This window comes from Embleya sp. NPDC055664 (genome assembly GCF_053618075.1).
In genome coordinates, this window is record NZ_JBSHGZ010000051.1 from 1 (window position 1) to 57,186 (window position 57,186).

The 57,186-nt window shown below is 71.6% G+C and carries 46 protein-coding genes and 2 pseudogenes (1 of these 48 only partly in view); 24 read left to right on the forward strand and 24 right to left on the reverse strand.

Annotation, left to right across the window (positions count from 1 at the left end; genetic code table 11):
• Positions 1-101 precede the first annotated feature (101 nt).
• The 6 genes from ACWGR4_RS44170 to ACWGR4_RS44195 form a co-directional block, all read right to left on the reverse strand.
• Positions 102-2,057, reverse strand: a complete 1,956-nt coding sequence (locus ACWGR4_RS44170) for an endo-1,3-alpha-glucanase family glycosylhydrolase (protein WP_452133438.1) — start codon at positions 2,055-2,057, stop codon at positions 102-104.
• Positions 2,058-2,191: 134 nt separating this feature from the next.
• Positions 2,192-3,076, reverse strand: coding sequence for an LAETG motif-containing sortase-dependent surface protein (locus ACWGR4_RS44175; protein ID WP_452133439.1), 885 nt, complete (start codon positions 3,074-3,076; stop codon positions 2,192-2,194).
• Positions 3,077-3,287: 211 nt separating this feature from the next.
• A complete protein-coding gene (locus tag ACWGR4_RS44180; protein WP_452133440.1) occupies positions 3,288-4,019 on the reverse strand; it encodes a hypothetical protein in 732 nt (243 codons plus the stop codon).
• 136 nt (positions 4,020-4,155) lie between these two features.
• The gene (locus ACWGR4_RS44185) at positions 4,156-5,271 is read right to left on the reverse strand and encodes a carboxylate-amine ligase (protein ID WP_452133441.1); all 1,116 of its coding nucleotides are present in this window, start codon (positions 5,269-5,271) and stop codon (positions 4,156-4,158) included.
• Positions 5,272-5,483: 212 nt separating this feature from the next.
• Positions 5,484-6,413 (reverse strand): hypothetical protein, encoded by a 930-nt coding sequence (locus ACWGR4_RS44190; protein ID WP_452133442.1) that lies wholly within the window; start codon positions 6,411-6,413, stop codon positions 5,484-5,486.
• On the reverse strand, positions 6,410-7,822 hold the full coding sequence (locus ACWGR4_RS44195; RefSeq protein WP_380007980.1) for a vWA domain-containing protein: 1,413 nt from the start codon (positions 7,820-7,822) through the stop codon (positions 6,410-6,412). The genes ACWGR4_RS44190 and ACWGR4_RS44195 overlap by 4 nt, the downstream gene beginning before the upstream one ends.
• A 523-nt stretch (positions 7,823-8,345) precedes the next feature.
• On the opposite strand from ACWGR4_RS44195, the gene ACWGR4_RS44200 reads away from it, so the two are divergent.
• From ACWGR4_RS44200 to ACWGR4_RS44220, 5 genes and pseudogenes are all read left to right on the forward strand, one after another.
• Complete coding sequence (locus ACWGR4_RS44200; RefSeq protein ID WP_380007977.1) at positions 8,346-9,572, forward strand: carboxylate-amine ligase; 1,227 nt, start codon at positions 8,346-8,348, stop codon at positions 9,570-9,572.
• Positions 9,573-9,753: 181 nt separating this feature from the next.
• Complete coding sequence (locus tag ACWGR4_RS44205) at positions 9,754-10,569, forward strand: class I SAM-dependent methyltransferase (RefSeq protein ID WP_452133443.1); 816 nt, start codon at positions 9,754-9,756, stop codon at positions 10,567-10,569.
• Positions 10,570-11,040: 471 nt separating this feature from the next.
• Positions 11,041-12,225 (forward strand): annotated as a pseudogene (locus tag ACWGR4_RS44210) (glycoside hydrolase family 15 protein); the annotation flags it as partial.
• 178 nt (positions 12,226-12,403) lie between these two features.
• Positions 12,404-13,255, forward strand: a complete 852-nt coding sequence (locus ACWGR4_RS44215; RefSeq protein ID WP_452133444.1) for a metalloregulator ArsR/SmtB family transcription factor — start codon at positions 12,404-12,406, stop codon at positions 13,253-13,255.
• Entirely contained in the window at positions 13,252-13,875 is a 624-nt protein-coding gene (locus ACWGR4_RS44220; RefSeq protein ID WP_452133445.1) for a dihydrofolate reductase family protein, read from the forward strand. The genes ACWGR4_RS44215 and ACWGR4_RS44220 overlap by 4 nt, the downstream gene beginning before the upstream one ends.
• A gap of 21 nt (positions 13,876-13,896) precedes the next feature.
• Here the strand turns inward: ACWGR4_RS44220 and ACWGR4_RS44225 are convergent, their stop codons facing one another.
• The gene (locus ACWGR4_RS44225; protein WP_452133446.1) at positions 13,897-15,216 is read right to left on the reverse strand and encodes a phosphoribosyltransferase family protein; all 1,320 of its coding nucleotides are present in this window, start codon (positions 15,214-15,216) and stop codon (positions 13,897-13,899) included.
• A gap of 310 nt (positions 15,217-15,526) precedes the next feature.
• Between ACWGR4_RS44225 and ACWGR4_RS44230 the strand changes: the two genes are divergently transcribed.
• The gene (locus tag ACWGR4_RS44230) at positions 15,527-16,498 is read left to right on the forward strand and encodes a universal stress protein (RefSeq protein WP_452133447.1); all 972 of its coding nucleotides are present in this window, start codon (positions 15,527-15,529) and stop codon (positions 16,496-16,498) included.
• A gap of 563 nt (positions 16,499-17,061) precedes the next feature.
• On the forward strand, positions 17,062-17,469 hold the full coding sequence (locus ACWGR4_RS44235; protein ID WP_380007951.1) for a hypothetical protein: 408 nt from the start codon (positions 17,062-17,064) through the stop codon (positions 17,467-17,469).
• Positions 17,470-17,544: 75 nt separating this feature from the next.
• Here ACWGR4_RS44235 and ACWGR4_RS44240 read toward each other — a convergent pair whose 3' ends face one another.
• On the reverse strand, positions 17,545-18,018 hold the full coding sequence (locus ACWGR4_RS44240) for an SRPBCC family protein (RefSeq protein ID WP_452133924.1): 474 nt from the start codon (positions 18,016-18,018) through the stop codon (positions 17,545-17,547).
• A 202-nt stretch (positions 18,019-18,220) separates the two neighbouring features.
• Between ACWGR4_RS44240 and ACWGR4_RS44245 the strand changes: the two genes are divergently transcribed.
• A complete protein-coding gene (locus ACWGR4_RS44245; RefSeq protein ID WP_380007945.1) occupies positions 18,221-18,412 on the forward strand; it encodes a toxin-antitoxin system HicB family antitoxin in 192 nt (63 codons plus the stop codon).
• Entirely contained in the window at positions 18,409-18,705 is a 297-nt protein-coding gene (locus ACWGR4_RS44250; protein WP_380007942.1) for a type II toxin-antitoxin system PemK/MazF family toxin, read from the forward strand. The genes ACWGR4_RS44245 and ACWGR4_RS44250 overlap by 4 nt, the downstream gene beginning before the upstream one ends.
• On the opposite strand, the gene ACWGR4_RS44255 is transcribed toward ACWGR4_RS44250, so the two are convergent.
• Positions 18,675-19,232: a permease-like cell division protein FtsX gene (locus ACWGR4_RS44255; RefSeq protein ID WP_452133923.1), complete on the reverse strand. Its 558-nt coding sequence runs from the start codon at positions 19,230-19,232 to the stop codon at positions 18,675-18,677. The genes ACWGR4_RS44250 and ACWGR4_RS44255 overlap by 31 nt on opposite strands.
• Before the next feature lie 64 nt (positions 19,233-19,296).
• A complete protein-coding gene (locus tag ACWGR4_RS44260; protein WP_380007935.1) occupies positions 19,297-19,752 on the reverse strand; it encodes a MarR family winged helix-turn-helix transcriptional regulator in 456 nt (151 codons plus the stop codon).
• Between the two features lie 175 nt (positions 19,753-19,927).
• Here ACWGR4_RS44260 and ACWGR4_RS44265 point away from each other — a divergent pair, with 175 nt between their 5' ends.
• A complete protein-coding gene (locus tag ACWGR4_RS44265; protein WP_452133922.1) occupies positions 19,928-21,265 on the forward strand; it encodes an aspartate aminotransferase family protein in 1,338 nt (445 codons plus the stop codon).
• 137 nt (positions 21,266-21,402) lie between these two features.
• Complete coding sequence (locus ACWGR4_RS44270) at positions 21,403-22,050, forward strand: TetR/AcrR family transcriptional regulator (RefSeq protein WP_452133921.1); 648 nt, start codon at positions 21,403-21,405, stop codon at positions 22,048-22,050.
• Between the two features lie 11 nt (positions 22,051-22,061).
• Here the strand turns inward: ACWGR4_RS44270 and ACWGR4_RS44275 are convergent, their stop codons facing one another.
• Entirely contained in the window at positions 22,062-23,246 is a 1,185-nt protein-coding gene (locus tag ACWGR4_RS44275) for a GDSL-type esterase/lipase family protein (protein ID WP_452133920.1), read from the reverse strand.
• 53 nt (positions 23,247-23,299) lie between these two features.
• Positions 23,300-23,872: a TetR/AcrR family transcriptional regulator gene (locus tag ACWGR4_RS44280; RefSeq protein ID WP_452133919.1), complete on the reverse strand. Its 573-nt coding sequence runs from the start codon at positions 23,870-23,872 to the stop codon at positions 23,300-23,302.
• Between the two features lie 407 nt (positions 23,873-24,279).
• Between ACWGR4_RS44280 and ACWGR4_RS44285 the strand changes: the two genes are divergently transcribed.
• On the forward strand, positions 24,280-25,845 hold the full coding sequence (locus ACWGR4_RS44285; RefSeq protein WP_452134326.1) for an ABC transporter substrate-binding protein: 1,566 nt from the start codon (positions 24,280-24,282) through the stop codon (positions 25,843-25,845).
• Between the two features lie 172 nt (positions 25,846-26,017).
• Here the strand turns inward: ACWGR4_RS44285 and ACWGR4_RS44290 are convergent, their stop codons facing one another.
• The gene (locus ACWGR4_RS44290) at positions 26,018-26,656 is read right to left on the reverse strand and encodes a Uma2 family endonuclease (protein WP_452133812.1); all 639 of its coding nucleotides are present in this window, start codon (positions 26,654-26,656) and stop codon (positions 26,018-26,020) included.
• A 127-nt stretch (positions 26,657-26,783) separates the two neighbouring features.
• Between ACWGR4_RS44290 and ACWGR4_RS44295 the strand changes: the two genes are divergently transcribed.
• Positions 26,784-28,484, forward strand: coding sequence for a DUF885 domain-containing protein (locus ACWGR4_RS44295; RefSeq protein ID WP_452133813.1), 1,701 nt, complete (start codon positions 26,784-26,786; stop codon positions 28,482-28,484).
• Between the two features lie 85 nt (positions 28,485-28,569).
• Here ACWGR4_RS44295 and ACWGR4_RS44300 read toward each other — a convergent pair whose 3' ends face one another.
• Both ACWGR4_RS44300 and ACWGR4_RS44305 read right to left on the reverse strand, forming a co-directional pair.
• Positions 28,570-29,751, reverse strand: a complete 1,182-nt coding sequence (locus ACWGR4_RS44300) for a cytochrome P450 (RefSeq protein ID WP_452133814.1) — start codon at positions 29,749-29,751, stop codon at positions 28,570-28,572.
• Between the two features lie 306 nt (positions 29,752-30,057).
• Entirely contained in the window at positions 30,058-31,650 is a 1,593-nt protein-coding gene (locus ACWGR4_RS44305) for an amidase family protein (RefSeq protein ID WP_452133815.1), read from the reverse strand.
• A 261-nt stretch (positions 31,651-31,911) separates the two neighbouring features.
• Between ACWGR4_RS44305 and ACWGR4_RS44310 the strand changes: the two genes are divergently transcribed.
• A complete protein-coding gene (locus ACWGR4_RS44310; RefSeq protein WP_380008072.1) occupies positions 31,912-32,706 on the forward strand; it encodes an oxidoreductase in 795 nt (264 codons plus the stop codon).
• Positions 32,707-32,735: 29 nt separating this feature from the next.
• Here the strand turns inward: ACWGR4_RS44310 and ACWGR4_RS44315 are convergent, their stop codons facing one another.
• Entirely contained in the window at positions 32,736-33,287 is a 552-nt protein-coding gene (locus ACWGR4_RS44315) for a GNAT family N-acetyltransferase (RefSeq protein ID WP_452133816.1), read from the reverse strand.
• A gap of 246 nt (positions 33,288-33,533) precedes the next feature.
• Here ACWGR4_RS44315 and ACWGR4_RS44320 point away from each other — a divergent pair, with 246 nt between their 5' ends.
• On the forward strand, positions 33,534-34,355 hold the full coding sequence (locus ACWGR4_RS44320) for an alpha/beta fold hydrolase (protein ID WP_452133817.1): 822 nt from the start codon (positions 33,534-33,536) through the stop codon (positions 34,353-34,355).
• A gap of 20 nt (positions 34,356-34,375) precedes the next feature.
• Here ACWGR4_RS44320 and ACWGR4_RS44325 read toward each other — a convergent pair whose 3' ends face one another.
• Positions 34,376-34,789, reverse strand: a complete 414-nt coding sequence (locus tag ACWGR4_RS44325) for a MerR family transcriptional regulator (protein ID WP_452133818.1) — start codon at positions 34,787-34,789, stop codon at positions 34,376-34,378.
• 100 nt (positions 34,790-34,889) lie between these two features.
• Here ACWGR4_RS44325 and ACWGR4_RS44330 point away from each other — a divergent pair, with 100 nt between their 5' ends.
• Complete coding sequence (locus tag ACWGR4_RS44330; RefSeq protein WP_452133819.1) at positions 34,890-35,630, forward strand: SDR family NAD(P)-dependent oxidoreductase; 741 nt, start codon at positions 34,890-34,892, stop codon at positions 35,628-35,630.
• Positions 35,631-35,849: 219 nt separating this feature from the next.
• Here the strand turns inward: ACWGR4_RS44330 and ACWGR4_RS44335 are convergent, their stop codons facing one another.
• A complete protein-coding gene (locus tag ACWGR4_RS44335) occupies positions 35,850-37,013 on the reverse strand; it encodes a cytochrome P450 (protein WP_452132549.1) in 1,164 nt (387 codons plus the stop codon).
• A 274-nt stretch (positions 37,014-37,287) separates the two neighbouring features.
• Between ACWGR4_RS44335 and ACWGR4_RS44340 the strand changes: the two genes are divergently transcribed.
• Positions 37,288-37,704, forward strand: coding sequence for a nuclear transport factor 2 family protein (locus ACWGR4_RS44340; RefSeq protein WP_452132548.1), 417 nt, complete (start codon positions 37,288-37,290; stop codon positions 37,702-37,704).
• A 28-nt stretch (positions 37,705-37,732) separates the two neighbouring features.
• Here the strand turns inward: ACWGR4_RS44340 and ACWGR4_RS44345 are convergent, their stop codons facing one another.
• Complete coding sequence (locus ACWGR4_RS44345) at positions 37,733-38,815, reverse strand: MerR family transcriptional regulator (protein ID WP_452132547.1); 1,083 nt, start codon at positions 38,813-38,815, stop codon at positions 37,733-37,735.
• A gap of 105 nt (positions 38,816-38,920) precedes the next feature.
• Positions 38,921-39,319: a VOC family protein gene (locus ACWGR4_RS44350; RefSeq protein ID WP_452132546.1), complete on the reverse strand. Its 399-nt coding sequence runs from the start codon at positions 39,317-39,319 to the stop codon at positions 38,921-38,923.
• 112 nt (positions 39,320-39,431) lie between these two features.
• Between ACWGR4_RS44350 and ACWGR4_RS44355 the strand changes: the two genes are divergently transcribed.
• The 4 genes from ACWGR4_RS44355 to ACWGR4_RS44370 all read left to right on the forward strand — a co-directional run bounded on the left by ACWGR4_RS44355 (position 39,432) and on the right by ACWGR4_RS44370 (position 42,677).
• Positions 39,432-40,433, forward strand: a complete 1,002-nt coding sequence (locus tag ACWGR4_RS44355) for a helix-turn-helix transcriptional regulator (protein WP_452132545.1) — start codon at positions 39,432-39,434, stop codon at positions 40,431-40,433.
• Positions 40,434-40,614: 181 nt separating this feature from the next.
• On the forward strand, positions 40,615-41,559 hold the full coding sequence (locus ACWGR4_RS44360; protein ID WP_380008069.1) for an endonuclease/exonuclease/phosphatase family protein: 945 nt from the start codon (positions 40,615-40,617) through the stop codon (positions 41,557-41,559).
• Between the two features lie 107 nt (positions 41,560-41,666).
• Positions 41,667-42,527 (forward strand): DUF1206 domain-containing protein, encoded by an 861-nt coding sequence (locus ACWGR4_RS44365; protein ID WP_452132544.1) that lies wholly within the window; start codon positions 41,667-41,669, stop codon positions 42,525-42,527.
• Between the two features lie 21 nt (positions 42,528-42,548).
• Positions 42,549-42,677 carry a hypothetical protein gene (locus ACWGR4_RS44370; protein WP_452132543.1) on the forward strand — a complete coding sequence of 43 codons (129 nt, stop codon included), beginning with the start codon at positions 42,549-42,551 and terminating at the stop codon, positions 42,675-42,677.
• Between the two features lie 245 nt (positions 42,678-42,922).
• On the opposite strand, the pseudogene ACWGR4_RS44375 reads toward ACWGR4_RS44370, so the two are convergent.
• The 4 genes and pseudogenes from ACWGR4_RS44375 to ACWGR4_RS44390 form a co-directional block, all read right to left on the reverse strand.
• A pseudogene (locus tag ACWGR4_RS44375) lies at positions 42,923-43,312 on the reverse strand (alpha/beta-hydrolase N-terminal domain-containing protein); the annotation flags it as partial.
• Between the two features lie 88 nt (positions 43,313-43,400).
• Positions 43,401-44,390: a ricin-type beta-trefoil lectin domain protein gene (locus ACWGR4_RS44380; RefSeq protein ID WP_452132542.1), complete on the reverse strand. Its 990-nt coding sequence runs from the start codon at positions 44,388-44,390 to the stop codon at positions 43,401-43,403.
• Positions 44,391-44,465: 75 nt separating this feature from the next.
• Complete coding sequence (locus ACWGR4_RS44385) at positions 44,466-47,096, reverse strand: right-handed parallel beta-helix repeat-containing protein (protein WP_452132541.1); 2,631 nt, start codon at positions 47,094-47,096, stop codon at positions 44,466-44,468.
• A complete protein-coding gene (locus tag ACWGR4_RS44390; protein ID WP_452132540.1) occupies positions 47,093-55,390 on the reverse strand; it encodes a hypothetical protein in 8,298 nt (2,765 codons plus the stop codon). Before ACWGR4_RS44390 ends, ACWGR4_RS44385 begins: the two co-directional genes overlap by 4 nt.
• Before the next feature lie 188 nt (positions 55,391-55,578).
• Between ACWGR4_RS44390 and ACWGR4_RS44395 the strand changes: the two genes are divergently transcribed.
• The 3 genes in view from ACWGR4_RS44395 to ACWGR4_RS44405 are tightly spaced (at most 59 nt apart) and all read left to right on the forward strand, a layout consistent with a single transcriptional unit that may run on beyond the window.
• Entirely contained in the window at positions 55,579-56,601 is a 1,023-nt protein-coding gene (locus ACWGR4_RS44395; RefSeq protein WP_452132539.1) for a serine/arginine repetitive matrix protein 2, read from the forward strand.
• 59 nt (positions 56,602-56,660) lie between these two features.
• Positions 56,661-56,969 (forward strand): hypothetical protein, encoded by a 309-nt coding sequence (locus ACWGR4_RS44400; protein ID WP_078982172.1) that lies wholly within the window; start codon positions 56,661-56,663, stop codon positions 56,967-56,969.
• 50 nt (positions 56,970-57,019) lie between these two features.
• Positions 57,020-57,186, forward strand: the beginning of a protein-coding gene (locus ACWGR4_RS44405; RefSeq protein WP_452132538.1) for a WXG100 family type VII secretion target. It continues 169 nt past the right edge of the window; the window shows 167 of its 336 coding nt (coding positions 1-167); its start codon is at positions 57,020-57,022; its stop codon lies beyond the right edge, outside the window.

A 57,186-nucleotide genomic window follows, 5' to 3' on the forward strand; every position in this document is an offset into this window, starting at 1 on the left:
GTTGTGTATACGAGACAGCGTTCCGAGAGCGTCCCGAACAGGCGGCGGGGCCGGGCCCGTTCGGACCCGGCCCCGCCGGTCGTACTCCCTGCCGTGACGCGTCAGCCGGCGCCGGGCCGGCCGCTGCTCGTGCCTCGGTAGCCGAGATCCTGCGCGGCGAAGTCCTTCCGCACCACATGTGCGGAGGAGACCGTCGCGACTGTGGCCGCACCGCGCACGATCGACGCCGAGTTGGTGCCGTAGGCGAGCGGGAACAGCCTCGCCTGCACACCGGCGGCGGCCTGGTAACTCTGGCCGGCGCCCCCGATCGTCGCGTTCACCGTCGCCGGAGCGACGAGGAACGTGAGCACCTCCACCGAGTCCCTGGGCGGGTCGGTCCCCGCTCTGGGGGTCATCAACTTCGTCTGACCGCCCGTCGGCCGGGCCGCGGCGAACTGCACGCGATGCGTGAGATACGCCGTGTCCCGGGTGATCGCGGGCCACGCACCGGTCTTGAGCCGGACCAGGTAGTAGTCCGAGATGTCGACCCAGGTGTGCCCCGAGTTGGCCGAGGGCGCGAACTGGGTGCCCTCGGAGTAGTCGTTCCAGGTGGTCAGTTGCACCCAGTCGGCGCCGCCGGAGATGCTGTTGTCCCAGGAGACCCGCAGGTTCTCGGTGTTGTTCGCCTCGTCGTAGATCCCCTGGTTGGGACGCTCGTCCTGCACCGCGACCGGCTGCATCCAGATCTTGCCGAGGCTGTGCGCCTTGGCGATGTCCGATCGGATGTTGCCCTGGCGGTTGGGACTGCGATTGCCCCAACTGGAGAACCCGTAGCTGACCGAGGCGTACTTGTCGGCGTTCGCCGCGAAGTTCAGGAACACCGGGACCAAGGCGACCCTGGTCTGGTGGGACTTCTCCATCGCGGTGATGAACTGCCCCCACCACTGCGGTGTCTGCTGCTCCGCCTTGAAGGGGGAGATCACCACCCGACCGTCCGGGAGACGCCGGACGGAGGCGGAGGACGCCAGGTCGGCCATCGACGCGGCGAGACCGACGGGGGTGACGTCCTTGAGCGAGGTCATGTCCGGCATCGGCACGATCGTGAAGCCGGGATCGGTGCTCTCGGCCGCCTTGATCAGCGTCTTGAGCCTGCTCCAGTGCGCACCGGTGGTGTTCAGTACGTCGACGGTGAAGCCGTCGACACCGGCGGCGGTCGCATCCCGGATCTCCCGTTGCATGTCCGCGAGTTGCCAATCCCCGGGCAGTGGCGCGCGCGGCGCCGGCCGATCCCGCAGCAGACCTCCGTAGGCGGCGTGCTTGCCGCTCTCGCCCGCCGGGTCGAGGTAATTGCGCTGGTAGTAGTCCTGATTCGGCTCCTTGTTGTCGAGGGAGGCGGGGTAGGGGGTGAAGTAGTGCGCGTACACCTTCTTGTCGCTCGCGCGCAGTGCCGCCGTGGACGGCATCTCGAAGGGCAGCGCTCCCGTGGTGGGGGTGGACGGATCGGTCCAGCGGACCGAGAGCCGGGGAGCCTGGGCGGCCCCCGCGCGCGTGGACTGGAACACGCCCTGCGCGCCCTTGGCCGCGGTCAGCGCGAAGGTGTACGACCCGTTGCCGGTGAACGTCGAGGACACGTCGATGGATCCGACCTGCCCCGCGGCGAACCCGTCGCGCGAGCCCACCTCGTCCCCGAACGCGGGCTGCCGGTTCCAGGTCAGCGTCTTCGCCGACCAGGTACCGGTGACCTTGTGCACCCGTACGGAAGTGTCGGTGGTCCGGGCCGAGTACAGGTCCAGACTCAGCCGCACGTCCCGGGCGCCCGCGGGCACGCCCGCGACGGTGAACCGCAGGAAGGCGCGACGCTCGGAGCGCGCGACCCCCTCGCAGGTCTCCGGACACACCGACAGCCAGGTCTGCGAGTCGTGGGTCTTGGCCGGAGCCACCTGACTCACATAGGCGTTCTCGGTGGTGGGCACCGTGGCCTTGGAGTTGTCCGAGTCACCCGACGCGACCCCGAAGGTGACGGCACCGCCGACCAACAGGAACGCGGGCAACACGAATTTGAGCGAACGAAATCGCAAGAAGCCCTCCACGGTACTTCGAGACAACCGACGTCGACTTTCCCGCGATCGGCAGGGGCCCGAATCGGGCCACGACATGACACGGCCCGGCCCCGAAGGGGACGCCGGCGCGGCGCGACGTCGGGAGCGGGTGGTCAGCCTGCGGCGCCGGGCCGGCGGGGGTCGCGTCGGTGGGGGCGGCGGCCGATCAGCAGGAGTGCGCCGACCCCGGAGACGAGCACGGCCGCGGACGCGCCGGCGATCCGCAACACGCCGTCACTCGCGCCGGTGTGGGCCAGTTGACCCGGCACATCGCCCGAGACGGGTGGGGTTCGTTGGTCGTCGGGAGGAGTCGACGCCGAGGTCGACGTCGACGGTGAGGTGGACGGGGGCTTGGACGTCGTGCCGGCGGACGTCGAGGGGCTGGGCTTCGAGGTCGGCGCGCCGGTACTGGGCACGGCGGTGGTCGGCGGGGCCGTGCCGGTCGGCGGCGCAGTGGTCGGCGGCTTGGTCGACGGCTTCGGCGACGACGGCGCGCATTCCTTGCCGCCGTTCCAACCCGCGATCAGGTCGGTCGGGAATTTCGCGTCGGGATAACGCGGCAGCGGATTGGCCTTCCCGTCGAAGACCTTGTCGTTGCCGTACAGATCGATCTGGCCGAAGCACGGCGGCGCGTAGCGGCTGATGTCGAGGGCGGCGGTGGGGTGCGCACCGGTGAGGGACACCGTGCGGGATCCGAGAAAGCGCTGCACCCCCGAGGTTTTCCAGGTGGGGCCGTCCGCGCTGTACGCGGCGAGGGTGACCTTGTACGTGCAGGACTTCGGCACGTTGCCGGCGACACGCACGTTCACCTTGGTGGCGAGGGAACCCAACAGGCCCGCCTTGGACCAGGTCTTGCCGTTGTCGACGGACCATTCGATGGCGGCCGTCCCGCATGCCTTGGCGTCGCCGTCGCCCGCGTGGGCGGGGCCGGCGCCGGCCACGGTCGCGACCAGCGCCACGGCGCCGACGCCCAGGCCCGTGGCGAGCCTGCCGGGCACCCTTCGTCTGATCGTCGTGTCGGTGTGACTTCGTTGCACTGTGCTGCTCCCCGGGCTGGGTGAGGGGTGACGACTCGATCCGCGGTCGGAGGGAGTCCGGGGGCAGGTTCGCGCCGTGCGTGAGTGTGAGGAAGGGCGAGCCGGTCACCCGGGACGGGTATACGCGCGGGTAGCCGCCGTCCGCCGTCCTTGTCGTCCTCTTCGTCCGCCGTCAGGCCGACTGGGCGCCGACGCCTTCCGGCAACACCCGGCCCACCCAATCCCGTACCGCCGCCTCGGTGGACGCGGCGTCGGTCGACTCGCGTCGGTCGAAGACCCGGAACCGAGCCGCGTCGTCGGTCGCGAGCCGCTCGAACAGGACCGCCTTGTGGTGCAGTTGCACCGGGTCGAGCAGTTTTTCGTGGTCCTGCGCGCGCACTCGCTCGACGACGGCTTCCGGTTCGTCCACGTTGATCAGCACGACACCGGGGAGCGGTCGCCATTCGGCGACGGTCGCCAGGAACCGGCGCGCGCTGCGGTGTGCCCGGTCGACGTCGCCGGGATGGCGGGCGACCGCGTCCTCGACGGCCGCCGTGTAGATGCCGCGCTGCTCGACGACGGTGCGTCCGGCGGCCAGGAACAGCCGGGCGGATTCGTAGCGGTGGGCCTGCATCGCGATCAGGGTCAGCGTCTCCGAGGCGGACCGTCCGCCCCTGATGTACGGGTCGCCCCCGACCGCCTCGGCCAGCGCCATCAAGGTGGCGAAGTCCGGCCGGGCGTTGGGTTCGCGGGTGGATCCGACGAAGATGCGCGGGGGTGAGATGATCGACCGCAGCAGCGCCGAACTCACCTCGTACGCCTCCAGCCCCTCCACCCCCACGAGCAGGCCGGGGCGTCTGACGCGCCCACCCGTGGTGACTTTGGACTCACGTTCTCGGGTGGGGTCCTGCGTGGTCTGAGACATGGTCGAATGTTGCGCCGGGGCGATCGGTCGACAACAGGCCGCGACGGGCATCAGCGACGGGTAAACCCCATGGTAATAAGGAGAGTTCGCCGAACCCGGGCCGGTGTACTCCCCCGGGAGGTCGATCGCCGATCGGTTACCGGACGGCGGTGCCGAGCGCCGAGCCGGCGTCGATCGCCGGGGAAGCGGGAGCCGGAGCGGTGTCGGTGACGACCACGCAGGCCATGGTACGGGCCAACTCCCGGTCCACGACGACGGACAGGCCGCCCCGGCGCGCGGCGTCGCGCTGCCGCGAGGCACCGGAACCCTCCGCGAGCACCCGCTCGATTGCGGTCTCGACCCGGTCGAGGTCGTCGGTCTCGCGCAGGTACGGGGCCATGTCGGCCACCAGGGCACGGACCACCGTGGCCGCAGGACGCGTCACTGCGGCCACGGGGTCGATCAGGTCGTGCGCGAGCCCGCAGCGCCCCGCGTGGCGGATCGCGTCGAGGGCGATCGTCGGCGAGGCCGCCGGGGGCGTGCGGTGCGCAACGACGGCACGGGAGGCGTACCGGTAGAGCGCGCGGAACAGGGCCGCGATCGCGACGCTCGCCTCGACGTCGGCGATGGCGTCACAGACGCGGAGTTCGAGCATGGGCGCGTGCGCCGACAGGCGGAGCGGAAGGTGCGGCGTCTCGCGGGGCGACGTCGTGGCGCCGACACCGCGTACGGCCTTCGTCGGGGCCGAGACCTGCGGGCGGTTCCAGCGCCAGCTGGCGTGGCCCGTGTCGCGGCCTGCCCAGTACGGCGAACTCGACGACAGGGCCAACAGCGTGGGGACATGCGGCATGATCCACGCGATCGCCCGGGTCGCCACCTCGCTGTCCTCGGCCTCGACGCGGACGAACATGCCGCAGGTGACCGGGCCGTCGGCGGGTTCCGGGTCGTGGTACGGATGGTTGTGCTCCGGGAACTCCCGGTTCGCGTCCGGGTTCGGGTTCGCGTGGAGCAGGGGTGCGGTTCCGCTCGCCAGCGCACCCAGGTGCAGGCCCGCGGCGCGCTGTACCAGGATTCCGCGCAGTGCCACCAACTCGCCGCGCAGGTCCTTGAGTTCGTGGTGCGCGGAACCGACGAGCCGGATCGTCGAAGCGGTGCCCCCGCCGACGAAGGCGCCGATCGGAAGGCGGTGCAGGAGCCTGCGCGCCGACGGGACCACCCGTTTGGTGGCCAAGTCGACGACGTGGAACTCCTCTTCGATACCCAGCTTGAGCACAGTGACCCCTTCATCGGCCTCGGCAGGACGCCGACGAGGTCCGGGCAACCCGTGTCCGTGGGCGCCCCGTCTCGTCGCCTGCCGCCTCGGACCCATCCGATCGGCGTCCGGAACAACGGAGCCCATCGTCGCCACGGGCCGAGCGGGACAGAAGGACGGGGTGGTTACCACGTATGGGTAAATCCTCCGGTAGCCCGGGTGCCCGGTGCGGTTCAGGTCGGCGGGGGTGGGCTGCCGGGAGGCCGCGGCGGCAGGTGTTCCGAAGGTGGGGCCGGCCGCGTGTGCGCGCTCCACGGCGAGACCGGTACCGGGGCGGATGCGGCGGACCTGCGGCGCAGTGCGTAGCCCGCGGCCGTCGCGACCAGGAACGCGGCGGCCGTCGCGCCGACCGGGAGGCCCCAGTCGGAGGCGGCGGACGACGTGTCGCCGTCGCTGGTCCGGGCCCCCGCGTGCGCGGTCGAGTCGGCGACGGGGCGGCTTTGCGCGGGGGGCGGCGTTGGGGTCCGTGCCTCGTTGTCGGGGTCGATCGGCTCATCCGGGTGTTGCACGGGCACCCCCTCGACGGATACCTCCAGCGTGATCGGGACGACGACGCCGCGTTGCGGTCCCTGGGCGCCCGAGATCGAGACCTGGATGTAGTACGGCCCGCGCAGCGCGTAGTGGTCGTCCTTGAACTCCTTCAAGGAGCCCTTCGTCCCGTCGAAGTTCTCGTACTTCTTGCCGTCGCCCACGGTCCACGCGCCCGAGGACACCTCCAGATGCGAGGTGCCGGGCGTGAGTTGGTTCGGCGGGGCGGCGGTGTTCGGGATGGCCTCGCGCAGCGGGTTGTAGAGGTTGACGACGAAGCGGGGGCCCTGCTTGTACGGGAAGTCGGTCGGGATGTCGACGGAACCCTTGACCGACAACCGCTGGCCGGCCTGCACGTACACGCGCCAGAACAGGAAGTCGCCCACGACCAGGCTCTCCCGATGCACGCCGGAGACGAGCGTGCCCGCGCCGTTGAACGAATAGCCGCCGGCGGCATCGGCCGCCGCCGGGGGTTCGGCGCCTGCCGCCGTGCCGATGAGGGCGATCGGGGCGGTCAGGGCGGTGACGGCGGTCAGGACGGCGATTGCCCGACGGATGCCCGGCATGCGGCTCATGCTCGGCTCCGGCGGCGGCGCGAGGAGGTGGCCACGAAGGAGCCCAGGGCGCCGCCGAGGAGGATCGCGCCGGCGATGAGGGCGACGGTGGTCGTGGTGCCGGGACCGTTGTCGTTGTCGGCCGCGCGGGCGGCCACCGGGGCGCGCGAGTCGTCGGCAGAGCCCCCGGAGGGCAGCTCGGCGTTCGCGCCGGCGCCGGCGGTGGGGGTGACGGCCGGGGCGCCGTCGGGTTGCGTGGCGTCCGCCCGCTTCGGATGGCTGATCAGGAGTTCGAGGAGGATCCGACGCTGGGGGTCGACCTCGGCGTTGTGCGAGATCCGCAGGCATCCGATGCCGTCGGGCGACTTGGCCGTGTTGTGCTTTCCGCCGGTGGCGCCGGTGGTGACGATGTTGTTCGCCTCCAGGGCCACGCCCTCGCTCAGGAGCCAGCTCTGCGGCAGGTCCGGTGGACCGGAGCGGATGAACAGGTGGGTCAGGAACGCCGAGTTCTCCCGACTGTCGTCGTGGCGCATGCGCTCCGAGAAGATGGCGGTGGCGCCGATGGCCAGGTCCTCGTCCGGGCTCTTGCGGATGCGATACCAGAGGTCGCGGCTGGTGGTGAACGCGTCGAGATACTGGCCGTCCTCGACCATCGGCGCGTTCGGGCATCCGGTCGTGGCGCCCTGGACGGGGCGTCCGGAGGCCGTGTACGGCGTCGCGGCCCGCCGGAAGAGGCCGGTCATGCCGGACACCAGCGAGTCGGCGTCCTTCGCGTCGGCGTAGGCCCCGCCACCGGCGGTGGTGATGCACTTGAGCTGGTCGCGGGCCGCCCCCGAGACGTTGAAGCCGACCGCGTCCACCGTCAATTTGGTGCCGCCCGCGTTCAACTCCTTGGCGACCTCGCACGGTTGCGGCGGCGCGCAGGTGTCCTCGCCGTCCGACACGAGGATCACGTGCCGCTCGCCCTGCGTACCGAGGTCGTTCGAGGCGGCCCGCAAGGCGTTGCCGATCGGGGTGAATCCGATCGCGGTCAACCCGGCGACCTGCTGTCGGGCCGTGCTCTTGGCCGCCGCGGTCGGCGTCGCGACCGGCATCAGGAGCCGGGTGTCGGCGCAACCCTGGACCTTGTCCGTTCCCGGGTAGGTCGAGCCGTAGACGCGGATGCCGACCTGCGCGGTGTCCGGAGCCGTGTCGAGGATGCGGTTCACCGCCTGCTTGGCGGCTTCCAAGCGGGTTTGTCCGCCGCCGGCGTCGTTTTGCTTCATCGAGCCGGACAGGTCGAGTACCAACTCCACCTTGGCCGGCTCCGACCCGCTCTGCGGCGCCGGATCGGCCGTCGCGACGGAAGCGGGCCCGCACAGCGCGAGGAACAGCGCGGCCGGTGTCACGGCCGCGCAGGCGCGTAGGTATCGGATCACAGAGTCGATCATGGGAGCCGGAACCTCCGATGCCAAGGGGGAAGGCCCATCGGACTCGCTGCACCGATCGTGGTCCGGCTCATCCTGAACGCCGAAGAACGAGGCGGATAGCCGGATTGCGCGAGCGGAGAGCCGGCCGGACGGTCGGCCGCCCGACCGGCGACGGGCGGTGAAGAGGTGGCGCCGAGGGCGGGCCTGGTGTTGGGTTGGGCTTTGCGTCGGTCGGCCTCCGTGCCGGCGCCCGGTTCCCGATCACAGGCCCAGAAGCGCCGTTGCTCAGCGTAAGACTTCTTGGACCCAGCGGGTCTTGGCAGCACGGTCACCAAGTCGCAGTCTTGTCCAACGGCCTTGCAAGCCAACGGATTTCGGCTGCTTCGACGACCCGCCCGAGGGTCCGCCGACTTCGCTCGACCACGGGGGCGGCCCGACCGTCGAGGGCACGGGACGGTACCTACGCCATGGCTGTCCGGCCGAGGGAACACACGCGGGCGGCGGAACACGTGCAGCCGACACTGGACACATCTCAAGGGGACGCATGTCGATTCGGACTGTGGGTGTCGAAGAAGAGTTTCACATCGTCGACCGTCGGACGGGGAGGTTGAGCCCGGCGGGTACGGAACTGCTCGCCGAGCTCCCGGCGGCCGGCTTCACCGGTGAGGCCAAGGAAGCGTCGATCGAGACCAACAGCCAACCACACCGCGAACTGGCCGACCTGCGCGCCGACCTGATCGCCTCCCGAAGCCTTCTGGCCCGCGCGGCCGAGAAGATCGGCGTGGCCGTGATCGCCTCGGGCACCGCGCCGTTGATGGACCTGGCGGACTCGCCCCAGGCCCCGGGCGACCGCTACGCCGCGATCAAACGCGACTACGCCCTGGTGGCGGACGAGCAGGTGATCTGCGGGATGCACGTCCACGTCGGGATCGAGGACCGCGACGTGGCCGCGCGGGCGATGGCCTGGATCTCGCCGCATCTGCCCACCCTCCTCGCGTTGTCGGCCAGTTCCCCCTACTGGCTCGGTACCGACACCGGATACGCGAGTTGGCGCAACATGCTCTGGCAACGCTGGCCGTCGGCGGGCCCGGCCGACACTTTCGCGTCGGCCCGGGAGTACGACGCCATGTTGGAAGGTCTGGTCCGCTCGGGGGTGATCCTCGACATCGGCATGCACTACCAGGACCTGCGACTGTCCTCGCACGTGCCGACGATCGAGATGCGCATCTGCGACGCCTGTCCGGACGTGGACACGTCCGTGCTCATCGCCGTGCTCTTCCGTGCCCTCGTGCACCGCGCGATCCGGGCCGTCGAGGCCGGGGAACGACCCCCGCAGCACTCGCCGGCCTGGCTGCGCGCCGCGACCTGGCGGGCCGCGCGCTCGGGTCTCGAAGGGCAGTTGATCGATCCGACGACGATGGCCGGCGACTCGGCGCGCACGGTGATCTGGACGCTGATCGAGAACCTGATGCCGGATCTCGTCGCGGCGGGGGACTTCGCCTTCGTACGGGCGGTGACCAAGCGGATGTTGGATGCCGGGAGCAGCGCCGCGCAGCAGCTTCGGGTGGACGATCCGTCGCCGCGGGCGGCGGCGCAATTGTTGCGGGCGCAGACGGTGTCGTTCGGTGAGATGCCGGGCGCGAGCGCGGGTGCGAGTGCGAACGGGGTTGCGCGCAAGAAGCTTTCCGGCGAGGTGAGCGAGGTGGGCGAAGGAGAGGGTGTGGATTCGAGTGTGGAGCGGGTGACCGATACGCCCACTTTGGTTGCCTGATGTTGCTGGTTTTGCGGCAGTGAGTGAGAGCTTCGGAACGGGTGCACGGATCCTCGTGCACCCGTTTTGCTTTGTCGCGAACCAGGTCTGTCCGCATCTTGATACGTAAATCTCATCATTCGACATGACGGCGTACGGTGAGGCGCATCGGCGAATCGGGATCGCGAGAAGCGAGGGCGTCATGTCGAAGGAATCCGCGGTATACACGCACGGGCACCACGAATCCGTGCTGCGTTCGCACACCTGGCGGACCGCCGCCAACTCGGCGGCCTACCTGCTCGACCGGATCGAGCCGCACATGAGGATCCTGGACATCGGGTGCGGGCCGGGCACCATCACGGCCGATCTGGCGGCACTGGTCCCCGACGGCGGGGTCACCGGTGTCGACCACGCGCCGGACATCCTGGACCGGGCGCGCGCCACGGCCGCCGAACGCGGGCTGGAAAACACGGAGTTCGCGGTCGCCGACGTGCACGCCCTGGACTACCCGGACGACACGTTCTGCGTCGTACACGCGCACCAGGTGCTGCAACACGTGGGCGACCCGGTGCAGGCCCTGCGGGAGATGTACCGGGTGACCAAGCCGGGCGGGTTCATCGCCGCCCGGGACGCGGACTATCCGGCCATGGTCTGGTTCCCGCCCGTGCCCGGCATGGACGAATGGCTGGACCTGTACCTGCGGGTCGCCCGCGCCAACGGCGGCGCGCCGGACGCGGGGCGGCGGCTCAAGTCCTGGGCGCTGCAAGCCGGTTACCCCGACATCACCGCCTCGTCGAGCACGTGGTGCTTCGCCGACCCGGCGGAACGCGCCTGGTGGAGCGAGCTGTGGGCGGACCGCACCCTGGCCTCGGCCTACGCCGACCGTGCCGTCGCCGGCGGCCACGCGACCCCCGACGAACTGCACGCGGTGTCGAACGCCTGGCGGCAGTGGGGCAGTCGCGAGGACGGCTGGTTCTCGGTACAACACGGAGAAATCCTCTGCCGCAAGGCGGGTTGATGCTGCCGGGGAAGCCGACGAAGAGGATTAGGGCAGTCGCTGGGGGCGCGTACACGATCACGGCGTCCCAGCGAGGCACCGCAGAGGCCGATGGCTCGGAAGCGTCGGGAAGACAGCCGTCGGCGACCATGTTCCGAGAGTTCGAGCCGGGCACGGAGTTCCCGTCGTGCGCGGCGAGGACGCGTCGCGAAGCTGTTGCCCGGGTGGGGCCTCTCATCGCCTCGCATCACCACTACGGGGCAGGTCATGATTCTCGGCTCCTCACGATGGCCCCGCCGGCCGACGGCGCGGTCGGTGGAGGGTGCCGCGGCCAGGAGTGGCTGGGGGCCGTTCGATGTCGCGATGATGGGCACAACGGCCGACGCGCTCGGCCGAGGCGGCAACGCCGCCCGCCACACCACACGACCACCTGTGGGATCGCGCCGGTGCCAGGACCTTGTGCGTCCTCACCGCCGCAGCCGAGGAGGCGCTGTGAAGGAGTACCCCCCGATCGCGGACCACGGCATCGTCGGCGACCTGCAGACGGCGGCGCTGATCGCCGCCGACGGCACCGTGGACTGGTGGTGCACACCCCGGTTCGATGCCCCCAGCGTGTTCGCCTCGCTTCTCGACAGCGACCGCGGAGGCCATTGCCGTCTCGCGGCCGATGTCGGAGACGACGCGACCGTCCGCCAGCTCTACCTCCCCGACACAGACCTGCACCTGCAGGTCACCGCGCCGATCACCTTGCATCCGGACGGCACCGACGTCTCCGCCCGTTTCACCCTGCAGGCGGGGGAACGGGCCGCGGTCGTGCTCACCAGCGAAACCGGTACAGCGGGCGCGCTCAGCGGCTGTCCCGGCGGTGCCACGCCCTCCGTCGAGGCGGTCCTGGACGCTTTCGAAGGGTGCAGTGCGTTTTGGCTCGACTGGCTGCGGGCCTCCCGCTATCGCGGCCGCTGGCACGAGATGGTCACCCGTTCCGCCATCACGCTCAAGCTCCTTACCTACGCCCCCACGGGCGCCCCCATCGCCGCAGCGACCATGGGGCTGCCCGAGCAGATCGGCGGGGAACGCAACTGGGACTACCGCTACACCTGGGTTCGCGACGCCTCCCTGTCGGTCCGCTCCCTGGTTGGCCTCGGCTTCACCGCGGAGGCGGACTCCTTCCGCCGTTGGCTGCGCGATCGCCTCGACGCAGGCGGCACCGCCTCCGGCGAACCGCTGCAGATCATGTACCGCGTCGACGGGGAACCGCACCGGACCGAGGAGGTGCTCGACCACCTGGAGGGCTACCGCCGCTCCGCCCCGGTACGGGCCGGAAACGCGGCCGCCGACCAGATCCAGCTCGACATCTACGGTGAGGCCGCCTACGCCCTCGCCCAGGCCGAGGACATCGGCGCCGTCCGCGGCCGGCGCGCCTTCGCACGCGTCATCGATTGGCTCGTAGAGAACTGGGACCGGCCCGACGAGGGCATCTGGGAGACCCGCGGAGGACGCCAGAACTTCACCTACAGCCGCCTGATGACCTGGGTCGCCTTCGACCGCGCCGCCAAACTCGCCACCGCCTACTCCCGCCCCGGCGACCTCACCCGCTGGCTCGGCGCACGCGACGCCGTCCTGCGGCAGATCGTCGAACACGGCTGGAGCGAAGAACGCCGGGCGTTCGTCCAGCACATCATCGTCATCGGCACCAAGGAGGGCTTGGCCTCGAACCGCGCCCGCAGCCGAGTCGGTGGACGCCCCGGTGTCGCCACCGAGATGCTCACACCCGATAACAGGCTCTTTGAAGGCTGAGTAAGCCTTCCGGAAGTATTCGTTGACACGAATATTCGTGTGGGTGAATACTTTGGTCATGGACGAACTCCTTGTCGCGCTGGCCGATCCGGCTCGTTGGCGGCTTGTCGTGTTGTTGGCGGAGCGGCCTCGGTCGGTCGGGGTGTTGGCTCGGTTGGCCGAGGCGCGGCAACCGCAGACGACCAAGCACCTGCAGACGTTGGAGCGGGCCGGGATCGTCGCGTCGCAGCGCAGCGGGCAGCGTCGGATCTATGCGTTGCGGCCCGGTCCGCTGCGGGAGTTGGCCGACGCGCTCGGGCGGATCGCCGATACGGCCGAGCGGGTCGGCGGGCCGGGGGAGACCCACGACCGCTACGGGCGCGGCTTGGAGGCGGAGCGGCTCGCCGCCGCGGAGGCGGGGTGGGCCGACGGCCGCTCGTTCGGGTTCGCCCGGTCGTTGCCGGCGCGGCCGGGTGCGGTCTGGCCGTATCTGACCGAGGCGGCTCTGCTCGCTCGATGGTGGGTGCCCGACGATCTGCGGGTCGCCGAATCGGTCTTCGAGGCGCGACCGGGTGGGCGGGTCGTGCTGGAGTATCGCGATGCGGAGGACGTCGACGACACCGGCCCGGTCGTGGGTCGGGCGGAGGGCGTCGTCGACGAGGTACGCCCCGGCGAGCACCTCGCGTACCGGCTTTTGCCGCTGCTGCCCGACGGCGGGCCCGCCTTCACCTCGCACGTCGAGCTGGACCTGCGCCCCGACGGCGCCGGCTCCGGGCTCGACGTGCGTTGGCGGATCACCGACAGCACCGTCGAGTCGGCCGACTTCATCGCCGGCATCGAGATCGGCTTCGGCCAAAGCCTCGACAAACTCGCGGCGATCCTCGCCGCGGCCACGCACACCCCCGACACCGACACCAGGAGCACGCGATGAGCACGCAGACCGCCGGCCGCAGGATCGTCACCAACATCGCCCTGTCCCTCGACGGCCGCTACGCCCGCCCCGACGCCCCCGAGGACATGAGCTGGGTGATGCCGTACGCGCTCACCGACGTCGCCCGCGACCACCTCACCCAGCTGTGGGAGCCGGCCACGACGGCACTGCTCGGACGGGTCAACGCCGAGGGATTCCTGGGCTTTTGGCCCACGATCATCGGCGCGGAGGGCGTCGATCCGCGCGACGAGGGCTTCGCGAAGTGGCTCGTCGGGACCGAGAAGGTCGTGCTCTCCTCCACGCTCGGCGAGGCGCCCGCGCCCTGGGAGCGGACGACGATCGTGAACAAGCCGACCGCCGAGGTGGCCGCCGACCTCAAGGCGAGCGAGGGCGGCGACATCCTCGTGCTCGCCGGCGCCGGTGTGATCAAGGCACTGCTGGCCGCGGACGCGGTCGATCGCCTGGCGCTCACCGTGTTCCCGGTCTTCCTCGGCGGCGGTCCGCGCCTGTTCGAGGACGGCCTGCCGACCGCCGAGTGGACGCTCACGGCGCAATCCGCGGGCGAACACGGCACGCTGTGCCTGGTCTACGACCGCGTCCGCGGGGGATTCGCCGGGTGACTCCGGAGCGACCCGGCGCGGTCAGGACGCCGGTGTCGGGGCACGGTGGTGCGGGTCGGCGGTGAACCAGGCTCGGGCCAGGTCGGCGACGGCGGCGAGGGTGCCGGGTTCGGCGAAGAGGTGGCCGGCGTGGGGCACGACCGCCAGTTCGCTTTCGCAGCGCAGGTGGGTGCGGGCCTGTTCGTTCAGGGAGAGGACGCTCGTGTCGTCGCCGCCGACGATGAGCAGGGTGCGGGCGGTGACCTCGGGCAGGCGGGGCGTGGCCAGGTCGGGCCTGCCGCCGCGGCTGACGACGGCGCTCACCCGCTCGCCGAGGTCGGCGGCGGCCCACAGTGCGGCGGCGGCGCCGGTACTGGCGCCGAAGTAGGCGACGCTCGCCGTCCGGGCCTCGGGTCGTTCGCGCAGGTCGCGGGTGACGGCGACGAGGCGTGCGGCCAGGAGCTCGATGTCGAAGACGTTGCCTCGGGCCTGTTCCTCGGTTTCGGTGAGCAGGTCGAAGAGCAGGGTGCCCAGGCCGGCCCGATTGAGGACGTCGGCCACGAAGCGGTTGCGGGGGCTGTGTCGGCTGCTGCCGCTGCCGTGGGCGAATACGACGATGCGGTCGGCTCCGGCGGGGACGGTGAGCCGGCCGCGCAGTCGCACGGCGCCGACGGGCAGGTCCACGTCCTCGTCCGTCGGGCCGGCCCCGCCGGACGGGCCCGGCGTCGGGTTCCGGGCGGCGGCCCGGGTCAGGCAGTCGACGACCTCCTCGTCGGTGGTCTGGGAGAAGTCCGAGTAGAACTGTCCGACCGCCATGAAGCCGAGGGGGTTGTGCAGGCAGACCAGCTCGTCGGCGTCCGCTCCCGCCGACCAGCCGGACGGCGCGACGGGCACGGCGAGGACCACGCGGGCGGCGCCGCGGGCCCGGACGGTGCGGCAGGCGGCGAGCGCGGTGGATCCGGTGGCGATGCCGTCGTCGACGATCAGGACGGTGCGGTCGGCGAGTTCGGGGGGCGGCCGGCGGCCCCGATAGCGGTGCGCGCGCTCGGTCAGCAGGGCCCGCTCGCGCTCCTCGATGTCCCGCAACGTGGTCGTGGAGACGCGCGAGCTGCGCACGACACGGTCGTTGAGCACGCGGGTCCCGTCCTCGGCGATGGCGCCCATGCCCAGTTCGGGGTGGGACGGCACGCCGAGTTTGCGCACCAGGCATACGTCCAGGGGTGCGTGCAGGGCCGCGGCCACCTGCGCCGCGACCGGTACCCCGCCTCGGGGCAGGCCCAGGACGATCACGTCCTCGCCGGCGAGGTGGGTCAGTCCGGCGGCGAGTTGTCGACCCGCGTCGACTCGATCGGTGAAGAGCATGGTTCCTCCTCCGTGCGAACGCGGGGAAGAGGCCGGGGCTCGGGCCGCGGGGGACGGTTCCTGGGGAGGCGGCCCGGGCGATCGGCGCCGGTTGGGTCCGACGCGGGTGGTTCCGGCGCGGGCGCGGTGGGTGATCGCGGTCGCCGATCTCGGCTCGTCCCGCTCCTTCGATTCTGCGACCCCGGCGCACCGAGTGCCCGTCGTCGCGACGACGGGACGCACACGCGAGACAGACAGCGGACGGACGAGAGACAGTGGAAGGGGACAGCATCGCCATCGAGGGGGGTTCCCAGGGTTACCGGGAGCTGTCATGACAACCGGACGTCGACCCGTGGTGGTCGGAGTCGAGAACTCGGCGGCGGGCATGCTCGCCGTCTCCTGGGCCGCCGACGAGGCCGCCCGACACGCGCTGCCGCTGCGCCTGGTCCACGCGTCGGAGTGGCCGGCCGATCCGGCGGGCGCGGAGACCGCGGCGGAGTCGAGCCGGCACGACGGCCGGCTGCATCGGGCGCACGTCTTCGACTGGTCGGTCGAGACGTATCCCGAGGCCGAGGTCCCCGTGGTGCGCCGCAGTTGGGCCGAACGTCGGCGCGCGGCCGACGAGGCGCTGTTGGACAAGGCGCGGGTGGTGGCGGCCAAGCGCAGACCGGATGTGGCGGTGACCACGGCGGCGGTGGACGGGCGGCCGGTGGACGTGTTGCGGGTGGAGGCGCGTGAGGCGAGTGTGCTGGTGCTCGGGTCGCGCCGGTTGTCCGCGTTCACCGAGTTGTTGACGACGGGCAGCATCGCGGTTCCGGTGAGTGCGCACGCGCCGTGTCCGGTGGCGGTCGTGCGTGGGCCCGAGCCGATCACCGGGGAGCCGCCGGTGGTGGTGGTGGGTGTCGACGGGTCTGCCGGGTGCGAGCGGGCCGTCGGGTACGCCTTCGAGACCGCCTCGTTGCGCGGCGCGGGCCTGCGGGCGGTGCACGTGCGGCCGCCGACGGCGAGCATGGTGGCCGCGTTCGGCAGCGAGGCCGAGGTGGAGGAGGCGCTGGTCCGGCTGGGCGAGACGCTGGCGGGATGGAGCGAGAAGTATCCGGACGTGTCGGTGGAGCGGGTGACGATTCTGGGCCATCGGGTGCGCGCGTTGGCGGATGCGGCGGCGGACGCGATGTGTCTGGTGGTGGGCAGTCGGGGAATGGGCGGTTTCCGCGGCATGCTCCTGGGGTCGGTTACCAACGGGCTGATCCACCACGCTCCCGGGCCGCTGGTGATCGTTCCGCAGGGCGGCGACGTCGGGTGAGCGCGTGGCGGGCTCGGGTACGGGTCCGGGAACCGGCGCCGGGGCCGGTGCGGGGCGTCCGGCGGCGTGGCGCGGGTGGATCACGGGCGGGTCGTGGACGCGTCGCGGTGCGGGATCCGGGTAGGCGGGCGAAGGAGTGCTCGGAGTGCGAGAGCCGTCGTGGACGCGTCGGGGAGTGATCCGAGCGGGAGACGGACGGGAGGTCGCGGGGACAGACGCCGCCGAAGGATCCCGGGGCGAACCCGGGGAGCGATGCGAGGGAGACAGAGCGATGACCATTCCCATGCCGGTGGACCCGGATACCCGCCCGCCGCAACCGACGCCCTGGCCGGGACCGGGCCCGGGGCCCGTGCCGGAGCCGGAGCCGCCGCGACCGGGGCCCACGCCCGAACCGGAGCCGGGCCCGGAGCCCGAGCCGCAACCCGTGTGACCTCGGTGATCGTGTCGGCGTGTGCCCGGTCGGGGACGCGGTGCGAGCGGGTTCGGTACGGGTTGGGCCGGCCCGAAGCCGGGCGTAGCGTTGATGGGTGGGGGTGTCGCACGCAATCCCGAGCGGAACGGATGTGAGCGTCGTGATCATCATCGGACTCTTCATCGCGGCGGCGAGCGTCGCGTTCGCGGCCCTGCTCGTCGCGTACAACACCTCCGGGGGTCCCGAGTACACGGTGAGCATGTTCGACACGGACATGGTCACCCTCGATACGCTGGCGGCGTTCCTGGCCGGGCTGGCGCTGGCGCTGTTGTTCTGCGCGGCGCTGGCGATGGTGGCGACGGGGATGCGGATGCGGGCGCGGCGGCGCAACTCCGCGGCCCGCGTTGGGGATTACGACCGGGATGGCCGGGCGGCTCGCTACCGGGCCGCGCACGAGTGGCGGGCGGATCCGGCTCGCACCGAGCGTGCGGATGCGCGTGGGGAGCCGACGGCGCCTGCGCCGCAACGGCCGCCGGAGCCGCCGGAGGGCAATGTTTGAGGTGGTCGCGCGTGACGGGCCGGCGCGGCGGGTCCGCCGAGCCCGCCCCGTTGTTCGTAGTGTGGCGGGGCGGTGTCAGTCCGGCTGGATGCGGCTGTGGCCGGTGGGGCTCGGGGTGTCGCGCATCTCGCCGAGGGCCTTGGTCTCGACGAGTTCCTTGAAGCGCAGCAGGTCCGGCCGGACCCGGGTCGCGGTGAAGGGCGGGGTGGTCTCGGTGGTGTCGGTGAGGCCCTCGGGTTCGACCTCGGTGACGACGTCGATGGTGGTGTGGTCGGCGTCGACCGCGCGGAAGGTCACGAGCGCGTGGTGGCGGGGTTCGTCCGACACGGTGCACCAGGAGACACGTTCGTCGGGGAGTTCCTCGGTCTCGGTGCCGAATTCGCGGGTCACGCCCGCGGTGTAGGTCCTCCAATAGTGGTGGTGTGCGTCGAGCCGGACCACCTCCTCGACCCCGTCCATGAACTGCGGGTACTCCTCGAAGCGGGTCCACTGGAGATACGCCGTATGCAGCGGGACGTCCACGTCGACGGACTCGGTCGCGGCGGTCATGGCGGTCACCTCCCACGGTGGGACGAACGATATGTCTGCGGCCTGCCCTGGGGTCGCGCGCCCAAACGATGTCGCTGCGGCGGTACGGGCGCGGGTGGGGTGGGGGGATGCGCGCGGGGTGGGAGGGGAGGATCGAGGTCCGGTCGGGCGAAATCGCCGCCACCGAGGGACACCACCGGGGTGTGGTTGCTACGTTGGTGGCATGACGGTGATGACGTTGCGGATTCCCGACGACCTCGACGCCTCGATCCGGGCGGGCGCGGCGGCGGCGGGGTTGTCCCTGAATGCCTATATCGTGCGGGCCGCGCGCCGGCAGGCGGTGCTGGACGCCGCTCGGCAGTTGGCCGCGCTGGGTCTGGGCGAGGAGTTGTGCGGCGAGGGCGACACGCTGTGAGGCGTGGCGAGATCTGGACGTTGGGCGACGGCCGCGATGTCTTGGTCGTCTCGCTGGACGGTCTCGAACAGGCCTATGCGGCGGTGCTCGCGATCGTGCTGCATCCGGCGGGCCGCTTCCCGGACACGGCGATGTCCGTGGTGATCGAGCAGCCGCTGCCGTCGACCGCGGTGGCGGTCAACCTCCAGCAGTTGCGTACCGCCCGGTTCGACGACGCGAAGCTTGTCGGCACCGTGGCCCGCGAGGTGATGGAGCGGGTCGATCAGGCGCTGCGCGCGGTGCTGGACCTGTAGCCGGGCCCTCCGGCCGGGGCGGGCCGGGTGTGATGCGTCGTCGACGCGACGCCGGGGTGTGTGGTGATCGCGGAGATCACGGTCGGGGCGGTGCCGGGGTCGCGGAGCTCGACGCGGAACGAGTCCGGCAGTTGTTCGGGGCCGATCGCCGGGGCCGGGGCGGTGTTCGTCCATTGCAGGCGCAGCCGCTCCCACGCCTCCTGGTGATCCTCGTAGTACACCCGCTGAACCTGCGGCATGGCTTCGAGCGCGGCGGAGATGTCGGCGCGCTGGGCGGTCGTGACGAGGCCGGTGGCGCAGCCGCCCGTCCGGGGGTCGCCGACGTGACACAGGAATACGGAGAGGTCGGCCTTGCCGGCCCAGTAATCGGCGCCCGGCGGCAGGTTGTCCCCGGCCGGGGTGGGGGTTTGCGGGGTGCCGGCCCCGTAGCCGTCGTCGGAGCAGCCGGCGATGGTCGTGAGCGACATCAGCGCGGCCGCACAGCCCGCGGCGATGGTGCCGGTGCGTGATGTGACGTGTTTGGTCATCTTCGTCCCCAAGTGGTGAACATCCCGGCTACTCAGTGTAGTTGGTTCATCGCGCGATGCCGGGTCATCCGTCGTGGGGTCGGCGGGTGCGTCTGGTGTCGACGTTGGTGGTCAGTGTGGTGAGGAGGTCGGGGAGTTCGGCGACGGTCGGCTCGGGCAGTCCGGTCACGGTCTCCTCGGCCAGGGTGCACCATGCCTGTTTGATCCGCTCGACCAAGTCCCTGCCGCTGTCGGTGAGTTCGACGACGGAGGCACGTTTGTCGGTGGGTGCCGGGGTGCGGCGGATGTGGCCGGCGGCTTCGAGTTTGCGGGTCATCAGGGTGACGCTGGGCGGTTCGCAGCCGAGTGCGTCGCTGAGTCGGCCCTGGATCATCGGGCCGTTGCGGGCGAGTTCGAGCAGCAGTGCTTCCTGGCCGGGGTGCAGGCCGAGGGGGGCGAGCAGGGTGGTGATCCTGGCCCGGTGGCGCAGGCTCAGCAGGCGGATGGCCTGGTTGAGGGCGTCGGCCCGGTCGAAGTCCATGGCTCTTCTCTCTCGGCTCTCCCCGACGGGTTACTTACGTGCATAACATTACCGCCATGGAGTGGATGGCGCTTCGGAACCCGCCCAGGCGCACCGGTTTGGCCGGGCAGAGCCGAACAGCGAGGCCGCGATCGTGCGCTGGACGTGTGCTTCCGGCCCGACCTACCGTCGGGACATGGCTGATTCGACCACCTCCTCGTCGCCCTCCGCCGACCCGTTCTGGACCGACGCCGAGCGGCATCTCGTGCGCTACGGAGGCGAGTTCACTCGCGAGATCATCGATCGTGCCGCCGGGAGCTTCGTGTTCACCGCCGACGGCCGGCGCATCCTCGACTTCACCTCCGGGCAGATGAGCGCGATCCTGGGCCACGCGCACCCGGCGATCGTGGACACCGTGCGGCGGCAGGTGGCGACCCTGGACCACCTGTACAGCGGCATGCTCAGCCGTCCGGTGGTCGACCTCGCCCGGCGGCTGGCCGCGACGCTGCCGGATCCGTTGGAGAAGGTGCTGCTGCTGACCACCGGCGCCGAGTCGAACGAGGCGGCGATCCGGATGGCCAAGCTGGTCACCGGCCGGCACGAGATCGTCTCGTTCGCGCGGTCCTGGCACGGCATGACCCAGGCCGCCGCGTCGGCGACCTACAGCGCGGGACGCAAGGGCTACGGGCCGGGCGCGCCCGGCAACTTCGCCATTGCGGTGCCGAACGTGTACCGGCCCGACTTCGTCGCGGCGGATGGGACGCTCGACTGGCGGCGGCAGCTGCACTTCGCGTTCGACCTGATCGACGCGCAGTCGACCGGGAGTCTGGCCGCGTGCCTGGTGGAGCCGATCCTCAGCTCGGGTGGCATCATCGAGTTGCCGGTCGGCTACCTGGCGGCGCTGCGCGACAAGTGCCGGGAGCGCGGGATGTTGCTGATCCTCGACGAGGCACAGACCGGCCTGTGTCGCACCGGGGACTGGTACGCGTTCGAGCGCGACGGCGTCGTGCCGGACATCCTCACGCTGTCCAAGACGCTCGGCGCGGGGCTGCCGCTGGCCGCGGTGGTCACCAGCGCGGAGATCGAACAGCGGGCGCACGAGCGGGGGTTCCTGTTCTTCACCACGCACGTCGCCGATCCGCTGCCGGCGGCGGTCGGCAACACCGTGCTGGACGTGCTGATCGCGGATCGGCTCGACGAACGGGCCCGCTCGCTCGGCACGTTCCTGCGTCGGGGGCTGGTCGAACTCGCCGAGCGTCACCCGGTGGTCGGCGACATCCGCGGTCGCGGGCTGCTCGCCGGCCTCGAACTGGTCGTCGATCGGGACGACGCGAAGCACGGCTCCGACGAGCTGGGCGCGCGGGTCACCCGGCGCTGCCTGGAGTTGGGGCTGCACATGAACATCGTGCAACTCCCGGGCATGGGCGGGGTGTTCCGGATCGCTCCGCCGTTGACCGCGACCGAGGACGAACTCTCGCTCGGGTTGGGCATCCTGGACGAGGCGATCGGCGACGCGTGCGCGGGAGCGCGGTAGGTGGACGGGCGCTTGCGGCGGGTGGGCGCCTGCGGCGGGTGGGCCTGCGCGGGGGCTTCCGGAATGCCATTCAGGTTTGTGATAGCTTCTAACCGAAATGCGGGGATGTGGCTGCGTGTGCGAAAAGGTGGCGGGTCATGGCGGAAACCGAGGCGAACACCCCGCGTGAGCGCTACCGGACGCAGGTGCGGACGGAGATCAAGCAACACGCGTGGGAGCAGATCGCCACGGCGGGTGCGTCCGCGCTCTCGCTCAACGCGATCGCCAAGCAGATGGGCATGAGCGGTCCCGCGCTCTACCGCTACTTCGCCGGCCGTGACGAGCTGATCACCGAGCTGATCCGGGACGCGTACCGCAGCATGGCCGACGCCGTCCGGGTCGCCTTCGAGGGCGGTGCCGACGTGGCCGAGACGGCGCGCGCCATGCGCCGGTGGGCGCTGGCGGATCCGCAGCGCTACCTGCTGATCTACGGCACGCCCGTCCCCGGCTACCACGCCCCCGACGACATCACCGCGATCTCCGCCGAGATCATGACCACCCTGCTCGACATGTGGAGCGCGCAACCGCCCGCGGAGCACGCCACGACCGCGTTGGAGGCGCACCTGGCGCGGCACCGGCGCTGGGCGGGCGAGCATCCCGCGCCGCCGGCCGTGCTGCACCGGGCCCTGATCTTCTGGACCCGGCTGCACGGCGTGCTGTCCCTGGAACTCGCCGGCCACTTCGTCGGCATGGAGTTCGACCCGGAGCTGCTGTTCGAGGCGGAAATCGCCGCATTGCAGGCGTAGTCGGGACGGGGTCAGCCGGCCCCGGCGGACAGCGGGCCGGCGGGGCCGAAGGCGAGGCGGGCGAAACGTTCGCCGATGCGGCGGTGGGCGGCCGGGTCCGGGTGCAGGTCGTCGGGCAGCGGGAGTTCGGCCTGGTCCGCCGCGCCGTACAGGTCGAGGCCGTCGAGGTGGTGCAGGTTCGGGTCGTCGGCGGCGCGCCGTGCGACGATCCGGGCCAGCTCGTCCCGGATCACGGCCAGGGTCAGTCGCCCGGCGGCGACCTGCGCACGATCGCCCGTGGCCACGAACCGCAGGCGTCCCTCGCCGAACGCGGCCGGGTCCACGGTGCACGGCCCCGGGGTGTGCTCGTGGATGGCGCAGTGGATCGGCGAGACCACCAGCAGCGGGGTGTCGGGGTGTCCGTCGCGGATGGTGTCGAGGAATCCGTGCACCGCCGGGCCGAACGCCCGCAGCCGCATCAGGTCCGCGTTGACGATGTTGATGCCGATCTTGAGGCTGATCAGGTCCGCGGGGGTGTCGCGCATGGCGCGGGCGGTGAACGGGTCGAGCAGGGCGCCGCCGCCGAAACCGAGGTTGATCAGCTCCACGCCGCCTCGGGCCGCGGCCAGGGCCGGCCAGGTCCCGGTCGGGGTGGCCGCGTTGGAGCCGTGGCTGATCGAACTGCCGTGGTGCAGCCACACCTTGCGCCCGTGCGCCGGTGCCGCGTGGATGGGGGCGTCGCCGCGCAGCGCGACCAGCTGTGTGCTCTCGTCGTGCGGCAGCCAGATCTCGACGTGCTTGTCGTGGGTGGGCAGGTCGGTGAAGCGCAGGGTGCGCACCGGGCCGGGGCGGGTGTGTGCGCTCCCGCCGGCCAGGTCGATGGTGAGCGTGTCGCCGTCGGGCACGCTCGCCCGGGCGGTGAGGTTTCCGTCGACGAGGAGTTCGTACACACCGTCCGGGCGCGGCGGGGCACCGGGGTAGACCCGCTTGGTGGCCACGACGTCCAGTTCGAGGACGGCGGCCCGGGTGCGCATCGCCAGTCGTACGCCGGAGGGTTGGGACTCGGCCATGGCCAGTTGCTCGTCGGGGATCTGCCGGCGGGCGTGCGCGGGCAACCGGTGGGGCACGATGCCGCGTTCGGTGTGTTCCAGGTCGAGGGCACCGCGCAGCAGGTCGGCGGTGATGGGGGTGGTGGTGTGGGCGTACGGGGGGTGCATGGGCTCGGTCTCTTCGCTTTCTTCGCTCTCTTCGCTCTGCGGAGATGGCGGGGTCAGGAGGTGGTGGGCCAGGTGCGCAGCAGACCGTCGAGGGCGTCGAGGATCGCGCTCCAGCTCTGTCCCGAGTCGGGGGCGCTGTGCTCGAAGCCGCCGGCGGACTCCAGGTCGACGAAGCCGGCGAAGACGCTGCCCAGCAGCCGGACGGCGTGCGTTTGGTGCGGTTCGGCCAGGTCGTATCCGCGCAGCAGCGCGCGCATCATCCGCGCGTGCCGGACGCCGGCACCGGCGGCGGCCGTCTCCGGGTCGAGCCGGTATCGCGCGGCGGCGAAGCGGCCCGGGTGGGCGAGGGCGTAGTCGCGGTAGACGTTCGCGAAGGCGGTCAGTGCGTCCTTGCCCGCGCGTCCGGCGATCGCGGCAGAGGCCCGGTCGGCGAGTTCCTCCAGCGCGAGCAGCGCGATGCGGGTCTTGAGGTCGTGGGCGTTGGCGACATGCGAGTACAGGCTCGCGGTCCGCACGCCGAGGCGTCGGGCCAACTCCGCAGGTGTCGCCTGCGCGAACCCGGCCTCGTCGGCCAGTTCGGCCCCGGCCCGCACCACGTTTTCGGTGGTCAACCCCACGCGCGCCATGCCCGGCTCTCCTCATCCACTCTCGGGTTCACCTGAATGGATTATGCGCATGCCTAATGCATTTAGGCAAATGAGATGCCTTGTTAGGCCGAGTGGGCTCTCGGTGCCGAGGTGCGCGGCGGATGGCGTGAAGACTGCCCGGCGTTGCGGCGTCTGGGGTTGGCTATTCGGACGGATTTGGTGATCGCTCTTCGTCCGCGGCGACGATTCGAGGTGTTCGGGGGCTGCCTACCCTGAGCGTCCACTGCGGCAGTCGCGCCGTTCTCCGAGGAGGTATCCAGCATGGGACGATCCGATGCGGTCGGGTCCAGTGTTCGGACAGCGGGTCCGAACATTCGTACGTCGATCGCCGCCGCATCGGGGGGCGAAGGGCGTACGCGCTCCGCCGTTCTCGCCGTTGGTGCACGATGAGAGGCGTCGCGCGGGCTGCGGCCGGTGCGGTGGCCGTGGGGATGCTCGCCACCGGGTGCGGCGGCACCGGCGCGTCGAGCGCGGGCGGGAGCGACACGATCACGATCGGTATCTCCGAGGACCCCGCCAACCTGTCTCCGCTCACCTCGCTTTCCAGGATCACCTCGCTGATGACGCGGTTCTCCTACGACGCGCTGGTCAACACCACGGTCGACGGGCGGATCGTCTCCGGCGTCGCCGAGAAGTGGGAGTCCGATCCCCTGTCGGCCACGTTCACCCTGCGGCGCGACGTGCGGTGCGGCGACGGCCGGATGTTGACCGCGTCCGCCGTCGCGGCGCAGTACAACTACATCGCCGACCCGAAGAACACCTCACCGCTGTACGGCCTGGCCGTGGCGCCGGGAACGGTTGCCACCGCGGACGACGCCACCAACACGCTCGTCCTGCGCACGCCCGAACCCACCCCGTTCCTGCTGCGCGGCGCCTCCCAACTGCCGCTGGTGTGCCCCTCGGCACTCGCGGCACCCGGCTCGCTCGACCACGCCACCGACGGCACCGGGCCCTACCGGCTCGTCGAGGCCGCGACGGGTGACCACTTCACCTACACCAAGCGCCCCGACTACGTCTGGGGACCGGGCGGCGCGAACTCCACCGAACTGCCCGAGCGGCTGGTGTTCAAGGTAGTCACCAACCCCTCGACCAGGGCCAACCTGCTGTTGGGCAAACAACTCGACATCGCCTCCGTGACCGGCGCCGACCGGGTCCGGCTGACCGCGGCGGGGCTGAAGTACCACGTCGAGCGCAACCCTTACGGGATGTTCCTGTACAACGAGGCGCCCGATCACGTCACCGCCGATCCCGCGGTGCGCTGGGCGCTGACCGCCGCGCTCGATCTCAAGCAGCTGGGGGCGGTGGCCACCGGCGGCAAGGGCTCGGCGCCGAACCGGGTCGCGGTCACCATGCTGCCGACCTGTCCGGCGGACGCCGTGAGCGCCAACATCCCGCCGCACGACCCGGCGCGCGCGGCGGCCGCGCTGCGCGGGGCCGGGTGGACCAAGTCGGGCGGGCACTGGACCAAGGACGGCAGGCAACTGTCCATCGTGCTGCCCTACTCGGGGACGGCCGGCTCGGAACTGTTGTCCGCGGTGGAGCTGGCGGTCGAGCAGTGGCGCTCGTTCGGGGTCAAGGTCAGCCGCCGGCCGCTCACGGCCGGGACCACGGGAGAGGTGCTGGCCTCCGGGCAGTGGGACATCGCCTGGGTACCGATCACGCTGACCCAACACGACCAACTCGTGCCCTTCTTCAGCGGTCCCAAGGGGCCCGACGGGCTCAACTTCGGCGCCGTGGACAACCCCGAGTATCAGCGCCTGGTGGGCCTGGCCATGAACAAGCCGGACATCGCGGGCTGCGACGAATGGACCGCGGCCGAGGCCGAGTTGGTCAAGCGGGTCGACGTGATGACCTTCGCGGACATGCAGACCCCGTACTTCGCCACGCGCGGCACCACGTTCGCCATCGACGGTGGCGGGATCGACCCGATGTCACTGCGCCTGAACCGCTGAGGCCGGCGGAGGTGCGGGCCCGGCCGGGCCCGCACCTCCGCACGACCACGCGACGCGCCGCCGCATCCGGGCGGCGCCCCATCCTCCTCGAACCGTGCCAAGCGGCACGGTGGTTCACCTGCGCGCGAGCGAACGCCGAAGCACCCCTGGCGGGCGGCGCGGGCGGGCGGGGTTAGAGGAGGTCCTTCATGAACTCGGTGGGCCAGGCGGCGGAGAAGGGCTTGGGGAGCCAGACGGGTTCACCGACGTGGAAGACGGTCGGGGCCGGGTAGGTGCCGTGGATCGCGTCGCGGAAGAGCAGTACCTCGGCCCTGCGGCGGTCGACGACCAGATACAGCGGGATGCCGCTCGCGGCGTACTGGCGTGGTTTGGCCGCCGGATCGTCACGGTCGAGGTCCTCGCGTCGGGTGGAATTCGATGTCACCTCCACCAGCATCAGGATCCCGGCGGGGGACATGGCCTTGCCGGCTCGGACCAGGACGCGGCGGGACGGGTCGAATACGACCAGGTCGGGGGTGCGCTCGGACGCGCCGAACTCCACCGAGGTGTTCTCCCGCAACGCCCGCTCGGCGGCGCCGTCGCGCGGCAGGGAGGCGAGGAAGGAGCGCAGGTTGTCCAGGATGTCCCCGTGCGCCGCGTCGGGTGCGGTCATCATCACGATGCCGTGCGGCGTCGATTCGAACGTCACTGGTTCGGCCAACGCGGCGAGTTCGGGCACCTCGCGTACGTGGTCGAGAATGCGGCCGGCGACGAAGGCGATGTAGTCGGGATCGTGGACGTCGGGCGCGAGTTCGGATTCGGCGGGATCCATGCTCACAGTCTAAATGAGCGGGTACGCGCTTCCTGGGCTCTTGCGGTCGCTCGGCGTTTGTCGGTTGTCCAGGGTGGCTCGGACAACGGGCGTGACGTGGGGGTTGTCGGCGTATGAGGATGGGGGCATGTCAGTCAACAGTGTTCCGCTTCCGCGTCAGCTTGCCGATTCCTATGTCGACGAACTCGTTGTGCTCGATCCGGTGATGGGGACGTTTCTCGGGGTTGCGGAGTGTTCCGGGCGGTTGCCCGATCTGTCTCCCGAGGGGCAGGAGGCGCGGGCCGCGTTGGCTCGGGGCACGCTTGCCGCGCTCGCCGAGGCCGAGCGGCGGGATGGGGCGGAGGCGGCGGTCGAGCGGCGGTGTGCCCGGTTGTTGCGCGAGCGGTTGACGGCCGAGTTGGCCGTGCACGAGAGCGGGGAGGGGTTGCGGACCGTCGGGAACATGGGCACGCCGATGCACTTCGTGCGCGAGGTGTTCACCGTGACGCCCGCGGAGACGGACGCGGACTGGGCCGCGATCGCCGAGCGGCTGCGTGCGGTCTCGCACGCGCTTTCGGGCTACCGCAAGTCGCTGGAGCTGGGCCTGGAGCGCAAGTTGTACGCGGCGCCCCGCCCGACCGGGGCGTGTGTCGCCCAGCTCGGCGAGTGGGCCGACACCGACGGCAACGGGCGCGGCTGGTTCGAGGACTTCGCCGCCGCCGGCCCGCAGACCCTGCGCGCCGAACTCGACGAGGCCGCACGCGCGGCGACCGCCGCCGTGGTGGAGCTGCGTGACTGGATGCGCGACGTATACGCCCCCGCCGTCGCCGACGCCCCCGAGGTGGTCGGGCGCGAGCGGTACGCCGTGTGGTCGCGGTACTTCAACGGCGCCGACCTCGACCTGGACGAGGCCTACGCCTACGGCTGGTCGGAGTACCACCGCCTCCTGGGCGAGATGCGCCACGAGGCGGAGAAGGTCCTGCCAGGCGCCGCGACGCCGTGGGTGGCGCTCGCGCACCTGGACGAGCACGGTACGCACATCGAGGGCGTCGACGAGGTGCGGGCCTGGCTGCAGGCCCTGATGGAGGAGGCGATCGAGCACCTCGACGGCACCCACTTCGACCTCGCCGAGCGGGTGCGCCGCGTCGAGTCGTGCATCGCACCGCCGGGAAGCGCCGCCGCGCCGTACTACACGCAGCCGTCCGAGGACTTCAGCCGCCCCGGCCGGACCTGGCTGCCGACGATGGGCCGCGACCGGTTCCCGGTCTACAACCTCGTGTCGACCTGGTACCACGAGGGTGTCCCCGGCCACCACCTCCAGCTCGCCCAGTGGGCGCACATCGCCGGCGACCTGTCCCGCTACCAGGCCACCGTCGGGGTGGTCAGCGCCAACGCCGAGGGCTGGGCGCTGTACGCGGAACGCCTCATGGACGAACTGGGCTTCCTCACCGACGCCGAGCGCCGCCTGGGCTACCTCGACGCGCAGATGATGCGCGCCGCGCGAGTGATCGTCGACATCGGCATGCACCTGGAACTGGAGATCCCGGCCGACGCGCCGTTCCATCCCGGCGAGCGCTGGACCCCGGACCTGGCGCAGGAGTTCTTCGGCGCGAACAGCAGCCTCCCCGACGCCTTCGTGGACAGCGAGGTGACCCGCTACCTGACCATGCCCGGCCAGGCGATCGGCTACAAGCTCGGCGAACGCGCGTGGTTGCTGGGCCGGGAGAACGCCCGACGGGCGCAGGGCGCGGCGTTCGACCTGAAGGCATGGCACATGAGCGCGCTGTCGCAGGGGTCGCTCGGGCTCGACGACCTGACCGACGAACTCTCCGCGATTCCCGCGCCGTAGCCCGGACCCGCCCGCGGATCCCGATCGGATCGGCTGCACCGGTCGGGATCCGCGGTGGGCGAGGCGGGCCGTGCGGTGGGACGGGCTACGCGGCGACGAGCGGGAGGGTGTGCAGGCCGCGCAGGATGTTGTGGACCCGCCGTGTGGGCGCCCGATCGGGCGCGCCGGCCAGGGTGTGGAAGCGGCGGCCCAGGGCGGTGAGCACGGCGTCGAGTTCGAGGACGGCGAGGTGGTTGCCGGCGCACTGGTGCACGCCGAGGCCCAGCGCGAGGTGGTCGCGGCTGTCGGGGCGGGTGACGTCGAACGTGTCGGCGCTCGGGCCCCATTTGGCGCGGTCGCGGCCCGCCGAGCCGTAGAGCAGGAGGAGTTGGTCGCCGGCCGGGACGACGGTGTCGCCGATCCGGATGTCGCGGGTGGCGCGGCGGCCGAACCACTGGATCGGGGCCTGCATCCGCAGCGCCTCGGCGAAGACCGCGTCGCCCGGGACGGCGCGCTCGCGGACCAGGCGCCACTGCGCGGGGTGTTCGGCCAACAGGTGCAGGGCGGTGCTGACGGCGTGGATGGTGGTGTCCATGCCGGCGACGGTGTAGGAGAGCATCAGCGGGACGGCCTGGGATTCGTCGATGTCGCCCCGGTCGGCCGCGGCATGGATCGCGCCGAGCCAACTGTCCGGCGCGACCCGCCCCCGTGCGGCGAAGCGGTCGAGGTAGGCGAACATCTCCTCTGCGCGCGGGAACGCGGCCCGGGTGCGCGCGGTGTCGGGGCCGAAGGTGTCGAACGTCGCGTCGGCGAGGTCGAGCAGCCGGGCGCGGTCCCGGTCGGGTAAGCCCATCAGGCGCATGACCGTGCCGGAGACGAACGGCGCGGCCAGGTCGGCCACGCCGTCGAAGACCTCGCCGCGCGGGAGCGCGTCGACCAGCGCGCGGGCGTGCGCGTAGAGGCCGGCGGTGAGGGATTTCAGCGCCCTGGGGGCGAGTTGGCGCGAGAGGACCCGGCGCAGGCGCGCGTGGGCGGCGCCGTCGGTGCCCACCACCGTGTCGGTCAGGACCCGTTCGTTGACCTGCTCGGTCAGGGCCAGGGCCCGTTCGCTGGAGTAGCCGATCGGATCGCGCAGCGCGTCGGCGACGGCCGCGTGGCGCGGCAGGGCCCAGACGGCGTGCGCGTCGAGCCGTACGGCGGTGCCGAGTTCGCGCAGCCGGGCGTAGGTCGGGTAGGGGTCGGCGAGGACGGCGTCGTCGAAGAGATCGATCCCGGAGGAGACGTGCACGATGGCCCCTTTCGTCGCGAGGCCGGCGCCCGCGTGCGGTGCGACCGCCGCCGACGGTGATCGGAAGCAGGGCGGCCATGATCGGCCCGGCCCGGACCCCGGTCAAGAGCGCACGGGCGCACGAACGGCGCAGCCGGGCGCCCCATGCGGACCCGGCCCCTCCGGGGGTGTCCGGGACCGCGGGGCGCCCGACTGCTCGGGTGCCGCCGATCGGCGCGACGCCGCCTTGCGGCGGCGGGAGTTCGGGTGGAGCGAGCCGACGGGCCCGGCCGGCAACGGTGGTTCGGGTGGGCCCGTCGGACGGGGTCAGGAGCCGATGGTGGGCAGGTAGCGCGGGGCGCGCCAGGCGTGGAGGTGGTGTTCGATCGAGGCGCCCAGGGACAGGAGTTCGCCGTCGCGCAGGTTGCCGGTCATCAAGAGCAGGCCGATCGGGAGTTCGCCGACGGAGCCGGCCGGTACCGACATCGACGGATATCCGGATACGGCAGCCGGAGTCGAGGACGGGATCACGTCGTTGTCGCCGCGCGCACAATCGGTGGTCCAGGCGGGCGGGTTGGTCGGTGAGGCGATGGCGTCGAGCCGTTCGGCGGCCAGCGTCTCGTCGATCGAGCGGCGGGCCAGGTCCGTCAACTCGGTGCGCATCGCGCGGTATCGCGGGTCGGTGGTGGGCGGCGCGACCAGGGCCTGTTCGAACAGCTCCTGCCCGGCGAAGCAGGTCTGCTCGGCCGGGTGGGTGCGGTTGAACTCGATCAGCTCGGCGAGGTCGCGCGGGCCCTCGCGGGTGGCCAGGTAGGCGTCGATGTCGCGGTGGAACTCGCTGAGCAGGGCCGGGAATTCCAGTTCGGCGATGCGCTCCTGGTAGGGGAGTTTCACCTCGACCACCTCGGCGCCCGCCGCGCGCAGGCGCCCCGCGGTGCGGGTCATCAGGGCGTCCACGTCCGGGCCGAGCGTGGGCAGGCGCCACAGCCCGATGCGCTTGCCGCGCAGCCCGTCGGGGCGGGTGGAGGCGGCGGCGAGGTCGAGCGGGTCGGCCGGGTGCGGCGCCCGGCCCTCGGCGAGCACCGCCAGGGTCAGCGCGGCGTCGGTGACGTTGCGGGCCATGGGTCCGGCGGTGTCCTGCTCGGCGGAGATCGGTACCACGCCGGACTGGCTGACCACGCCGAGGCTGGGTTTGACGCCGACCACGCCGTTCGCCCCGGAGGGGCACACGATCGAGCCGTCGGTCTCGGTGCCGATCGCCACCTGCGACAACGACGCGGCGAGCGCGGCGCCGGAACCGGCCGACGAGCCGCAGGGGTTGCGGTCCAGGACGAACGGGTTGCGGGTCTGGCCGCCCACCGCCGACCAGCCCGAAGTGGGCCTGGCGCCACGGAAGTTGGCCCATTCGGACAGGTTGGTCTTGCCCAGGATCACCGCCCCCGCCGCGCGCAGCCGGCTCACCAGTACCGCGTCGGTGTCGGGCGGGCTGCCGGCCAGTGCCGTCGAGCCGGCGGTGGTCGGCAGCCCGCGGGTGTTCACGTTGTCCTTGAGCAGGACGGGGATACCGTCGAGCGGACCCCGGCTCTGCCCGCGCCGATGCCGGGCGTCACTGGCGGCGGCCTGGCGCAGCGCGGTCGGGTCGGTGCGCAACACCGCCTTGATCGTGGGATCGACGGTCTTGATCCGCCACAGGTAGGCGCCGGTGAGCGCGGTCGAGGTCAACGATCCGCGCGCCATGCGGGTTTGTAATTCCGGGATGGTCACGGTGTCGAGATCCACGCCCAACCTCGGCGGCGCGCCCGCGGCCGGCGGTGTGCCGTCCGGGCCGGCGCCGGCGTTCGCGTGGGCACCCGGCGCGCCGGCGAACAGGCAGCCGGCGACCAGGGCGGTGACCAGTGGGGTGACTCGTCTCTTCGTCATGGGAAAGACCATGGGAGCCATCGCACTACACGGCCGATGTCCGACACAAGCACCGCCGGTGTCGCCGGGACGAGGTCGTCGGGGGGATTTGGTGATGCTTCGAGAGGATTGGTTCCGGGGGCGGGGGGAGGAATGGGGCCGATGGGAGCCGTGCGGCAAACATCGGCAAGTGGTTTCGGGGTCGTTAGGGTGTCGCCCGTGATCACAGAGCGATGGACATGGGGCGGCGATACGAGCGTCGCCAGGATCGGCTACGGGGCGATGCGGTTGACCGGGTGGCCGCAGGGCGAACCACCCGCCAGGGACACGGCGTTGGCCATTTTGCGGCGGGCCGTGGAGCTGGGCGTGAACCACATCGACACCTCGAACTACTACGCGCGCGACGGGATCGCGGCCAACGAGCTGATCCGGGAGGCGCTGCACCCCTACCCCGACGACCTGGTGATCGTGACCAAGGTGGGCGCGCTCGTCGAAGGCGCGGACGTCGCCCGGCCGGCGGCGGACAAGACCGGACTCACGCCCGACAACCTGCGCCGCGGCGTCGAGGCGAACCTGCGCTCGCTCGGCCTGGACCGCCTGGATGTGGTGAACCTGCGGATGGGCGACCTCGACCGGAGCCTGACCCCCCTGGCCGGGCCCCTGGAAACCCTGCTCGCGCTGCGCGAGGAGGGCCTGATCCGGCACCTGGGCGTCTCCAACGTCACCGCCGCCGAGTTCGCCCAGGCCCGGACGATCGCGCCGATCGTGTGCGTCCAGAACCTGTACAACCTGTCCCGGCGCGAGGACGACGCACTGATCGACGCCTGCGCGGCGGCCGGCATCGCCTACGTCCCGTACTTCCCCGTCGGCGGCTTCCAACCATTGGCGGCGGCCCGCCTGGACGCGGTGGCCACGCGCCACGGGGCGAGCGTGTCGCAGGTGGCGCTCGCCTGGCTGTTGGCCCGTTCGCCCAACATCCTGCTCATCCCCGGGACCGGCTCGCTTGCCCACCTGGAGGAGAACATCGCCGCCGGCGCGCTGCGGCTGACCGGACAGGACCTGGCCGAACTGGGCTGAGCCGGCCCCGGGTCGAGAACGGCGCGGCCCTACGGGTCGGAGCGGGTCAGTGCGTACAGCACGACGTCGACCCGGCCGCCGTGCAGGCGGCCGGCATTGCGCAGGATGCCCTCCCGGTGCAGGCCCGCCCGGACGGCCGCCTTGCGCGCGGGGATGTTCCCGACGGCGGCCCGCAGTTCGAGGCGTTCGAAGCCCTGCTCGATCAGCAGCCAGTGCCCGAGCGCGCGGGTGGCCCGGGCGGCGATCCCGCGTCCGCGAGCCCACGGGGCGACCCAATGGCGCACCTCGCTGACCCGGTCGTCCCAGTCGGTGCGGCGCAGCCCGATCGCGCCGAGCAGTCGGTCGTCGGCCGGGTCGGCGATCACGAAGTGGATGCCGTCGCCCGACTCGCGCCGGGTGTGCGCCGTCTTCGTACACCAGTCGACGGCCGCCTGCGGCGAGTACGGGCGCGGCAGCGGTATCCAGCGTTGGATCACCTCGTCCGCACAGGCGATTCGGGTGTCCTCGACGTCGCCGGCGGTGAACGGTCGCAGGGTGATCGGGCCCGCGGGCAGGACCCGTTCGGGAAAAACGTCGCTCACGGACAGGATTCGCCCCCTCGTTTCGAGTCGCATGATTGTGCCGCCCCGACCGGGCACGGCGTAAGGGTCCCGCGCGGAATTCACCCGCTGCGCCCAATTCGCGAATCCCACCCCGGGGCGGCGCCGATGACAGTGTTGCTCCGCGCGGGTGATGCCCGGCATCTGGTAAGACCGGATGCGCGTTCGCGGTTTGCCGAGAGGCCGAACGGCGGATCCTCCCCATGGCCCGAGCAAGGAGAAGGCGGCATGCCACACGTACGGTTGAACGGCGCGGATCTGTACTACGAGGTCACGGGCGAGGGCGACCCGCTCGTCCTGGTCCACGGCTCCTGGACCGACCACACCGGCTGGGGGCCGGTCCTGCCGGCGCTCGCCGCCTCCCACCGTGTGCTCGTGTACGACCGCCGGGGCCACAGCCGCAGCAGCGGCGGGACCGGACCGGGCAGCCGCTCCCAGGACGAAGACGACCTCGCGGCGCTGCTCGAACGGCTCGACCTGGGACCGGCGCACGTCGTCGGCAACTCCTTCGGCGCCTCCACGGCCCTCGGACTGGGCGCGCGCCGACCCGAGTTGTTCCGCAGCCTGGTCGCGCACGAGCCGCCGCTGTTCGCGACCGTGGCGAACGACCCGCAACTGCGGCCGCTGATGCGCGTGGCCCAGGATCGGATCGACGCGGTGGTCGAGCGGCTGAGCGCGGGCGACGACCGGGGTGGGGCGCACCTGTTCGTCGAGGAGGTCGCGCTCGGGCCGGGGATGTGGGAGCGGCTGCCCGACCGGGTACGCGAGACCTTCGTCGGCAACGCGGGCACGTTTCTCGACGAGCTGAACGATCCGCACTGGGACGAGATCGACGTCACCGGCCTGTCCGCGCTCACCGTCCCCGTGCTGCTGAGCTACGGCACGACCAGCCCGCCGTGGTACGCGAAGATCGTCGGCGGCCTCGCCGAAGCGATCGCACACGCGCGGATCCGCCCACTGGACGGCGCCGGACACGTCCCCCACACGACTCACCCGGAGCTGTACGTCGCCACCGTGACCGGTTTCCTGGCCGACCCGACGGCGGGGTGACCCGGACGGCGCCGGCCGGCTCAGCCCCGGCGGCCGAGCCCGGTGCCGAGATCGCGGCCGGCCGGATCGGCGGGCACGCCCTCCGAGGCCGTGTCGATCACCTCGTCGAGGACGTCGCGCGAGCGCAGCAGGTCGGTGATCATCGTGTCGATCCGCTCGCGCTCCGCGGTGAGGTTGACCAGCAGTACCGGCGTGGCGCTCTCGTTCGCTCGACCGTCGGTGTCCCGGATGCAGGGCAGCAGTTCGGCGATCTTCCTGCTGTGCAGGCCGGCGGCGTACAGGGTCTGGATGCGGATCACCCGGTCGACCGCCCACTCGCCGTAGTCGCGTTGGCCGCCGGGGGTGCGTTCGGCGCGCAGCAGGCCCTGGGCCTCGTAATAGCGCAGGGAGCGCTCGCTCACCCCGCTGCGCCGGGCCAGTTCGCCGATCCGCATGTCCGCACCTCGCCGTGAACGACCGCTTGAACCTGACACCGGTGTCAACTCCTACTCTGCCGGCACGACGAACACAGCGTCCACGCAGGAGGAGACGACGATGGGCGACCTGACCGGCAGGGTGGCACTGGTGACCGGCGGCAGCCGAGGCATCGGCGCGGCGATCGCGAAGCGGTTGGCGGGCGAGGGGGCGGCGGTCGCGGTGACCTACGTCGAGGCGGCCGACCGGGCGCGCGCGGTGGTCGAGGAGATCGAGGCGGCCGGCGGGCGGGCCGTGGCCGTACGGGCCGACCTGACCGAGCCCGACGCCGCGACCGAGGCAGTCGAGCGCACGGTCGCGGAACTGGGCCGCATCGACATCCTGGTGAACAACGCGGGCTTCCTCACCTACGGCCCGCTCACCGAGGTCTCCGACACGGAACTGGACCGGGTGCTCGCGGTGGACATCCGGTCCGTGTTCACCGCGGCACGGGCCGCGGCCCGGCACATGGGCGAGGGCGGGCGGATCATCGGCATCGGGTCGTGCTTCAACGGGCGCGTCCCCGGGGCGAACTTCGTGCTCCAGGCGACGGCGAAGTCGGCGCTGATCGGGCTGACCAAGGGCCTGGCCCGGGAGTTGGGTCCGCGCGGGATCACGGCCACGCTCGTGGACCCGGGCCCGATCGACACCGACATGAACCCGGCCGACGGCGACAGCGCCGACTTCCAACGATCCCTCACCGCCCTCGGCAGCTACGGCAAGGCCGAGGACATCGCCGCCGCCGTGGCCTATCTGGCGGGCCCGGGCGGTCGGTACATCACCGGCACCGCCCTCGCGGTGGACGGCGGATACACCACCTGAGGCCACGTCGTTCCCGTCCGCGAGATCACGGGGGCGGACGGGGACACGTCGCCCGGCCGGGGCCCGACCGGGCTCCGGCCGGATGAACGGCCCGCACGGCGTGGGTACTTCCGCCGTGCGGGCCGTTCGGGTCGCGCGTGGATCACCACGGGTCCTTCGGGTTCCAGATCAGCGGCGGCGTGTTGGTGAGAATGCGCCGGATGACGGCCATCATGGTGGTCACCTCCTCTTCGAAGCGGGCAATCGGGTCAAGGACTTGGTGGTGCGGCTCAGGGTGAACGGGCGCGGCGCGGCGGCGTTGGTCACGGCCGGCCGCGCCGTACCGCCGACGACGCTCAGGCGGGCGCCGTCGGCCAGCGCCGCCACCGCGTCGGTGGTCATGGTCTGGGCGATGACTGCGCCGCCGCACACGAACGGGCCCGTGCTGAACGGCAGATACGGGCCACACGCCTGCGGTCGGTCCCAGCGTTCGGGCCGGAAGAGATCGGGCCGACTCCAGCGCATTTCGTCGTGATGCAGCAGGTAGGGGCTGACCGACAGGATCGCGCCGAGCGGCAGCGCCACACCACCGAACTCGACCGCACGCGGCGTCGGGCGGCCCACCATCCAGACGAACGGACGATGCCGCGCGGCCTCGCGCACGATCCACTCGGCGGGCCACGGCCACGGCTCGCCCGGCACGCCGTGCAGACCGGCCAGCAGCACGCTCCAGGCCACGGCGTAGCCGACGTTGCCCACGATCGACCGGTACAGCAGCAGGTACAGCTCGGCCACGACCGCGTCCCGCGTCTCCTCGGGACAACCGCCGATGACGGCGTCGAGCAGATCGCGCGGCTCGCCCGGACCGACGCCGCGTGCCCGACGTTGCGCGATGTCCCGGGTCAGCGCCGCGAACAGCCTGGGGCGCAGCAGCTCGGCGCGCATACGGCCGCGGATCGTGGGTGAGCGGATCAGCAGACCGGCGCCGACGGATCGCGCCAGCAGGAGCCGCAGTTCGGGTGGCGACGTCGGATGCAGCAGCAGGTCCGCCAGACATCGATACACCAGCGCGGGGCCGGCTTCGGGCCACCGTGCGGCCGTGGGGAGTTCGGCCACTGCCGCGGCCAAGTTCGCGCGATACTCGGGTAATCGCGGTCGGATGCTGTTGCGTATCGTGTGACCGAGCGCGACCTGGGCCGATCGCGAGGGCAACAGGTCGCCATAGAAGGTGGACAGCCCTCCGTTGAATTCCGGATCGCGCAGCACCACCAGGGCCAGGTCCGAGTCGCCCACGCACCAACCGCCCCAGGGCAGTGCGAAGACATCCGTGGTACGAGCACGGGACAGGCCGTCGAGAAATCCCAACGGGTCCCGGTGGAACCGACGCAGATCTCCGCTACCCATCGAGCGGTCTCCCCCTCCGGCAGGCGGCTGTCGGCCACGGCGGACGCACACGCCCGCCCGCCCCGCGACAGGACCGGCGACCTCACGTCAGTATCGGCCGCTCCCCGGCCGCCGAACAAGGCGGCAATCCAGCCGAATCGCCCCCCGCGACAGCGGCGCCGCGGAGGTGATCGATCGGCAAAATCGGGTCTCGGCGGGCCGCGTTGTGATGAGGTGGTCGATATCCCCGTCCGCGTTCGCATCGCCGTCCACGTTCACGTTCAAGGAGGTTGTGGTGTCCGCAACGCCGCAGGAGATCTTCGGTAGGTACATCCACTCGGGAACCGTGACCCGCAACGCCGACGCCCTCGCCGAGTGTTTCACCGAGGACGGCGTCTTCGAGGCCCCGCTCGTCCCCGCCGACGCCGCCTTCCCCCGGCGACTGGTGGGCCGGGCGCAGATCCGCAGCGCGATGGCGGCCCACTACGAGCAGCAGGCGAAGACCGACCGCCCCGCGCCCAACTTCGAGAAATCCGGCTACGTCCTGCACGTCACCTCCGACCCCGACGTCTTCATCGCCGAGATCGACTCGGTCTTCGACGGCGAGGACGGTGGGGCGGACACGGCGGTGTGCCTCGTCCAGATCTTCCGCGTCCGGGACGGCAGGATCGCCCGGCTGCGCGACTACTTCGCCCCGGCCCTGGTCGAGTGAGCCCCGCCGCCCCGATCGTGGCCGCCGGCTACGTCTGTTCGCACGGTTCGACGATGTCGGCGACCACGCAGCTGACGTTGTCGGGACTGCCGGAGTCGTCGGCGAGGGCGACGAGTTCGCGGACGGCGCGGCCGGGGTCGGGGGTCTCGGCGAGCACGCGGTGGATCTGTTCGGGCGGCACGATCGTCGACAGGCCGTCGGAGCAGAGCAGGTATCGATCGCCCCGGCGGGCGTCCCGCAACCGCAGGTCGGGGGTGGCGTCGGTGCCATGGCCCAGGGCCTTGAGCAGCAGTGATCGCTGGGGGTGGGAGGCGCCCTCCTCCGGGGTGATGCGACCCTCGTCGACCATCGACTGCACGATGGTGTGGTCCTGCGTGACCTGGAACAGCTCCCCGTCGCGCCGGAGGTAGGCGCGGGAGTCGCCGATGTGGACCAGGGCCAGGTGTGCGCCGGTCCAGAGCATCGCGGTCAGGGTCGTACCGCCGGCTTCGGGGGAGTCGGCGCCGGTGACGCCGTGTACGGCCTGCTTCGCCTGTTCGACGGCGTCCTCGAGCACGTTGAGCAGGCCGTCCGCCGCGATGCCGGCGGTTTCGAGGTGCTTGAGGGCGTCGACGGCGGCCGCGCCGGCTTCGGCGCCCGCCGTGCCGTAGCCGTCGGCCACGGCCAGGAGGTGGGGCCCCGCGTACGCGGTGTCCTGGTTGGTGGGGCGGACCAGGCCGGTGTCGGACAGGGCGGCGTAACGAATGCCCAGGGGGCGGGCGGGTGTGGTCATGGCTGAATCCCTCCGGGACAGGTGCTCGACGAGGAAGCCGGCCAGATCCCGGCGCGCCACGACGTCGGCCTCGACCCCGGCCCAGAACGCCCGGACCTCCCGGGCCGCGGGGCCGGCCTCCAGTTCGCATACGTGCCGGATCCGGGTCAGCGGCATGCCCAACCGGCGCAGCCAGGCGACCAGCCGGGCCCGGTCCAACTGTTCCGGCGCATACAGGCGGTATCCCGTGGCCGGGTCGACACGCGCCGGTGTCAGCAGGCCGAGTTCGTCGTAGAGGCGCAGCGCCTTGGGCGACAGCCGGGAGGCCTTGGCGAACGCGCCGATGGTCCACAACTCCATACCGGCTCTTCTCCTCGTCCCGGGCCCGTTGCCCGGCCCCACCGATGGTGTGGCCTGCCCCAGGGGGAAGGTCAACCAGGGCCGGCCGAGCGTCGACGTGCGACGTCAGCGGGCGAATTTCGCGATGGCGGCCGGGGTCACGGGGGTGAAGAAGTTGACGAGGTTGCCGTCGGGGTCGCGGAACAAAAGCGCGCGGTTGCCCCACGGCATCGTGGTCGGCTCGTTGACGAAGTCGCTCACGTCGCCGGTCAGGTTCCGGTGGACTGCGTCCACGTCGTCGACGAGGAATTCGATGATGACGCTGCGGTTGTCGCCCGCGTGGGCGGAGCCGGGGGCGAACAGGGGGACGGTGCGGGTGCCGCCGATCGCGAGGGTGGTCGAGCCGATGACGAGTTCGGCGAAGTCCTCGGTGAACCGGGTGGCCGGCACGCCGGTGACCCGCTCGTAGAAGTCGACGAGGCGGTCGACGTCGTCGGTGATGATGCGGATCGAGACGAGGTTCACGGGTTTCTCCTGAGAGGTCGATGCGCCGCCGGGTGTCGGTCGGAGCCTTCGGTGACACGCTAGAGGTGATACCGGACGGAATCCGCCCGGTATTCGCGAGATACTTACCGTCATGGCCCGACCCACCACCCGCGTGCTCGCCCTCCTCGAACTGCTCCAGGCCGGCGGCACCCGTACCGTCGCCGAACTCGCCGATCGTCTGGAGGTCGACGAGCGCACCGTGCGGCGGTACGTCCGACATCTCGTCGACCTGGACATCCCCGTCGAGTCGGTGCGCGGGCGCTATGGCGGCTACCGGTTGTCGGCGGGCTACCGCATGCCCCCGCTGATGCTGACCGATGACGAGGCGCTGGCCGTGCTGCTCGGCCTGATCGCGGGTCGGCGGGCGGCCCTGACCACGGCGGCGGGGACGGCGGGGGATACGGCGGCGGCCAAGATCCGGCGCGTGTTGCCGCGAGCGCTCGCCGGGCGACTCGACGCCGTGCTCGACTCGCTCGCCTTCACCGCCGAGCCGGGCGAGCCGACCGCTCCGGAGACGGCGGTGTTGCTCACGATCGCCGACGCGGTGCGCCATCACCGGCCGATCTCGCTCCGATACACCGCCGCCGACGGCCGGCGCGGCGAGCGCACGCTGCACCCGTACGGGCTCGTGGCCCACTCGGGCCGGTGGTACGTGACCGGCCTGGACGTCGGAGCCGGCGAGGACCGTACCCTCCGCCTGGATCGCATCGCCGACGCCCGGGCCCTGCCCGGCACGTTCGAGCCGCCCGCCGACGTCGACCCGGCGCAGCGTGTGCTGACCGGGTTCGCCCGCGCCCCCTACCGCCACGAGATGAGCGTGCTGGTGCGGGAAACGGCCGAGCGGATCCGGGCCCGGCTCCCCGCGGCGCTCGCGATCGTCGTGGAGGCGTCCCCTCCGGGCGGGGCCGATCCGGACGCCGCCCCCTGGTGCCGGGTGGAGCTTCGTGCGGAACGACTCGACTGGGTGCCGGCCCTGCTGGCGTCCCTGGACCGGCCGTTCGTCGTCGAGCGACCGGACGAACTCCGGGATTCGGTACTGGCGTTCGCCGAGCGGCTGCGCGATTCGGCGCGGCGCGGCACGCCGGCGGGGTAGTCGGTCGGATTCCCGGGCGGCGGGGAGGCCGACGCGCCCGGGGCGGTGTCGGCCGTGGCGTCCGGGTGAAACGGCGAGGTGTGTCCGGGGATTCGACGGGACGCGAAGGCGTATCGCGCGGAGACTGGGTGCGGCCGGGCGTACGCGCGGCATGCCGGACAGCAGGAGGTGCCCCATGCGGGTGACGTTGGCGACGTGGAACCTGGAGAACCTGTTCCTGCCGGGGGAACAGGACGGCCCGAAGACACAAGCCGAGTTCGACGCGAAGCTGGATGCGCTCGCGGCCACGATCGATCGGCTGAACCCGGACCTGCTCGGGGTGCAGGAGGTCGGCAACCCGGACGCGCTCGACGACCTGGTCGGCCGCCTGGACGGGACGTGGCACACCGAGCTGTCCGCGCACCCGGACGGGCGGCGGATCCGGGTGGGGTTCCTCAGCCGCCACCCGCTCACGGTGACCGCCGATGTCACCGCCTTCCCCAGCCAGTTCACCCCGCTGCAGACCGCGGACACCGGCGCGCCCCTGAACGCGATGGGTCGCGGCGGGCTCGCGGTCACCCTGGAACCGGTGCCCGGCCGGACCCTGCACGCGGCGGTGTGCCACCTGAAGTCGAAGCTGCTGACCTACCCGGGAAATCGGCACAACCCGAAGAACGAGGGCGAACGTGCCCGCTACGCCGCGTACGCGCTGTGGCGGCGCGGTGCCGAGGCGACCACGATGCGTGCCCTGGCGGACGAACTGCTCGGCGGCGACGGTCGCACCCGCGACGTGATCGTGATGGGCGACCTCAACGACACCCCGCTCGCCGCGACCACGCAGATCATGTACGGCCCGCCCGGATCGCAGATCGGCACCGGCGGATTCGAGCATCCGGACAAGGGGGACGCGGCGCGGTTGTGGAACCTCGGCCTGAAGATCCCCGTGGAACAGCGGGTCTCCCGTGTCTTCGAGGGCCAGGGCGAACTGATCGACCACCTCCTGGTCAGCCACCAACTGCTGCAACGCCTCGAGGAGGTGTTCACCGGCGCCGACGGCCCGCTGCCGTCGATCAACGCGCAGCCCGTCGAACGCCAGGGCGCGGCCGGCTCCGACCACGCCCCGGTGGCCGCGCATCTGACCTTCTGAACCCCGGCGGCGCGGCGCCGCGCGATCGACCCGTCGCCGGCCGGGCGGCATCGAAAGCCGGCCTCGGGGCAGGCGCGAGGAGACGGACACAGAAGGGTCTCTTCGCGATGAGGACAACGACGACCGGACTACGAAACACCGCCGTGGGACGTTCCGCGGCGGGCGGTACCGCGGTGGCCGCCGCAGGGCGCGCGGGATTCGTGGCGCGGGGCGTGGTGTACCTCCTGGTCGGCATCCTGGCCCTGCGGATCGCCGTCGGCGATTCCGGCCGGCAGGCCGATCGGGGCGGTGCGGTGAAGGAGTTGGCCAGGCAGCCGTTCGGCGGCTTCCTGGTGTGGGCACTGGGGATCGGCCTGGCCTGCATGGCGTTGTGGCGGCTGTCCGAGGCGGTGTTCGGCGCGGCGGGGCCCGGCGGGCGTGATGCCTCCAAGCGGCTCGCGTCGCTGGCCCGGTTCGGGTTCTACGCGTTCGTCGCCGCTTCGGTGATCGCATTGGCCGCCGGGCGCAAGGACGGCTCCGGCGGTTCGGGCGGCTCCGAGGAGGGAGCCTCCGACAAGCAGTCCAAGGGCGCCACCGCCGAGGCGCTGGATCTGCCCGCCGGCCGCTGGCTGGTGGCCGCGGCGGGGCTCGTGGTGGTCGTCGCCGGGGTCTGGATCGCGGTACGGGCGCTGCTGCGCAAGTATCGCGACCACCTCGAACTCGGGCGCATGTCGACCCGCACCGAGCGGGTGGTCGACACGCTCGGCGTCGCCGGCGGGGTCAGTCGCGGCGCCGTGTTCACCGCGGCCGGGGTGTTCGTCCTGGTCGCGGCGGCCAAGTACGACCCGGACAAGGCCAAGGGCCTCGACGACACGCTGCGCACCTTCGCCGACACGGCGGCGGGTCCGCCGCTGCTCGGGGTGGTCGCGGTCGGGCTGATGTTGTTCGGGGGCTTCTCGTTCGCCATGGCACGGTGGCGAAAGGTGTGACATGTCGGGTGCTCCCGGACCTTGGGTCTCGGGAACGGCGTCGGCGGCGGGAACCGGCACGCCTGGCTGGGCTTCGGCTCCGCCGCGCGCCGCTCCGCGATCGACGCCGACACACGCGGCGGCGCCGACGACGGCGCCGGCCTCTTGTAGGAGTCTACGGAGAGCCGGTCCCGGCCCCCGGGCGATTTCGGGTCTTCGACCGCTGACCGGGCCCGCCGGAGGTGCTGTGTACTCGTCCAGGCGCCGGTGCGGTCCAGTTCGCGCACGGCCGGCGCCACGGCGCCGCGGAAGTCGGTGTCCTCGGGGTCCTCGCCGATGTACACCCGGATCGGGGCGGTGGCGGGCCTGCCGCTGAACGCGGTGATCAGCGCCGGATCGGTGGCCTCCGAGACGAACTTGCGACCATTGGCACCCAGGCTCTGCCAGGACACGAGCGAGCCCGGACCGCCGGAGCGCAGCGGCGGTTTCGGGCGCGGGAGATTGGGGTTCATGACGACGGCCTTGGCGGTGCACGGCCGCCCGAGCCGACGGCGCACCACCCGGCGGGACTTCGCCTGGTTGCGGCGGGGCAGGGCGAGCAACCGGCGCAGTCGCGAGGACGGTGCCGGCGGCGGGGGAGCCGCGTGGGACCCTCCACCGCCGGCAGCGGCCGGGCACGCCTCGGTTCGGGGGTCGGCCCGCCCGCCGTCGGCGTGGCTCGGCTCGTCGGCCGGGTCCGGCCCGGTCCCTGTGTCCATCATCCGACCAGCGTCCCCCGGGGGTATGCCGGCACCCTGCTCCGACATGGGTGCCGGCGCGGACGTCACCGGTTCGGCGGTGGTGTGATCGGGTGACCCGCGGTCGGTGGGGCGGTGTCGGCCGGCCGGGCGAGGGTCAGCGCGTCCAGGCCTGGTTCCAGGTGCCGTGGCAGGCGTAGAGGCGGATCGCCGCGCCGTCGCCGGAGTTGTTGTTCCAGATGTCGGCGCACATGTTGGCGGTCTTCGTGTAGAGGGTGTTGTTGCGCAGCGCGAACTGCTGAGCGGGATTGCCGCTGCAGTAGGCGAGTTGTACGACGGTGCCGGACGCGGTGCCGCCCCAGGCCGCGTCCATGCACAGGCCCTTGGTGCGGATCGTGCCGTCGGGGCGGATGTCCCACTTCTGGTTCACGTCGCCGTTGCACGACCACAGGATCAGTGGCGTGCCGTCGGAACCGGCCGAGCCGCTCAGGCACTTCCCGGAGGCCGGGTTGCGCAGCGGGCTGCCGGGGACGTCCGGCTTCGACGGCGGCATCGCCGGCCCCGGGCCGCCGACCATGGGCTTGGGCGCCTCGCTCCGCGGTTCCTGCTTGACCGGCGTCTGCTTGGGCGCGGGCGGTGCGGCGGGACGCTGCGTCGTGGGCGGCGGATCGGCGGCGGGCGGCGTCGTCGCCGCGGCGTCGGCCTGGCCGGGTGCGCCCGGGGCGCCCGGCGATCCGTCGGCTCCGGGCAGGCCGTTCGCGCCGGGCAGCCCATCCGCCCCGGGCGCTCCCGGTGCCCCGGGCGCGCCGGGCGACCCCGGCAGGCCGTCGGCTCCGTTCGCCCCGGGTGCGCCGCCCTTGCCCGGCGCGCCGGTCTTGGCACCCACTGCCGAGACCGTGCGGTGGTGCGTCGCGGTGTCGCCGCTCGCGCTGCTCTGGGCCAGGGTCACCGCCAGCGTGCTGACGGTGACGATGCCGGCCGCGGAGGCGAGGGAGATCCATACCCGCCGCCCGGGCAGGAGGCCGCGCGCGGGACGGGGCGGCCGGCGGGCGTACGCCTGCGCGAACGACGGCGCGGCCCCGGCGGCCGGGGAAGCCGACGAACTACCCGGCGGAGCCGAGGTGTTGGGTTCATTGGGTGCAGACACGAACTACTCCTCCATCAGCCAAGGCCATCGGCCACAAGCCATGCGTCGACGCCGGGATCGGCCGGCGAAACCCGGTCAATCGGAGCCGACCAACCGCGGCAGATCCATGTCGTCCAGGACCATCAACTGCTGCGCGTCCGGAGCGTCGAGATCGGCCATCCGCATGGCCTGACGTTCCGTCATCTGCTGGAACACCTGCCGCGCGGTACGGCCGTTGCCGAACTGCGCGCCGCGCGGCATCGCGGTGAACAGCTCGCCGAGCGCTTTGCGTGCGGCGGTGCTGAGTTCGTAGCGGTGCCGGCCCGCGTGGTGTTCGACGATGCGCACCAGGTCGCCGGCCGAGTAGTCGTCGAACAGCAGGCTGCGGGTGAAGCGGGAGGACAGACCCGGGTTCGATGCGATGAACCGCTCCATCTCGTCCGGGTATCCGGCGACGATCACCACGACCTCGTCGCGGTGGTCCTCCATGAGTTTGACGAGGGTCGCGACGGCCTCGCCGCCGAAGTCGTTCGCCACGCCGGCGGGCACGAGGGCGTACGCCTCGTCGATGAACAACACGCCGCCCCGGGCCCGATTGAACGACTCGGTCGTCTTGGGGCCGGTGTGCCCGACGTATTCGCCGACCAGGGCGCTGCGGTCGACCTCGACGAGGTGGCCGCGCTCCAGCAGCCCGAGGGCCTTGAGCAGCCGGCCGTACAGGCGCGCGATGGTGGTCTTGCCGGTGCCCGGGTTGCCCGCGAAGACCAGGTGCCGGCTGAGCGGCGGCGCGGGCAGTCCGGCCTCCTGGCGCATGCGGACCGTCTGCATCAGCTTCACCATGCCGCCGACGTCGCGCTTGACGCCGCCGAGGCCGACGAGTTCGTCGAGTTCGGCGAGCAGGTCGTCCAGGGTCTCCGGCGGTGGCGGTGCCTCGCCGAGTTCGGCCAGGTCGACCACCGCCGGCGCGGCGGGGGCGGGGCTCGCGCCGACCGGGGCGACCCCGCCGACCGGGGCCGGTTTCGTGGGCCGGGGCGGCGCGCCGGGGGTGACCGGCGACGAGTCGGGCAGGGTCGAGGTCTCGACCCGGACGGACACGCAGTCCTGGAACACCGGGCGGGCGCCGTCGGAGTGGCCGATGTCGCGCGCACAGTCGAAGATCCGACACCCGACGAACCTCGGCTCGGCGTCGCGGCCGATGTGCAGCGCGGGGTAGGCACACGCCGACAGGTCGCTGTGTTCGATCAGGCCGCCCGCGCCGTCCCCGAACAGGATGCCGTTCTTGCCGGTCCCGTCCACCCGGATGCCGCGCACGGTCGGTGTCGCGTCGCGCCCGAGCACCAAACCGCTGCCGGCGACGGCGAAGATACCGCCGCCGTCCATGCGCATCCGGGCACCGGATTCGACGCTGACCCCGGCGCTGCCGCTCTCGGCGATCCGGGTGGCGTACAACGTGGCGACCGCGTCCGCGCCGATCTCGACACCGGTGCGGCGGGATCGGCTCACCACACACTCGCGCAGTTCGGATTCGGTGGCCGAGCGCAGCCGAACCCCCGTCTCGCCGCCCTCGATCCGGGAGGCGACCATGGTCAACCCGGCCGCGTCGGCCACATGCACCCCGCACATGCCGGCGTCGGTGACGGTGAGGTCGGCGATCTGCGCCTCGGCGCCCGCGACCACCGCGAGGCCGTGTTCGTCGCTGCGATCGAGTCGGCAACCGCCGATGCGGGCCCGGGAGTTCTCACCGAGATGGATCGCGGTGAATCCGGAGCGGGTGATCAGCGACGCGGTCATCGTCACCTCGGAGACGCCGAGCGCGACGACGCCGTTGCCGGCCGGGGCCTCGATCCGGCAGCCGTCCGCGCCAAGGCGCGCCGCGCCGCCGGTGGCGATAGCGCTGGCCTTGGCGTCGGTGATCCGGCAGTCGTTCAGGTGTACGCGGGCCTCGTGTTCGGCCTGCACGCCGCTGCGGCCCGCCGCGCGGATCCGGCAGTCGACCAGGCGCAGTTCGCCGCGGTCCTCGACCAGGGCGCCGTTGCGTCCGGCGCGGTCGAGCGTGGTGTCCAGGGCGAGCAGCCGGGCGTCGCCGCGTACCCGCAGCGCCGAGCCGGAGGTATCGCGCACCCGCAACCGGTCGGCGATCAGCACCGCGTGGTCGGACAGTGCCACGCCGATGCCGTCGATGGTCTCCAGGAGCGTGTCCTCGACGCGGGCCCGGGCATCGCCCGCCAGAACCAGCGCGCCGTGCCGGGCCCCGCGCAGCCGGCCGCGACGGATCACCAGGACGCCGCCGCCGGTCGGATCGCCGAGGTCGGCCTCCAGGGTGTCGGCGAACCCGAGCGAGGCGTTGTGCGCGGCGCCGGCCGTGCTCGTCGAACCGACCACCTCCACCCGGCCCCGGTCGAGTTCGCATCCCTCCAGGGTCAGGCCCGCCGCGTCCTCCACCCGCACCACCGGCTCCGCCGGGTCGGCGCCGCGCAGCACGAGGCCGCGGACCACGCAGTCGGGCGCGGCCGCGGTCAGCGCGACGCCGCCGGGCGCGCGCACCACGACCGTGCCCGCCCCGTGCTCGGCGCGCAGCACCACCCGCCGCTCCAGGCGCAGCGCCTCCGGATACTCGCCGGGGGCGATCACGATCTCGGCGCCGGCGGGCGCGGCGGCGAGCGCGGCGGCGATGGTGCGCCGGCTTCGGCGGCCCCCCGGGTCGACGTGGATTGCCGTAGTGCTCATCCGCTACCCGTCCCCGATCCCGGCAGGAGGTTGTCGGACGACGTCCCGTCCGGTACATGGCCGATCCAACGTACGGTCGCGGGGCTGAGCACCAGCAGGCCGAAGAGTTTCTCGACCATCTTGCCCAGCCCGCCGATCACGAAGATGTCCATCGGTCCCTGGCGGTGGATCCACCGGCTGCCCATCGAGTGCTGGACCAGAGCGCGCAGCGCGCCCACCGAGACGGTGCCGAGGACCCCGCCGACCGCGGAGGCCAGACCGGCCAACGCGGCGTCGCCGGTGGTGAGTTTGATGATCGCGCCGTCGGCGCCGCGGACCCCGAAGATCGCGGACTGTGCCGCGCCGCTGACGAACCCGGCCACCGATCCGGTGCCCAGGCCCAGGGTGAACTCGTAGGTGCCGCCGCGCCAGCGCACCGGGCGCTCGTTCGCTCCCCACTCGGTGTTGTTACTGTCGTCGTTGGGCCGCCAACTCCCCGGCATCCCATAGTCGATGTTCGACCAGTACACCTTCCAGCCGCCCCGGTTGGCCGCCAGGTGCGCGGCCGCGACGGTGCCCTTGGTCATCGAGCTCAACGCGGCGCCGAACGCGGCGCGGCCGACGTCGACCATGCTCAACCCGCCGCCGGAGAGCACCCGGACCATGGAGAGCACCACGAGGTTCACGGTGAAGTCGAGCAGGAACTCGTGGGTCATGTCGATGCCGATGGATTGGATGGCCCGAAGCATGAAGGGCTCCGGCACCACCTCGCCGTCCTTGGACGGCCCGTAGCCCCATCGGTTGGGTTCGCGGTAGGTGCGGTTCAGGGCACGGTATTCGTTGGCGAGGCCGGTGAAGTGGGTCTCGCGTCCGATGATGGCGGCGCCGTCGGCGTTGAACTCCTGGATGTAGCCGGGGATCGTGCGCTCGTTGATCACGGTGATGCCGTCGATGTCGTAGCGCCGCGCGTGCTTGTTGAAGTTGTTGATCTCCAGGAACGTGTCGTCCGCGAGTTTGATCTTCGCCTGCGCGATGATGCCCTGGTCGGACTCCTGCCACAGGTGCCGGTTGAACCGTGTTTCGGGGTTGGGGCGGAAGTCGCGGACCCGGAATGGGCTGTCGGTGAAGAAGTCCCGGAAGGCGTTGGTGTATTTGCGCGCCGGGATCTCCTGGACGACCTGGTGGTCCAGGCTGGTGATCCGGTCGGACCACCGGGCGCCCTTCTCCCAGCCGGGGAGCGGGTTGCCGTGCCGGTCGAACCAGTGCCGGACACGATCGTCGACACCGTCGCCGAAGTTCATCACGTTGTTGTTCGCGTCCAGCTTGTTCCAGTGCCACACCGTGTTGCCCGCGGCGTCGACACCGCGCCAACCCTGGACGCTCAGGCCCTCGCCGAGTTGTCGGTGCTCGCGGATGAGGTTGCCGGCCCCGTCGAAGTCCTGGAACGACTCGCGGTCGAAGTGCCACGGCGTGATCTGCCGTTCGAACGCGGTGACGCGCTTGCCGCCGATGGTGGGATCGAGCGCGTCGTGCCACCGGAACTCGCGCGAGTTGCGTCCCATGGTGCCGATGATGTCGACGTGTCCCACCCCGTCGGGCGTGGGGAAGGCGTCCATGCGGGCGACGACCATGCCGTGGTGGTCGTATCGGATCCAGTTCCCGGCGTGCGCGTCGATCAGGCCGCGGGTGTTGGCTCCCGCGCCGCCGGCGCCGCCGGCGGGCCTGGGCCGGTAGTCGATGAACGTGCCGTCGGACAGGCCGGTGCGCACCACCCGCCACTCCTTGGTGCCGGGGGAGTACCAGTCGCCGTCTTCCACGTCGTCGGTGATCCGGTCCTGCCAGGTGATCTGCCGATCACCCGTGCCCGGGGTGACCGCGAAGTCGCCCTCGTGGAAGGTGCGGTGGCCGTGGAGACCGTCGGCGCCCTCGGTCCACGGCAGGTAGCCGGGGCGGTGGGCCACCTGCGCTCCGGCGACGTCGGGCAGCCGCACGTCGCCGACGGTGAGGGTGTCGCCGTTGTGCAGGGGGCGCACCTCGCGGACGATGTCGCCGGTGTGCGCGACATCGATGACTGTCTTGTTGTTGGTGATGAACTGTACGCCGTGCCCTTCCGGACCGCCGCCGGCCGGCTCCTGCTTCCACGTGCCCACGCGCAGCCGGTTGTCCTGGGCCAGCCAGGGGTGCCGGGTGAGGTCGGCGGCGCGGAACTCGCCGCTGAACATGTTGCGGAAGAACACGGGGGGCCGCTGCTCGGCGAAACGTTCGAACTTGAGGAAGTCGCCGTTGTGCAGGGTCTTGCCGAGCCCGTTGATGTTGCCGTCGGCGTGCCGGGAGACCCAGTCGCGCTTGGGGATACCGTCCGGTCCCAGTTCGAGCTGGTGGTAGCGGCGCACGTCGTGCAGGCCGAATTGGAAGCGGCCGAACTTCTTCTGGGCGTGCACGATCTCGTTGGTGATCGGGTGGCGCATGGTGTCGGTCCAGCCGCGGCTGAGCCCGGTGTCCCAGTGCCGGGTGCCGGACGCGATCGCCCGGAAGTCGGCGTCGAAGCGCACCCACCTGCTGTCGGCGGCGAACCCCTGGGCCGCCGGCAGGTGGCGCAAGTCCGTCAGTACGTGCCCGCCGTCCGCGCTGAGCTGGAAGTGTCGGACCCGCACGTCGAAGCCGAACACGCTCTTGACGTCGAACCAGCTGCGGGTGCTCTCGCCCCAGTGCCGGGTGCCGTCGTGCACGAGGTTGCCGTTGATGTCGAACTCGGCCCACCGACCCCGCTGGTTGACCAGACTGAACGTGCCCAGCGAGGCGGACGAGTGGTGGGCGTCGAGGACGCCGCCGTGGGGCAGGACGCGACGTTCGAACACGGTGACCTTGAGGTGGCTGATCAGGTGCACGTGGCCGGCGTCCGCCCCCTTCGGGTCGACCACGCCGCCCTCGAACCACTTCGGTCGGCCCGGAACGGGGACACGGATGCCGTGGGCGTCGGTGCGTACCAGCGACCATGTGCCCTCGCCGCCGCCCGCCGGATACGTGACCTCGAAGTGCCGGTTCGGGTCGATGCCGCCCCGGGCGCCGACGATGTCCATGCGCTGGAACTCCAGGCGTCCGCCCGGGTCGAACCGCTGGAATTCGCCGGCGCGCGCGCCGACGCCGCCGATCCGGTATCCGCCGCCGGGTTCCGGGGTCGCGCGCAGGCCCGGGAGGTGGTCGAGATGGCCGCTGAGGACCCGCAGGTCGCCCGGGGTGGTGCCGAGGAACCGGGTGTGCAGGGGGTCGCCGATGCGGGCGTCGGACAGCCCGATCATGTCGAACCGGTGGACCCCTGCGCCGTCGTCCACCCGGAACACGGTGATGCCGCCGTCCTCGGTCACCGGGCGCGTGGTCACGTGGAAGTCGAGGCGGCCGGTCGGGCCGAACAGGCGGAACTCGCCGTCGGCGCCGCCGACACGGAACCCGCCGCCGGGGCGGATGTGCACGGTGGAGTCCGCGATGTCGGCGAGCGTGTCGTCGACCAGGGTGTGTGCCCCGCCGGGGTGCACCCGGACGAGTTGCGACAGGTCGACGCGGTCCACGCCGGTCAGGCGCAACACCTCGAATTCGAACACGCCGGTGGCGGAGAAGCCCCGGACCATGCCGGTGTCCCCGTGGATGACCCGGAGCGTGCCGTCGGGGCGCGCGACCACCGAGAATTCGAGGTTGCGGCCATCGGTGCCCTTGAGCAGGTGCAGCGGGTCGGGCGCCGCCGCCCCGGCGACCGGGGCCGGGGTGAAGACGAACTCGTGCGTTGCGGCGCCGTCGGCCCCGCGCAGGGCGACCACGTCGTAGCGGTGTGCGCCGCGCATGTCGACGACGACATGGCCGGTGCCGTCGCCGATCCGGAATCCGCTGTCCGTCGTCGCCCCCTCCCGCCGGAACCCCTCGGTGATGATCCCCGGTTGCCGTACGACGTGTGCGTGGGGGACGGCGGCGAGGTGCTCGTCGACGAGCGTGTCGGTGCCGCGTTCGATGCGCACGAACCGGCCGTCGAACGCGCCGCCGCTCAGGCGGGTCGCGTCGTAGCGGTGCGCGCCGTCGAGACCGTGCGCGGTAAACGACCCGTCGGGGTCGGTGAGGCGCCACTCGTCGCCGGCGCGGGTGACGGTGAGGTTCGTGTCGGGTACGCCGCCTTGGTTGCTCGGGTGCAGCACGGGGACGCCGGGGGTGCCCACCGGGGTGTGAACGAACCGCCCGGGCCCGGGACCGCCCGTCAGCTCGAGCGCGTTGTGGGTGTGCGCGCCGACGTTGTTCACGACGATCTTGCCGCCGGGATGATCCACCAGGTATCCGCCGCCGTGTTGCGGCGTCACGGTGGCGCCCGGCACGATCCGGCCGTCGCCGTGCACCAGATGCGGCGCTCCGCCGGCTGCGTCGGGCAGTCGGATGAAGCCGCCGGGCGCGCCGCCTCCGGTCAGCGGCAGTGCGTCGTGCGAGAACGCCCCTCCCGGGGTGTACACCCGCACCACGTGGGGCTGCCCGCTCGTGCCGGTGACGTGGAAGGTGTGGTCGACGGTGCCCACGTGCGCGGTCGTGGACGGCGTGCCGTCATCCGCGCGCAGGTGCGGCAGCCGGCCCGGGCCGCCGACCGGGGTGAACACGTGCAGGCCGGTCCCGGCGCCGCCGGGGGCGGTGAGGGTCACCACGTCGTGGGCGCGGGCGCCGCCGGCGTCGACGTGGAACTGGCCGCCGGTGTGCTGGATCCGGAACTCGTTGCCGATCTGGCGGACGACGCTCGTGTCGGGAACCGGCCTGCCGTCGGCGTGGGCGATCTGCGGTGTACCGACGTGCGGCGAGCGGATGTGGCCGCCGGCCAGGCCCAGGCGGTCGATGCCGGTCAGCGGCAGCGAGTTGTGCGAGAACCGGCCGTCGGCGCCGAAGACGCGCACGGTCGGGCCGGTGCCGTTCGGGACGACGTGGAGCATGCCGCCCGCGTGTTCCGGCACGGTGACCACGCCGAGTGTCCGGGAGGCGTCCGCGCCGACGAGGGCGCGGGCGCCGCCGCCGTCCGGGGTCAGCACGTGCAGCGCCAACGGGTGGCCGTTGGAGTCGATCAGGCGCAGACCGGTGCCCGACGGGGTACCGGCGGCCGGGTCGTAGAGGCGGAAGCCGCCGGGTGTGGGGACGACGATGCCCGCGTCGTTGAATCGTACGGGCGGCCCGCCCGCGTTCAGGATGTTGCCTTCGTTGTCGAAGTGGGCGACCCCGAGGGTGCGGTTGTCCGGGTCGACGTGGATCGCGACCAGGGTGTGGTCGTGTTCGCCGCCGGTGAGGGTGATGCGCCGCTCGATGCGGTCGAGCCGTCCGCTCTCGCCCGACACGTCGAAGTCCCAGCGGCGCACCTCGACGTTCGCCACGACCTGCCGCTCGACCCGCACGATGTCGTTCCCGGCCGGGCCGGTCACGCGTGAGGGGTTCAGGTGCGCCGCGTCTGCGCCGCCGGTGATCCGGATGCCCTCGATGCCGCCGCCGTCGCCGATGCGGTACTCCAGGCGCGTGCCGGACAGCCCGGGGATGTCGACGACACGCTGCCCGGGACCGGCGACGGTCGGCACGGTCGACCCGGTGGTGGTGACGTGCGGGAGCTGCGGGGTGGGCAGCGTGGTGAGTTCGACGGCCCGCCCGGGGACGGGGCCGGTGACGTGGGTGTCGATGATCTGGTCGTCGAGGAGGCGATGGTTGTTCGCCGCGCTCAGCTCGTAGTCCCAGCGTTGGGTGCCGCCGTCCCCCAGGTCGCGCTCGATCCGCAGCACTTCCCGGTCGCCGACGGTGATGTGGTTCGCCGAGATGTCGGTGCGACCGCCGGGATCGATGTGGATGTCGACGGTGCGGCCGGCCTGCGTGCTCGGCAGGACCCGTACCTCGATGCCGTTCAGGCCCGGGATGGTGCGGAACGTGTGCGCGAAGTCGTAGCTCGCGCCCTGCATCATGAACACGTTGAGGTTGTGCGTCGCCCCGTTCGCCGGGACGAAGTGCGCGCCGCCGGTGAGGCCGCCGGACACGGTCGGCACACCCGGCAGGCCGCCCGGCGTGGTGTGGACCACCGGGCCCGACGCCGAGCCGCCGAGGACCACCCGGCTGCCGTTGAGGTCGATGTGCGTGCCGGTGCCGCCCAGGCCCTGGACACCCTTGACGTCCACCCCGCTCGTGCCGGGCCCCACCAGTGAGGTCTCGCCGTCGGCGCCGGTACGCGGCCCGCCGAGGTGGGGCGTGTTCCCGTCGGCCACGTGGATCGGCGCGCCGGTGTGGGCGGTCGCCGGCTGGGCGATCGCGGGCAGGCCGCCGACGTTGGGCGTCGCGACGTGTCCGAGGGCGCCGACGCCGGTCACCGAGGGGACCGTGACGTGGCCGGTGTTCGCCATCGCGCCGACGTTCGGCGTCTGGATGTGCGAGGTGAGCGGGAGGGCGCCGACTCCGGACACGTTGACGTTCGGCAGGGCCGGCGTGGTCACGTCCGGCATCGCGACGTGGCCCGGTTGCGGGAGGGCGACGGTGCCGAGGCCGTCGAGCCCGGTGTGCGTGTTCGTACCCGGCGTGGGCAGGTCGTGCACCAGCGCGCTCGATCCGGGAAGGCCGAGTTGGATCTTGCCGGCCACGCCGGCGCCGACGGTGTCCAGGTTGGGGACGCTGATGTGTCCGAGCGCGGGCGGCAGCGCGTGGACGCCGGTGGCGCCGAGGGCGGTGATCCCCTGCGGGACGGAGAAGTTGCCGGTGAGGTGGGTCAGGCCCAACCCGGTGAACGAGAAGGAGGGGATGTCGGCGATCCTGGCGCCGACTCCGGGAAGGTGGGTAAGCGCGTTCAGGCCGCCCAGGTCGTTGATGAAGGTGCCCAGGCCGGGCAGGTTGCCGGCGTGGAAGCCGGTGCCGAACGTGTTCAGCGACGGCAGGTTGATCACGTCGAAGTGACCGAAGCCGTTGGTGAACTTCGTGGACAGCGGCGGCATGTCGAACGCGCCGCCGAGCGGGCCCGAGTGCACCGAGTCGAACGAGCCCAGGTGCACGTTGGGCAGCTTGATCAGATCGCCGCCGTGCCCGAACGCGTTGAACCCGGCATTGGCGCCGGCGGAGATCTTGGAACCCGCGCCGATGAACTTGCCGTCGAGGAAGGCGCCGTAGCGGTACATGCCGAACACGCCGCGGTCGATGAAGCCGATCCGGAAGGCCAGCCCGAGGCCGTTGGGCATCTCGTCGGCCGCCACCGGCAGGAACAGCCGCAGCCCCTTGAAGCCGCTCAGGCCGTGCGCGATGGAGGTGCCCAGATTCTTGAACGTGTTGAGCGTGGTCGCCACCGCGCGCAGTCCGAAGAACGTCTTGGCGCCGGCCAGGTTGATCACGGTGAGTTCGGCGGCGAGGGGGAAGAACTTGAGGCCGCCGCCCAGTTTCGCGAAACCGGGCCCCATGGTCAGGAGGGGCCCCAGTTTCAGTCCCTGTGCGCCGCCCCTGATCCACGCGCCCGCCGCGGCCACCGCGTCGTCGATGCCCAACCCGACCCGGCCGAACAGGCCGAACGAGTTGGCGCCGCCGCCGAAGAAGTTCTTGGTACCGGTGATCCCGCGTCCGCCGATGCCCTTGATGCCGCTCCACAGCTGACCCAGGTGCAGGCCCTTGGTCGTGGGCGCGATCATGCCCAGGATGCCCAACACGAGCTGGGTGACGCTCGCCTTGCCGTGCGCGAAGTCGATCGCGGTCTTGATCAGGAGCGCGACGTTGAGGGCGATGCTGAGCAGCGCGAGCGGGCCGCCGATGAAGATCGCGGGAATGGCCAGGATCATCGCGATCCAGCCGAGCGCCTTCCAGAACTCCTCGCACTCGTCCACGGGGGAGGCGATGGACTGGCCGGCGGCCATGATCTTGCGCGCGGCGGTGTCGGCCGCGGTGGACAGGATCGACTTGGCGTCCTCCGCCGTGGTCTTGTGCGCGGCCCGCCCCTCCTTGTCGTCCTCCGACAGTGCGGCGGCGGCGGACAACGCGGTGTCCGCGCGGTGTTGCTCGTGACGCATCACGCCGACGTAGGCGGTCAGCGCGGCGCGTACGTCCTCGTGGGCCTTCTTGAACGTGGAGATGTAGTTGCGCAGGTTCCCGTCGATGACACCGCGCAGCGCCTCGGCGGTCTTGCCGACGAAGATCACGCTGGAGGTGTTCTTGACCTCGGTCAGACCGCTGTCGATGGTCTTGGCCAGTTCGACGAACGTCAGTTCCGCGGCGATCACGCGGTCGATCCGGTCGGCGTCGCCGGGAGTCGGATCGTTGTCGAGGCCGAGCGCACTCCAGTCCCCGGGACGAGCCATCGAAGCGCCTCTCTCGCTCGATTCGTGCAACCACGGCGCACTTTTGTACGCGCCATTGGTTCGCCGGGTTCATTCTTCCTCGCGACAATCTCGGTTGAACCCGTGATGGTTGCGGCGCGTACAGAAATGGGAGCGGTTCGCGGCGCGGGCCCGCACCACGCGAGTCGGGCAAGGAACAGGAGGTCCGAATGGCGGATTTCGCCATCGACTACACCAACCTGCACGAGATCAATACCAAGCTCAGGGAACTCGCCAAGCAGGCCGATTCGGGCTCCGGTGGGGCATTTCGCGAGCTGGGCGAGGCCGGCGCCGCCGAGCGCCGCGCCGCCCTGGGCACCTCCGGCCTCTCGACCTCGTTCAACAGCTTCTACCACCACTCCAAGTCCCGTACCGCCAAGGCCAAGGAGGGGCTGAACAAGCTCGCCGACAGCTTCAAGGCGGTATCCGACCTCTTCTTCGACCAGGACTCCAGGATCTCCGGCTCGGCCGGACTGATCACCACCGGCCTGGGCATCGACCAATGGCGCAACACCAAGGCCGCGCACGACAAGTGGCTCGCGGACAAGGCCAAATGGGACGACTACCTGGCCTCGATCGGTGCCACCGAGTACTTCCGCGATCACCCGAACGAGAGCATCCGGCACGTATGCCACGATCCGGAGGCGCCCGCGTGGTGTGCCGCCTGGATCGCCAAGGGTGAGGACAGCGCACCCCCCAAGCCCGGCGACGAGCCCCCCAAGCCCAGTGACAAGCCGCCGACTTCGCACCACTACGAGGACGAGCACGGCAAGATCGACGTGAGCGTCGAGTTGGACAAGGACAACAACATCGTCAAGGAGACGTCGAAGATCACCAATCCGCAGGGACAGACCTACGAGACGACCACCACGTACAAGGGTCCCCCGGAATGGGTCGACGACGTACCGGGCGCGGGCAAGGACGGAAAGCCGGGCCGGATCGACGTCCGCGACTACTCGATCACCACCACGTTGAGCGACGGCACCACCAGTACGTCGGACTTCACCATCAACAAGGACGGCAGTGGCACCATGATCAGCCACTCCGGGAAGACGACCGAGCACTACATTCGCGACGGACCCAAGAGCGAGTGGAAGCGCGATCCCAAGTACGCCGACGAAGACGCCGGCCGGAACGGTACCGAAAAGGGCGGGGGCGTGCAGAAGCCGCCGCCCGGAGGCAAGCTCAACTGACCCTCGCCGCACCGTCGTTCGTGACGACCCACCCCGACTCGTTCCCGAGGAGACCCGCCATGGGCGCCAACATCAAACTCACCTACTCCGAGATCACCCGGGTGTCCAACCTCCTGGACAACAGCGTCGAGCACACGCTCGTGCCCCGGATGAAGGAGGCCAAGACCGAGGTCGACAACGTGCTGACCACCAACCTCGTGCTCGTCAAGGCCAGCCCCGCGCTCCAGGCGCAGTACGAGAAGTTCAGCACGGCGCTCCAGGCCGCGACGGAAAGCATCAAGGGTTACGCGCAGCAGTTCCGGCAGATCATGCAGTCGGTCCAGGACATGGACAAGGACATCGCCGACAAGGTCAACTCCTCCCAGTAGCGGCCCGCCCGCACGTCCCCACCCGACACCCGAACCCCTCGGAGGACCCGATGGCCGACATCAAGGTCGATTACGACGAGATCCGCAGCGCCGCCACCCGGATGGGCACCAAACTGACCGACATCTCCAAAGAACTCGGCGACCTGGAGACCCAGGTCGCAAGTCTGCTCCAAAACGGCCTGGTGTTCGAGAAGGCCAGCCCCGCCCTGCAGGAGGC

What these genes read in the sequence shown, in the direction of transcription:
- ACWGR4_RS44180 (WP_452133440.1), bottom strand. Translation starts at nt 4,019, where the DNA reads ATGTCTCAGACCACGCAGGACCCCACCCGAGAACGTGAGTCCAAAGTC.
- ACWGR4_RS44190 (WP_452133442.1), bottom strand. Translation starts at nt 6,413, where the DNA reads ATGAGCCGCATGCCGGGCATCCGTCGGGCAATCGCCGTCCTGACCGCC.
- ACWGR4_RS44195 (WP_380007980.1), bottom strand. Translation starts at nt 7,822, where the DNA reads ATGATCGACTCTGTGATCCGATACCTACGCGCCTGCGCGGCCGTGACA.
- ACWGR4_RS44200 (WP_380007977.1), top strand. Translation starts at nt 8,346, where the DNA reads ATGTCGATTCGGACTGTGGGTGTCGAAGAAGAGTTTCACATCGTCGAC.
- ACWGR4_RS44205 (WP_452133443.1), top strand. Translation starts at nt 9,754, where the DNA reads ATGTCGAAGGAATCCGCGGTATACACGCACGGGCACCACGAATCCGTG.
- ACWGR4_RS44215 (WP_452133444.1), top strand. Translation starts at nt 12,404, where the DNA reads ATGGACGAACTCCTTGTCGCGCTGGCCGATCCGGCTCGTTGGCGGCTT.
- ACWGR4_RS44220 (WP_452133445.1), top strand. Translation starts at nt 13,252, where the DNA reads ATGAGCACGCAGACCGCCGGCCGCAGGATCGTCACCAACATCGCCCTG.
- ACWGR4_RS44225 (WP_452133446.1), bottom strand. Translation starts at nt 15,216, where the DNA reads ATGCTCTTCACCGATCGAGTCGACGCGGGTCGACAACTCGCCGCCGGA.
- ACWGR4_RS44230 (WP_452133447.1), top strand. Translation starts at nt 15,527, where the DNA reads ATGACAACCGGACGTCGACCCGTGGTGGTCGGAGTCGAGAACTCGGCG.
- ACWGR4_RS44240 (WP_452133924.1), bottom strand. Translation starts at nt 18,018, where the DNA reads ATGACCGCCGCGACCGAGTCCGTCGACGTGGACGTCCCGCTGCATACG.
- ACWGR4_RS44245 (WP_380007945.1), top strand. Translation starts at nt 18,221, where the DNA reads ATGACGGTGATGACGTTGCGGATTCCCGACGACCTCGACGCCTCGATC.
- ACWGR4_RS44255 (WP_452133923.1), bottom strand. Translation starts at nt 19,232, where the DNA reads ATGACCAAACACGTCACATCACGCACCGGCACCATCGCCGCGGGCTGT.
- ACWGR4_RS44260 (WP_380007935.1), bottom strand. Translation starts at nt 19,752, where the DNA reads ATGGACTTCGACCGGGCCGACGCCCTCAACCAGGCCATCCGCCTGCTG.
- ACWGR4_RS44265 (WP_452133922.1), top strand. Translation starts at nt 19,928, where the DNA reads ATGGCTGATTCGACCACCTCCTCGTCGCCCTCCGCCGACCCGTTCTGG.
- ACWGR4_RS44270 (WP_452133921.1), top strand. Translation starts at nt 21,403, where the DNA reads ATGGCGGAAACCGAGGCGAACACCCCGCGTGAGCGCTACCGGACGCAG.
- ACWGR4_RS44275 (WP_452133920.1), bottom strand. Translation starts at nt 23,246, where the DNA reads ATGCACCCCCCGTACGCCCACACCACCACCCCCATCACCGCCGACCTG.
- ACWGR4_RS44280 (WP_452133919.1), bottom strand. Translation starts at nt 23,872, where the DNA reads ATGGCGCGCGTGGGGTTGACCACCGAAAACGTGGTGCGGGCCGGGGCC.
- ACWGR4_RS44285 (WP_452134326.1), top strand. Translation starts at nt 24,280, where the DNA reads ATGAGAGGCGTCGCGCGGGCTGCGGCCGGTGCGGTGGCCGTGGGGATG.
- ACWGR4_RS44290 (WP_452133812.1), bottom strand. Translation starts at nt 26,656, where the DNA reads ATGGATCCCGCCGAATCCGAACTCGCGCCCGACGTCCACGATCCCGAC.
- ACWGR4_RS44295 (WP_452133813.1), top strand. Translation starts at nt 26,784, where the DNA reads ATGTCAGTCAACAGTGTTCCGCTTCCGCGTCAGCTTGCCGATTCCTAT.
- ACWGR4_RS44305 (WP_452133815.1), bottom strand. Translation starts at nt 31,650, where the DNA reads ATGACGAAGAGACGAGTCACCCCACTGGTCACCGCCCTGGTCGCCGGC.
- ACWGR4_RS44310 (WP_380008072.1), top strand. Translation starts at nt 31,912, where the DNA reads ATGCGGTTGACCGGGTGGCCGCAGGGCGAACCACCCGCCAGGGACACG.
- ACWGR4_RS44320 (WP_452133817.1), top strand. Translation starts at nt 33,534, where the DNA reads ATGCCACACGTACGGTTGAACGGCGCGGATCTGTACTACGAGGTCACG.
- ACWGR4_RS44325 (WP_452133818.1), bottom strand. Translation starts at nt 34,789, where the DNA reads ATGCGGATCGGCGAACTGGCCCGGCGCAGCGGGGTGAGCGAGCGCTCC.
- ACWGR4_RS44330 (WP_452133819.1), top strand. Translation starts at nt 34,890, where the DNA reads ATGGGCGACCTGACCGGCAGGGTGGCACTGGTGACCGGCGGCAGCCGA.
- ACWGR4_RS44335 (WP_452132549.1), bottom strand. Translation starts at nt 37,013, where the DNA reads ATGGGTAGCGGAGATCTGCGTCGGTTCCACCGGGACCCGTTGGGATTT.
- ACWGR4_RS44345 (WP_452132547.1), bottom strand. Translation starts at nt 38,815, where the DNA reads ATGGAGTTGTGGACCATCGGCGCGTTCGCCAAGGCCTCCCGGCTGTCG.
- ACWGR4_RS44355 (WP_452132545.1), top strand. Translation starts at nt 39,432, where the DNA reads ATGGCCCGACCCACCACCCGCGTGCTCGCCCTCCTCGAACTGCTCCAG.
- ACWGR4_RS44365 (WP_452132544.1), top strand. Translation starts at nt 41,667, where the DNA reads ATGAGGACAACGACGACCGGACTACGAAACACCGCCGTGGGACGTTCC.
- ACWGR4_RS44385 (WP_452132541.1), bottom strand. Translation starts at nt 47,096, where the DNA reads ATGAGCACTACGGCAATCCACGTCGACCCGGGGGGCCGCCGAAGCCGG.
- ACWGR4_RS44390 (WP_452132540.1), bottom strand. Translation starts at nt 55,390, where the DNA reads ATGGCTCGTCCCGGGGACTGGAGTGCGCTCGGCCTCGACAACGATCCG.
- ACWGR4_RS44395 (WP_452132539.1), top strand. Translation starts at nt 55,579, where the DNA reads ATGGCGGATTTCGCCATCGACTACACCAACCTGCACGAGATCAATACC.
- ACWGR4_RS44400 (WP_078982172.1), top strand. Translation starts at nt 56,661, where the DNA reads ATGGGCGCCAACATCAAACTCACCTACTCCGAGATCACCCGGGTGTCC.